Below are 57,192 nucleotides of genomic sequence, written 5' to 3' on the forward strand. Positions count from 1 at the left end.
TCATTGAGCGGTCATCGGTAAAGAGCGACAGCAACGGCTCGGCAAACCAATAGGCGGTTGCGGCCAGCAGCACTGAGATGGCGATGGCGCTGTACAAACTTTTCAAGCAGCGGGCGTAGGCTTCCTCGTATCGCCCGGCCCCGACGAAGTGGCCGACGAGAATTTGCGTTCCTTGGCTGACGGCGATGCCGAATAAAAACACAAACATCATAATGTTTTGCGTGTATACACGGACGGTCAATGCCTCAGCGCCAAGCCATGTAATGAAATACGTAATGACCATTTGCGCCGTATTGTACGAAAGATGTTCCCCGGCTGCCGGAACACCGATTTTCAGCAGTGAGCGCAAATAGTGAAACGGAAGGCGGCGAAACGCCCTTGGTGCGAGCGGAATGTTTGTTCGTTTGCGCAACAAAGCAAGAAGTGCGAGAAAGGCCATGCCACGGCTGGCGGCGGTCGATATAGCAGCCCCTTGGATGCCGAGGGCGGGCAGGCCAAACAAGCCAAAAATGAGGGCCGCGTTGCTGATGGCGTGCAAAACGTTCATGCCAACCGCCACATACATCGTGTCACGGGTGAAGCCATAGCTTTTCAAAATGGCGCCGACCGTCATCATCAGCGCTTGGATGAACAAAAATCCACCGACAATCGCCAAATAATGGGTTCCTTCATCGAGCAGCTCGGCGGGCAAATCCATCATTCGCAAAATCGGCTCGCTGAATGCGGCGAGAATGGCGCTTAACAACAATCCGAACAACAAATTGGCCACGAGGGATACAAGCGATACGTCAACGGCTTCTTGCTCTCGGCGGGCGCCTAAATATTGAGCAACAAGCACTGCTGTCGCTAAAGCGACGAAGTTGAACAGCACGATCGTTAAAGCGATGATTTGGTTCGCCACCCCGACGGCAGCAACCGCGTGATCTGAATACTGGCTGAGCATCAGTGTATCGGCGTTGCCCATCACCATATAGAGCAGCGTTTCAATAAAAATTGGCCACGTCAAGGAAAACAGTGACCGCGTTTTGGCCTCATGGCGCATGTTGAGACAACTCCTTTTTCTTATTCCGACTTGAACGATATATTCAGTTTAGCTAGTTTGTTGCATAATGGAAAGAGAAAGAAGCGATTTTGCTTGCACATTTCCGACAAAAGAGGGGAGAGGCCCATGGATACGGTCACATTTTCCATGCCGCCGCTGCCGGTGTTCATCAAAGGGGCGGAAAGTGTGTTTTCAGCCGGAAAGCGACATGTTCGTCGAACGTTTTCGGTCTTCGATTTGCTTTATCATCCTGAACCGAGAAGACCCCCACTTCCACGTGTGAGCGTAAGTGGGGGATGAATCGGTATTGGTCATCGCTCTTCCTCTTGCCTTAACAAAACAGAAGGTGTAAAATGGATAGGGATAGAACACACGTTCCTGGATGTAGGAGGGAAGATCATGCATAGAGCCTACCGCTTTCGGCTGTATCCTACCCAAAAACAAGCGAAGCTCATCAATGAGACGATTGGGTGCTGCCGATTTGTGTACAACCACTTTTTGGCCGAGTGGAATCAGGCGTATGAAACCACCGGAAGAGGACTCAGCTATAACGAGTGCTCCAAGCGGCTGACCGCCTTAAAGCAAACCCTTCCATGGTTGAAGACACCTGATTCGACCGCCTTGCAAAACGCGCTGCAGCAACTGGCCGAGGCGTTTGACCGGTTCTTTGATGGAACGTCGAACGCTCCCCGCTTCAAGAGCAAAAAACATCCGAACCAATCGTACACCGCTCAGTGCAACTACCCCAAGAACGGACGACCCACGATCGAAGTGGACGGCCATCGCTTGAAGCTTCCCAAGCTCGGATGGGTGAAGTTCGCCAAAAGCCGTGAGGTTCAAGGCCGCATCCTCTCGGCCACCATTCGTCGCAATCGAACAGGGAAGTATTTCGTCTCCATCCTCGTGGAAACGGACATTCCCCCATTGCCCCAAACCGACAAGAAAGTGGGCGTCGATTTGGGGTTGAAACAGATCGTGGTGCTTTCCACAGGCGAAACGATCGAACACCCCCGGTATTGGCGCCGGTATGAAGAAAAGCTCGCCTACTGGCAGCGGGTGATGTCCCGCCGCAAGCCGGGCGGTTCGAACTGGGAGAAAGCCCGTTTGAAAGTGGCCAAGCTTCATGAAAAAATCGCCAACTGCCGGAACGATTTCCTGTACAAACTGTCCACCCGCCTCATCCGCGAAAACCAAGTGGTGTGCGTGGAGGACTTGCGTGTTAGGAACATGCAAAAGAACCGCAAACTGGCCAAATCCATTTCTGATTCCGCGTGGGGGCGTTTTCTCAACATGCTTGAGTATAAAGCGACATGGTACGGGCGGACGGTGGTCCGTGTCGCGAGCACGTTTTCCTCGAGTCAATTGTGCTCGTGCTGCGGGCATCGTCAGGTCGAGGTGAAATCGCTCGGCATCCGCGAGTGGGTGTGCCCCACCTGCGGGGCCGAACATGACCGGGATCATAACGCCGCCCGGAATATCCTGAATGAAGGGCTTCGTTTGCTGTCTTTGTAAGTAAGGCAGCCCAACCGTGGGACGCACGGGGATGGCTTGGTGGACAGCCTGCCATGGGGCGGGTGTTCCCAAGAATCTCCCACCTCAAAGCTCAAGCGTAGGTGGGAGAGCGTTCAAGTGAAACAAGGATGCTTATATATAACAGAAAACGGGCGCGAGTTTGCGGTTGGCAGTGGCCACTATTTGTTGTTGATCCCGGGGAGGGAACATTACGGACACCGCCCATGCGAAGAACGGACGGAGCTGGTTTGGCTTCATTTTTTGCTGCCAGACTTTGCGGTCGTTTCCGATTGCGGTGTCAGCCGGCAGATCGTGATCGAAAAGGAGGCGACATACACCGAGCCGATCCAATACCGGCTCTCCATACGTCAATATGGCGAAGTAAAGCAGCGCGAGCGGGTGGAACAGCTGCTAAGTCAAATCGTGGAACAAAACATTCGGCGGGATATCGATCAGCCGCTCCGGCAGCTGCTGTTGTTCATCGAATTCCTTTGGCACTTGCAAAAACAAGAGCTTTCCGTCCCGAGCGCGTCTGAACAGATCAGCGCCGCGGTGGTTGCGTATATCGAGAAACATTTCAGCGAGCCCATTACACTGGACATGCTCGCGCAGGAGCTCCGATTCCACCCGGACTACATCACCCGCTGCATGCAAAAAACGATGGGCATGGGATTTAGCTGCTACTTGGCGCATTATCGGTTGTCAAAGGCAAAGCAATGGTTGGCGGAGACGAACGAGACGATTGAGGCGATCGCCAAGCGGGTTGGCATTGACGATGGCGCCTACTTTTCGCGCCTGTTTAAAAAGGTGGAAGGAATCACGCCGACCGAATATCGGCGCATGGCGCGGCGTAATTGACCTTCTTCTATGCCGGTGGTATAGATGGGGACGGTCAGCAAAAGATCAAACCGGTGCAGCTTGTCCTCTGCACCGGCAACCGATATGTTTGTCCGTAACCGCCCGCTCAGTCGCCTTACCAGCTTTCGACCGCGTAAAGCACAAACCCGTACGGCGGCAAGGAGACGCAAAGTGTTTCCGCCTCTGCAGCGAACCGCTCCCCTGTCAGAAGGTTGACCAGCCATTTTCCACGCGCATCGATCGGCATGGGAATTTCTGCTGCTTCGTTGCCCCGGTTGATGATGATCATGACCGTTTCATTGCCATCCGTTTTTTCATAAACAAGATGGTTCACTTCATCAGCGGCGGCGAGAAAAGCGACATCGCCGCGTCGAAGCGCCCGATATTGCCTGCGAAGAGCGATCAGTTGCTTGACATGTTCATACAGTTCTTTGTTTTGCTTCTCTGTATCCCACACCATACATTTCCGGCATTCCGGATCGTTTCCACCCGTCATGCCGATCTCATCGCCATAGTAAATACACGGCGAACCAGTGAACGTGAGCTGGAACAAAAACAACAACTTCGCTTTGCGGACGTCGCCGCCGCAAACCGTAAGCAGCCTTGGTGTATCATGGCTGCCAAGCAAGTTAAACGCCGCTTCGTTCACATGTTTCGGATACGAATGAAGCAACCGGACCATGATATCGGCAAACTGGCGGGCGCTGATTTCCTCTTTCGCGAAAAAGCGAAGCGCTCCGTCCGTGAACGGGTAGTTCATGACGGCGTCAAATTGGTCGCCGCGCAGCCACGGCATGGCGTCATGCCAAATCTCGCCGAGAATGTACACATCGGGCTTTAGCGCCTTCACCGCCTGACGGAATTCGCGCCAAAATTGGTGATCGATTTCGTTTGCCACATCGAGCCGCCAGCCGTCAATATCAAACTCGCGAATCCAGTACGTCGCGACATCAAGCAAGTAGCGCTTCACTTCCGGATGGGCGGTATTGAGTTTGGGCATTTGCGGCACGAACGCAAATGTGTCGTAATTCGGGCGCGGCTCCGTTTGGAGCGGAAACTCGCGAATATGGAACCAATCTTTATACCTAGACGCTGCACCGTTTTTTAACACATCTTGAAACGGGGCAAACTCATAGCCGCAATGATTGAAGACTGCATCGAGCATGACGCGGATCCCTTTTTCATGGCAGCGCTTGACAAGTGTTTTCAACGTCTCTTTGTCCCCAAAGTGCGGGTCGATTTCAAAATAATCAGCGGTGTCGTATTTATGATTCGACGGCGCGCGGAAAATCGGCGTCAAGTAAATGCCGGTGATGCCGAGATCAGCCAAATAGTCAAGGTGATCGATGATTCCTTGCAAGTCGCCGCCGAAAAAGCTCGTCGGCGTCGGGTCCTCGCTTCCCCACGGCCGCGCCCCTTTCGGACTGATGGCCGGGTTGCCGTTGGCGAACCGCTCGGGGAAAATTTGATACCATACGGTGTCTTTTACCCAGTCCGGCGCTTGGAATAGGTCGACCCGATGAAGAAAGGGGAAGCAAAAGTAGTAAGCGGTGTCGTCGCTCGGAGCTTCATGGTAAAATCCTTTTTCCGTATAGACCAGTTGTTCGCCCCCAGCTCGAAGCACAAACCCATAGCGCAGCCGTCGATATGGCGGTTTGACTTCGGCGAGCCAATAGTCAAACAACCCGTCGCTTCCCGTTTTCCGCATCGGCATCGTTTGAAACTGCCAGGCGCCATCGTGCCATTCGTACGGGTCGCCAAAAAGCAGCTCGACGTGGTCGACATCATGTTTCTTTGTTTGAAGCCGGAGATGGAGCGTCTCGCTGTCATAAGCATAAGCGAAATGGTCGGTTGAGCGGTGGTGGATGGCTTCTTTCCTCATTTTCTTTTTCCTCCTTTGTTATCTGAAGCAACCGTTTGCATTAATGCTCAGCTATAATAAAAAGTACGTTAAGAGAAAAGAAAAGTCAAATTTTATAGAAAAAAAGGCTTGTAAAATGAAAAATAAGCGTTATAATGGAGATGAGTGGTGCAATCGTTTTCATAGAAAGGATTAAAACTTATTTGCGCAAACGTTTGCCTTATGATTGTACCGCTAAGATTCCGTCATGATGACAGGAGGGGGATTATGAGAAAAGCGTTATCTTTATTTCTCATGGCTGTTTTGTTGATTGGCGTGCTGGGTGCCTGCGGTCCTAAGCGCGATGTCCAGCAGCCGAAAGGAAACGACCAAAAGACGGCAGAACAGGACAAAAAGCCAGAGAAACTCGTCGTATGGGTGAACGATGATGAAAAACAAAAACAAGCGTTAAAGGATATTTTTCAAAAGTACACAGAAAAAACGGGAATCAAAATCGAAATGGCAGCTGTCAGCATGCTCGACCAAACGAAAAAACTGGCGCTCGACGGTCCGGCTGGCAAAGGGCCGGACGTGTTCTATCAGCCGCATGACCGCATCGGCGACATTGTGTTGCAGGGGCTGGCCGATCCGGTCGACCTTGGCGATGCAAAAGGCGAGTACAGCCCGACAGCCATCAACGCGGTAACATATGATGGGAAAACGTATGGCGTGCCGATGGTCGTCGAAACGTACGGCGTGTTCTACAATAAAAATTTAGTGCCGGAAGCGCCGAAAACGATGGATGACTTGATGAAGATCGCCAAGGAAAAAACGAATGCGGCGAAAGATCAATACGGCTTTTTAATGGAAGCGACGAACTTCTATTTCGTTTATCCGTTCTTTGCTGGCTACGGCGGCTATGTGTTTAAAAATGAAAACGGCAAATACGACACAAGCGACATCGGGCTGGCTAATGATGGAGCCGTCAAAGGAGCCGAGCTCGTCCAATCGTGGTTTAAAAACGGCTACATTCCGAAAGAAATCACCGGCGATATTATGAACGGGCTGTTTACGAAAGGGAATGTGGCGGTTGCCATCACCGGACCATGGAACATCGCGTCGTATAAAGAAGCGTTGGGCGACAAATTAGCGACCGCGCCGCTGCCGGTCTTAGACAACGGCGAGCATCCGAAATCGTTCGTCGGCGTGAAAACATGGATGTTATCAGCCTATTCACAAAACAAAGAATGGGCGGTCGATTTCATGAAATTTGTGACGAACGAAGAAAATTCGCTCCATTACTATGAAGTGGCAGGTGAAATGCCGGCGAATGAAAAAGCGTTGACAAATGAGAAAATTACGAATGATCCGTTGATCGCCGGCTTTGCGGAGCAAATCCAATACGGCGAGCCGATGCCGAACGTGCCGGAAATGTCGCAAGTGTGGGAGCCGATGGGCAATGCCTTGCAATTTATCGCGAAAGGCGACAACCCGAAAGCGGTGCTCGGTGAGGCGGTCAAAACGATTCAAGATAAAATCGCCGCCAGCGGCGCTGGAAAATAACGTGTGATATCGTGGTGGATAGGATCAGCCCTATCCACCATTCTTATCCATACAATAGGGGGGAGTTCGGATGCCGGAAGCAAACGTCCGCCATCGGCCGGCGGTGGCGATGGCGCTGTCGCTGTTGTTTGCCGGCCTTGGGCAATTGTACAACCGCCGGTATGTCAAAGGAATTTTGTTTATCATCATTGAAGCGGCCTTTTTGATGACGTTTTATAACTTTTTAAACATCGGGCTGTGGGGACTCGTCACGCTTGGCGAAATCCCGATGCTTGATCATTCGATTTTTCTCTTGATTCAAGGATTGGTTTCCGTCATCATCATCGCTTTTGCGGTCGCGTTGCACATTGCGAACATCATTGATGCGCGCAACGACGCCCGCCGCCGGCAGCGCGGCGAGCCGTTCCCATCGCTGATCGAATCGTGCCGTCATGCGTGGGATCGGGGGTTTCCGTACATCTTTGTGACGCCCGGGCTTGTGATGCTGTTGTTTATCGTTGTGCTGCCGCTGTTGTTTATGGTGTCGCTCGCGTTTACCGACTACAACTTGTACCACTCGCCGCCGCGCCATTTGTTGAATTGGGTTGGGTTGGAAAACTTCAAAAACTTAGTGTCGATTCCGATTTGGAAAAGCACGTTTTTTAGCGTCCTCGCGTGGACAATCGTTTGGACAGTTGTCGCGACAACGATGCAAATCGCCCTTGGACTGTTTTTGGCGTTGCTTGTCAACGACCCGCGCATCAAGTTTAAGCGGTTCATCCGCACGGTGTTGATTTTGCCGTGGGCCGTGCCAGCGTTTGTCACGATTTTGGTGTTTGCGGCGATGTTCAACGACAAATTCGGAGCCATCAACCGCGAAGTGTTGAGTTTGTTTGGGTTGTCGGTCCCGTGGATGACCGATCCGTTTTGGACAAAAGTGGCGCTTATTTTGATTCAAACGTGGCTTGGCTTCCCGTTCGTATTTGCGTTGTTTACCGGCGTTTTGCAAAGCATTTCCCGCGACTGGTACGAAGCGGCCGACATCGACGGAGCGACGCGCTGGCAAAAGTTCAAATCGATCACGCTGCCGCACGTCCTGTATGCGACCGCACCGCTGTTGATTATGCAATACGCCGGCAACTTCAACAACTTTAACATCATCTATTTGTTCAACGACGGGGGGCCTGCGGTGCGCGGGCAAAACGCCGGTGGAACGGACATCCTCATTTCATGGGTGTACGATTTGACGTTCACGACGAACAACTACAACATGGCGGCGGCGATTTCGCTCATCATCGGCTTGATCGTCAGCGGGTTTGCCATTTACCAGTTCCGGCGCACCCGTTCCTTTAAAGAGGAGGGGAACATTTGATGAACCGCAAATGGAAATCGCGCGTGGAAGTAGCGCTTATTTATTTGTTTATCTCCTTCATGTTTGTCGTCATCGCCTATCCGCTCCTTTGGACGATCAGTATGTCGCTCAATCCAGGAACGAGCCTGTATTCGGCGTCGCTCATCCCGGAGAAGTGGTCGTTTGAGCACTATAAGTGGTTGTTTACCAGTCCGAACAGCGATTATTTGCTTTGGTATAAAAACAGCTTGTTTGTCGCGGCGGCCAATGCGGTGTTGTCCGTCTTGTTTACCGCGCTCATCGCCTATGCGTTTTCGCGCTACAAATTCGTCGGGCGGAAAACGGGGCTGTATTTGTTTTTAGTGTTGCAAATGTTTCCGTCGCTCATGGCGATGGTCGCGATCTATATTTTGCTCAATATGCTCCATTTGCTCGATTCGCTGTGGGGGCTCATTCTCATTTATGTAGGCGGACAAATTCCGTTTAACGCCTGGCTGGTCAAAGGCTACTTTGATACGATTCCGCGCGAGCTGGATGAGGCGGCGCGCATCGACGGCGCCGGGCATTTCGGCGTCTTTTTCCGCATTATGCTGCCTTTGGCCAAGCCGATTTTGGCCGTTGTCGCGTTGTTCAACTTTATGGCGCCGTTCACCGACTTTTTGCTGCCGTCGATCGTGTTGCGCGACCCGGACAAATTTACGCTGGCGGTCGGGCTGTTTAACTTCATCAGCGACCGGTTTGCGAACAACTTCACCCGCTTTGCCGCCGGCTCGATTTTGATTGCCGCGCCGATCGCCGTCGTCTTTTTGTTCCTGCAGCGGTATTTGATTTCTGGCTTAACGGCTGGTGGCACAAAAGGGTAAGAACCGCTATCATAGAATAGGGGGCTTACCCGTTTCCGAACGAGCAAATGAATCGGGAAGGGAGGAATGGAAATGGGGAACCGGCTCTTTATGCTGCTCGTCCTTCCGTTCCTTCTTTTTTATGCCATGCCGGCTGCGGCGGCGGAGAAAGAAGAACGGACGTGGCAAGATGAAGCCATTTATTTCATTATGGTCGACCGGTTTAACAATATGGATCCGACAAACGACCAGAACGTGAATGTGAACGATCCGAAAGGGTATTTCGGCGGCGACTTGAAAGGGGTGACGGCGAAACTCGATTACATCAAGGAGATGGGATTTACCGCCATTTGGCTGACGCCGATTTTTAAAAACATGCCGGGCGGTTATCATGGCTATTGGATTGAAGATTTTTATCAAGTCGATCCGCACTTTGGCACGCTGGGCGATTTGAAAACACTCGTCAAAGAAGCGCATAAGCGCGACATGAAAGTCATTTTGGATTTTGTCGCCAACCATGTCGGTTACAATCACCCATGGTTACATGACCCAACGAAAAAAGATTGGTTTCACCCGAAAAAAGAGATTTTCGACTGGAACGACCAAACACAGCTTGAAAACGGCTGGATGTATGGGTTGCCTGATTTGGCGCAGGAAAATCCAGAGGTCAAAACGTATTTAATTGACGTTGCCAAATGGTGGATTAAAGAGACCGACATTGACGGCTACCGGCTCGATACAGTGCGCCACGTGCCGAAATCGTTTTGGCAGGAGTTTGCGAAAGAAGTCAAATCGGTGAAAAAAGACTTTTTCCTTCTTGGCGAAGTGTGGAGCGACGATCCGCGCTATATTGCGGAATACGGCAAATACGGCATCGACGGATTTGTCGATTACCCGCTGTATGGCGCGGTGAAGCAGTCGCTTGCTAGGCGCGATGCGTCACTGCGCCCGCTGTATGATGTCTGGGAATACAACAAAACGTTTTACGACCGACCGTATTTGCTTGGGTCGTTTTTGGACAACCATGATACCGTGCGGTTTACGAAGCTAGCGATTGACAACCGCAACAACCCGATTTCACGCATTAAACTGGCCATGACGTATTTGTTCACCGCCCCTGGCATCCCGATCATGTATTACGGGACCGAAATCGCCATGAACGGCGGCCAAGATCCGGACAACCGCCGCTTGATGGATTTCCGCGCCGATCCGGAGATCATCGATTACTTGAAAAAAATCGGCCCGCTCCGCCAACAGCTGCCGTCTTTGCGGCGCGGCGATTTTACGCTCCTGTATGAAAAAGACGGCATGGCGGTGTGGAAACGGCAATATGAAGATGAAACAACGGTTATCGCCATCAACAACACGGGCGAAACGCAGCACGTTCACCTAACGAACGACCAGCTGCCAAAAAACAAGGAACTGCGCGGCTTTTTATTGGACGATCTCGTCCGCGGCGATGATGACGGCTACGACCTTGTGCTCGACCGCGAAACGGCGGAAGTATACAAGCTGCGGGAAAAAACGGGGATTAACATCCCATTTATCGCGGCGATTGTCGCCGTCTACGCGCTCTTTCTCCTATTTTTGTACTTAGTGAAAAAACGGGCGAAACGGATTCATGAATAAATGAAGGAAAGGAGGGAGCTTATGACCGTTACGATTAAAGATGTGGCGAAAAGGGCCAATGTCGCGCCGTCAACCGTCTCGCGCGTCATCGCCGACAGCCCGCGCATCAGCGAGAAGACGAAGCAGCGGGTGCGCGAAGTGATGAAAGAGCTCGGCTATCATCCGAACTTTATCGCCCGCAGCCTTGCGAGCCAGGCGACGCAAGTGATCGGCATCGTCATGCCGAGCTCGGCCGACCAAGCGCTGCAAAATCCGTTTTTCCCGGAAGTCATCCGCGGCATCAGCAAAGCCGCCCATGAAAAGCGGTACGCCTTGCAAATGTCGACCGGAGAGAAAGAGAACGACATTTACGAGCGAGTCGTGGAGATGCTGCAAGGGCGGCGAGTGGACGGCGTTATTTTGCTTTACTCGCGGCAAAACGATAAGCTCATGAAGTACTTGTTAAAGCATGGCTTTCCGTTCGTCGTCATCGGCAAACCGCACCAAAAAGCGGAACAAGTGACTCATGTCGACAACGACAACGTCCAGGCGGGCAAAGATGCGACGAACTACTTGATTGCCTGCGGCCATGAGCGCATCGCGTTTGTCGGCGGCAATCCGCAATATTTGGTGACCGTCGACCGCCAAAATGGCTACGCCGCCGCCTTGAGTGAAGCCGGGCTGCCGTACCGCCCGGAATATGTCGTCCATGAAGAATTTTTGCAGGAAGGCGGCCAAGAGGCGATGAAGGAGCTTCTTTCTTTGCCTGAGCCGCCGACTGGGCTCGTTGTCGCCGATGATCTCATGGCGCTCGGAATGCTCAAAACGCTCGATGAAATGGGCCTCGGCGTCCCGGAAGATGTATCGATCGTCAGCTTCAACAACACGCTGCTCGCTGAAATGTCGCGTCCGCCGCTCACGTCGGTTGACATCGGCATTTTCCAGCTCGGCTATGAAGCGGCAAAACACTTAATCGAAAAAATCACCAACCCGAATGAACCGATCAAGCGCATCATCATCCCCCATCGTCTCGTTGAACGGGGGTCGTGTGCGAGGCGGTAGATGTTTCCAAGGCAGCCATCATGGCTGCTTTTTTCGGTTGTTATTTTTTATAAAGTTGAAAAAGGAAATCAATAAATTGAAGAGAAAAAGAAAAACAATGGCAAACACGGAGGTGAACACAAGATGATCGTGACCCGCGAACAGGTGAAATCCATGTGGGAAAAGTTCGTATTTCATAACGAGCTCGATCCCGATTTGCCGCCCATGATTCGAGACTCTTGGCTTCGGTCGAAAAAAGCGATGGTTGATCCGTTTCGGCCGTACGGGTGGATTAAAGAAATCGACAATGAAAAGTACCGCTCCTTGATCGATTGGTCATTGCCGTTAATGGAAGGGTTGTATTCGATTGTCAAAGGATCTGGATTTTTGGTGATCCTGTGCAATGAAAACGGACAGTTGCTTTTGTCGATTGGCGATCGCGAGCCTTTAGCGAGGGCGGAAGAAATCGGATTTATCGCGGGGGCGGACTGGAGCGAGCAAGTGATGGGGACCAACGCCATTGGCACATCGATCGCCATTGATCGTCCGATTCAAGTGTTTGCTGAGGAACATTACACGAAAATATGCCAGTCATGGACGTGTTCCGCTGCCCCCATCCATGATCCCGACGGCCGAATCATTGGTGTATTGAATATGTCAGGACCCTATGAAAAAGTGCACTCTCATACGCTAGGAATGGTTGTATCAGCCGTAAAGGCGATTGAGTACCAACTAAAATTACATGAGAATGCTGAAAAAAACGTGATGATGCAACGGTTTTTGGAAGCGACAACGAACAATATGAAAGAAGGTATTTTAATCATCGATCGCGATGGGAAGATCGTAAAGGCGAACAACCAGTTAAAAAAGCTGTTCCGTATACCACAACTGCAACTGGAAGAGAAAAAGCTCGACGATCTTTTCAATGATCCCTCTATCTGTTCGAACCACCCGCTTCATTTGCAAAATCAAGAGCTGCATCTAAGCGTCAAGCCTTCAAACGCGGTGCACCATGTGTTAGTTGACAAGATTCCAATTTACGAGAAAAAAGAACGAATCGGATCGATGATCATTGTAAAAGAAATTGAAAAGGTACGCCAGTTTGTCAACCACCTATCGGGAAACCAAGCGAAAATCACGTTTGCGGATATGATCGGGCAACACCCGTGTTTCATTGAGAAAATGAACGAAGCGAGGCTCGCCGCAGCGACAGATTCCAACGTGTTAATATTAGGGGAAAGCGGAACAGGAAAAGAGATGGTGGCTCAGGCGATTCATAATGAGAGCAAGCGGAGAAACAAACCGTTTATTGCCATTAACTGTGGAGGCATACCGCGTGATCTCCTTGGCAGTGAGTTGTTCGGATATGTGGACGGGGCATTCACAGGAGCGAAAAAAGGGGGAAGCGCCGGAAAGTTTGAGCTTGCCAATGGGGGAACGCTTTTTTTGGATGAGATTGGCGAAATGTCCTTGGAAATGCAAGTGTTGCTTTTGCGCGTTATTCAAGAAAAGGAAGTGATGAGAATTGGCGGGCATAAAGTGATCCCTGTTGATGTCAGAATCATCGCGGCGACCAACAAAGACCTTCGCCGGGAAGTGCAAAAAGGCAGTTTTCGTGAAGACTTGTTTTTCCGGTTGAACGTCATGCCGATTGTTCTTCCGCCGCTTCGAGAAAGAAAAGAAGATATTCCGCTTCTCGTCCGTCATTTTATTGAAAGACTGGCTCACAAACGAGATAAACCGTTTCCTGAGATACGGTCCGATTTCTTAGAGGCGCTTATGCAATACGATTGGCCAGGAAATATTCGCGAGTTGCAAAATATGATCGAGCGGGTGCTGAATCAGTGCACAAAACCGGTATTGACAGCGGCTGATTTGCCGGAAGAAATTTTTCAGCCGTCCTGCTCGTCTCAAGTCAGGGAGAACGTAGACATCTCCCGAAATGAGATAAAAAAGCAATCCATCATCGAGGCGTTAAAGCAGTGCAACGGCAACATTTCCAAAGCTGCCCGTTATTTAGGCATATCGAGGAGCACATTTTACCGGCAAATGGATAAATGGAATATTTGGTATTGACTGTCCCATTTTGTATCAAAGTGTAGCGACAAAGTGAAACAAAATGAAACACTTTGTCGCTGTTTTTGTTTAGGTTGGATCAAAAAGACGGCTTTGGATAAACAATTTGGCGGACGAAGAAAAGGAAACAAGCGTTGGAACGATTTTTGCTTTATAGAAATGATGAAAGCGGTACCAATCAAGTGAAGGAGGAGAGGAAGTTGGCCATTTCCAAGGATCATCTTCTTTGGATGTACGAAACGATGTACAAAATTCGCTGCTATGAAGACAAAATGGCGGAGGCGTATGCCGAAGGGAAATCTCCTGTGTTTAATATCGGCGCGGGGCCGGTGCCAGGGGAAATGCATTTGGCCACTGGACAAGAACCGGCTGCAGCTGGGATGTGTGTTCACTTGAAAAAGGAAGATACGGTGACTGCCCCTCACCGTCCGCATCACCATGCGATTGCCAAAGGGGTGGATTTGAACCGGATGACAGCAGAGATTTTCGGAAAAGCCACTGGACTAGGAAAAGGAAAGGGCGGCCATATGCATTTGTTTGATCCTGACGTCAAATTTTCCTGCGGAGGGATCGTTGGGGCTGGGATTCCTCATGCCCTTGGCGCGGCGCTGGCGGCCAAGAAAAGGGGGACGGATTGGGTGGCGGTTGCGTTTATCGGCGAAGGAGCCGCCAATCAAGGGGCATTTCATGAATCGTTAAATATGGCGGCATTATGGAAACTGCCATTCATTGTTGTCATTGAAAACAATCAATATGGAATTTCTGTGCCGAAAACGGCGTCTACAGCGGTTCCCTCGAATGATGTACGGGCAGCCGCCTATGGCATTAAAGGATACTATGTCAAAGACAACGACCCGATTGATATGTACAACGTATCGAAAGAAGCGGTTGAACGTGCACGAACTGGACAAGGGCCGTCGATTATTGAGATTGAAACATACCGTTATTTAGGACATTTCCAAGGCGATCCGGAAGTATACCGGGATAAAAATGAAGTGACGTTGCTTCGCCAAAAAGACCCCATTATTCGCCTTCGCAACTATTTATTGAATGAATGTGGGGTAACAGAGGAGACGATTGCACAGCTGGAAAACAAAGCGACATCTGAGGTCGATCAGGCGTACGCGTTTGCGAGAGAAAGCGATTATCCCAAGCCGGAAGAGGCATTGGAAGATGTGTTTGTCTAATTTCATAGGAGAAAGGAGTTTTGCCATATGCAACAAACAAAACAGCGGCTGTTAACGGGAAATAAGGCGCTGGCTGAAGCGATTCGCCTTGAGATGGAGAGAGATCCGAACGTCTTTGTGATGGGAGAAGATGTCGGAGTATACGGTGGGATTTTTGGAGCGACAGAGGGATTGTTCCAAAAGTTTGGACCGGAACGGGTCATCGATACGCCGATTTCTGAGACCGCGTTCATCGGTGCTGCCATCGGCGCCGCTGCGGAAGGAATGCGGCCGATCGTGGAGCTGATGTTTGTCGACTTTTTTGGGGTTTGTATGGACCAAATTTACAACCATATGGCGAAAATTCCGTACATGTCCGGCGGCAGGGTGAAACTGCCAATGGTATTGATGACGGCGGTGGGAGGCGGTTACAGCGATGCCGCCCAGCACTCGCAAACGTTGTACGCCACCTTTGCCCATCTTCCTGGGATGAAAGTCGTCGCTCCGTCGACGCCATATGATTTAAAAGGGATGATGATTTCCGCTATTCGCGATGATAACCCTGTTGTCTTTATGTTCCATAAAACCTTGCAAGGGCTCGGCTGGATGGATCAGCTTGATGCTTCGATCGGGCATGTACCGGAAGAGGCGTATACTGTGCCGCTTGGGAAAGCAAATATTGTGCGCGAGGGAACGGATATCACCATTGTCGGTATTCAAATGACAGTGCATCAGGCGCTCGAAGCGGCCAAAAGACTTGAACAACAAGGCATTCAAGCGGAAGTGATCGATTTGCGTTCTCTTGTCCCATTGGACAAAGAGACGATCATTCAATCGGTTAAAAAGACACACCGCTTACTTGTTGTTGATGAAGACTATCTGTCGTACGGGATGACGGCGGAAATTGCCGCGATTGCCGCTGAACATTGTTTGTATGATTTGGAGGCGCCGGTGAAGCGGATTGCTGTTCCGGATGTGCCAATTCCTTATAGCCGTCCGCTTGAACAATTTGTATTGCCAAATGCCGATAAAATTTTCCGTGAGGCGATCCAACTCGTCAATGAATAAGGAAAAGTTCGTTCCAAGGGAGGCAGCTTATGGTTGTCGAAGTGACATTGCCCAAATTATCCGATTCCCATGATGAAAGTTTCATTACGTTTTGGCACGTTTCCGAAGGAGATGCGGTGGAAAAAGGAGCCACGCTAGTGGAAGTGCAAACAGAAAAGGCCGTTTCAGAAATTCACGCTCCCGAGTCAGGAACAGTAAAAGAGATCAAAAAGAAACGAGGGGATACGGCCAAGGTCGGCGAAGTACTGGCCGTCATTGCCGTCGAAACGTTTGCTCCGGACGGCGGAGATCCGCAGACAGAGATCAAGATCACCCCACGCGTAAAAAAACTGGCCAAGGAGCTTGGCGTCGATTGGAGTACGGTCACACCGACGGGGGCGAATGGCAAAATCACGGAAGACGATATTCGTCGTGCGGCGAGCGCGGGAAAACAAAGGACTCCTCAAAAAACATTCGTGGCTGCCCCGTCAGTGCGAAAGTTTGCCCGCGAGCAGAACGTGTCTTTAGAGGAAATCACTCCAAGCGGAAAGAACGGAAGAATATTGAAAAGCGATATTGAAGCAGCATTGTCGGTTCGGCAGCAAAAAGCAACAGATGAGGCTGCTGCCAGTGTTGAGATTGTCAAGAAGCAGGAAAGCCGGGAAAAAGTGCGCCGAGTGCCGCTGACAGGCATCCGCAAGGCTATCGCCAAAGCGATGGTGCGGTCAACGCGGACCATTCCGCAAGTCACCCATTTTGGCGAGGCCGATGCGACCCGTCTTGTTCAACATCGCCGACGGATCCAACCGCTAGCCGAGCAACAAGGGGTAAAACTGACCTATTTAGCCTATGTGGTAAAAGCGCTGGCAGCGGTGTTGAAAAAGTATCCAATGCTCAACGCTTCGCTTGATGAAGAACGAGAAGAAATCGTTATTCACGAATTCATTCACATTGGGTTTGCGGTTGACACTGACCGTGGATTGCTCGTCCCGGTGATTCGTGATGCGGATCAAAAATCGTTGTTCCAAATTGCGAAAGAAATTGAAGAATTGACGGCGAAGGCGAGAGCGGGAACGATTCAAGCGGTGGAGATGAGCGGAGGGACATGCACGGTTTCGAACATCGGCTCGGCCAATGGTTCGTGGTTCACGCCGATTATTCATTATCCACAGTCTTGTCTTTTAGGAATCGGGAAAGTTGAGAAAAAACCGGTGGTCGTCGATGATTCGATTGAGATTGCTTCTGTGATGCCGCTGTCCCTTACTTACGATCACCGTCTTATTGATGGGATGATGGCCCAACACGCCTTAAATGAATGTCAAACGTACTTGTCTGAACCGGATTGGCTGCTTGTTATGTGACAAAAAACCCCGCCCCCATTCCGGGGTGGGGTGAGAGAAGAGGGGCACCTTGTAAAGAAGTAGAGGAACATCGTAGCTTTATCGTACTCGTTTTTTTACAATCACGCCATATTTTTGTGAGAAAAGGTAACGCGATTTTGTTAAAAATGATTGGCAAAAGCGGTGGCTGCGGTCAATCGCTGATGAACTTGCCGCCATTTACATGAAGCATTTGTCCGGTCATGTACGACGATTCGTCGCTCGCCAAAAAGACGTAGCACGGGGCGACTTCGCACGGTTGGCCGGGCCGTTTCATCGGGGTGTTGGCGCCGAATGTGGCGACTTGCTCGCTTTTGAACGTCGACGGGATGAGCGGCGTCCAAATCGGGCCTGGGGCGACGCCATTGACGCGAATGCCTTGGCCGACGAGCGCTTTGGCGAGCGAGCGGGTGAGGGTGACGATTGCGCCTTTTGTCGCCGAGTAGTCGATGAGCTGTTCGTTTCCTTCGTAGGCGGTGACCGAAGCGGTGTTGATAATGGCGCTTCCGTTCTTTAAGTGCGGGAGCGCCGCTTTCGTTAGGAAAAAGTAGCCGAATACGTTCGTGCGAAACGTTTTTTCCAGCTGCGCGGCGGTGATGTTGAGAAAGTTCGGCTGCGGGTGCTGTTCAGCGGCGTTATTGACGACGATATCGAGCTTGCCGAACGCTTCGATTGTTTGTTTCACCGCTTCTTTGCAAAACGCTTCATCCCCGATGTCTCCCGCCATCGCCAGGCACCGTCTTCCTTCCTGTTCGACAAGCCGTTTCGTTTCCTCGGCGTCTTCATGTTCGTTGAGATAGATGATCGCCACATCGGCGCCTTCTTTGGCGAAATGAACCGCCACCGCTCGACCGATGCCGCTGTCGCCGCCGCTGATGATGGCGGTTTTGTTTTTGAGCTTGCCGCTTCCTTTATAGGTGTCTTTGATGGTGACCGGCTGCGGGTTCATTTCCATTTGCAGGCCAGGCTGACGCGTCTGGTGCTGCGGGGGCAGCGTCGTTTGTTGCTTTGTGACCATGTTTGTTCCTCCTTAGCATGTATTGTCATCGTTAGTATGGGACGGAGGAGGGGAATTATGTGTTAAGAGGGGATGGACCGTGCTGTTCAATAGATCTGGAAATTTAGGGAACAAGTTTTTCTCTTCTGTTTTTTCGTTTCTTGCCATAGAAGTCTTGGGAGATTAGAAAATCTTTACTTTTTTATTGAGTAAAGATGAAATAGTTAGTAAAGAGAGAAGGAGGAATCGTGATGAAGCCATCCTCACATGAAACGTACACGTATTACTCCACACTTTCTTCGAAACATCAAGTGACGATTCCAATGAAGATCAGAGAAGTGCTTGGGGCAGAACCGGGAGACCAAGTCGCGTTTGTTTATGGGGAAAATCAAGAGGTGACGTTAAAGGTGAAAAAGAAAGATGCGTTGCTATCTTTGTTCGGCACCATGCCGCCTAGGGGGGACAGTCGTCCGATGACATGGGAGGATATTCGCAAACAGGCGAAAGAGGAACGGATGTCCAAGAGGGAAAAGAACGAGGAGTAGATGATAGGGAGAAGAGGACGGGACGTGTATATTTTAGATACGAACATCATCATTCGTTTTTTAACCAATGACGATGAAGAACAATCTTTGGTTGCCTATCGGGTATTTGAAAAGGCGGTCAACGGTGAATTTGCGTTCCTATTGCATCCTCTTGTCGTGGCGGAATGCTGCTGGATGCTCGAGTCGAAACGGTACGGGTATACGAAAGGAGAAATCGCAAGTAAGCTGAAGCAAATCATGGAGGCTTCTTGTGTTAAGACGATAGACAAAGAAGTTGTTGGAAAGGCATTGGACGATTACGCCCGTTGCAGTGTCGATTTTGCTGACGCGTATCTTTCGGCGCTGGCGCAGCACACTTCATCCATCCAAGGGATCATCACCTGGAACGAAAAAGATTTTCGTCGGTTTGGCGTGGAATGCTATATGCCTGAATCCATCATTTGAATCAATGATGGCTGACACGTGAACAAACATCGCGATTTTCCCAGATCGCCAATTCCTCGTCTTTTTTGCTAAAAAACGGGAAACATCTCAATGGCGCGGCCAAGGGTTGTTGCGTAAAAAAGCAAACGAGCTGGCTCACATAGTCCAGCTCGTTTCTCGTTCCCCGCTTATAACACATTGAAATACCGCGCTTCCGGATGGGCGAAGACGATCGCCGAAACCGATGCTTCGGGTTCCATCATATAGCCGTCGGTGAGACGGATGCCGATGTCTTCTGGATGAAGCAGACGGAACAGTTTCTCCTGGTCTTCCAAGTTCGGACAGGCCGGGTAGCCGAACGAGTAGCGCTGGCCCTGGTATTTGGCGGCGAAGCGCTCTTCCATCGTGAAATCCGGGTCGTCCGGGAAGCCCCAGCGGTCGCGCATAATTTGATGGATTCGTTCGGCGAACCCTTCGGCAATCTCGAGCGCCAACGCTTGGATGGCATGGCTTTTCAAAAATTCGCCTTCTTCCTTCCAGCGCTGGGCGAGTTCGCGGACGCCATGCCCGGCGGTGACGGCGAACAAACCGACGTAATCCATTTCGCCGCTTTCTTTCGATTTCAAATAATCGGCGAGGCAAAGATACGGCGCCCGCGGTTGGCGCGGAAAGTCGAACATCTCGAGCACTGTTTTGCCGTCAGTCGGATCGTAAATGTAAACCCGGTTGCCGTCGCTTTGCGCCGGGAAGAAGCGGTAGACGCCGGCGGGCTGAATCCAGCGGCGCTCTTTCGCTTCGGCGAGCAGTTCGTCGACGACCGCTTTTAACGCCAACGCTTTTTCGTCTTTCTCTTCAAGCAGCCGTTTCACTTTTCCTTTCAAGCCGAGGTGGTGGCCGAGCACCATTTGCCAGTTGACGTACGGCAAAATGTGGTCAAGCGGCACATTTCGCAGCGCGTGGCGCTCGAGATCGGCCGGGATGTAGACGGGAACGTCGGTCGAGACGGTCGATTTGACCGCTGTGACCACCGTCGTTTGCCGCGTTGGCTCGCTTTCGGCCGTTTCTTTTTTCTTGTAGTCAATCTCGCCCTGCTGGATTTGGTTGGCAAGGGCGAGCCCGTCCATGGCGTCTTTCGCGTACAAGACAACGCCGTCGTACTCGGGCGCGATTTTGTTTTCCGTAAATTTGCGCGTCAAGGCGGCGCCGCCGACTAAAATCGGGGTCGAGATGCCCGCTTGGCGCAAGTCTTGGGCGGTGACGACCATCTGTTGAGCCGATTTCACAAGCAAGCCCGACAACCCGATGATGTCCGGCTGATGTTCGCGCACCGCTTCAATGAGTTGCTGCGGAGCGACTTTAATGCCGAGGTCGATCACCTCGTAGCCGTTGTTGCTTAAAATGATGTCGACCAAGTTTTTGCCGATGTCATGCACATCGCCTTTGACGGTGGCGAGAATGACTTTTCCTTTTGTGCTTCCTTCTTTCTTTTCCATATACGGCTCTAAAAAGGCGACCGCTGCTTTCATCACTTCCGCGCTTTGCAATACTTCAGCGACGATGAGCTGGTTGTTGTTGAACAGCCGCCCGACTTCATCCATGCCGGCCATGAGCGGACCGTTGATGATGGACAGCGGATCGGAGTAGGTCTCAAGCGCCTTTTCCAAATCGGGAATGAGCCCGTCTTTCGACCCTTCAATAACGTAGCGGGCGAGCCGCTCTTCCAAGCTCAAGTTCGTCTGCGCCGGTTTGGCGGCGGTGATTTTGCTTCGGTAAAATTCGATAAAGGCGTTTAATGTTTCGTCGTTTGTGTCAAAAAGAAGCGCCTCAGCCATTCGCACTTCCTCTTCCGGAATCGAGGCGAACCGCTCCAATTTCTCGGTGTTGACGATGGCGTAATCGAGCCCGGCTTGCGTGCAATGGTACAAAAAGACGGAGTTGAGCACCTCGCGTCCGGCCGGCGGCAAGCCGAACGAGACGTTGCTGATGCCAAGCATCGTCAAGCAATGAGGCAGCCGCTCTTTAATGAGGCGGATGCCCTCAATGGTTTCTTTCGCCGCGCCGATGTATTGCTCATCGCCGGTGCCGACCGGGAAGACGAGCGGGTCGAAAATGATGTCGCGCTCGGGGACGCCGTAGCGGTTCACCAGCAAGTCATACGAACGCAAGGCGATTTCAAGTTTCCGCTCAGCGGTGACGGCCATTCCCTGTTCATCGATCGTGCCGACGACGACGGCGGCGCCGTATTGATGAAGCAGCGGCACGACTTTTGCAAACCGCTCCTCGCCGTCTTCCAAGTTGATCGAGTTAATGATCGCTTTTCCTTGCGAATAGGTGAGGGCGCGTTCAATGACGCGCTCGTCGGTCGAATCGATGACAAGCGGCACTTTCACTTTTTTCACGACTTCGCGGACGAACTGCTCCATGTCATGGAGTTCGTCGCGGTCTGGGTCGGCGAGGCAAATGTCGATGACATGGGCGCCGTTTTTCACTTGGGCGCGGGCGATTTCCGCCGCTTCTTCGTATTTCCCTTCGGCGATGAGGCGCTTGAATTTGCGCGAGCCGATCACGTTTGTCCGCTCGCCGACAAAGAGCGGGCGCATCGTTTCATCATAGATGAGCGCCTCGATGCCGGAAACGGCGTGGACATCAAACGAAGACGGAATCGCCCGCGGCGGGAGATCACGCACCGCTTCAGCAATGGCGCGGATATGATCCGGCGTCGTGCCGCAACACCCGCCGACGATGTTGATCCATCCCTTTTCGGCAAAGCGGCGGATTTTCTCTGCCAGCATATTCGGCGTTTCATGATAGTGGCCTTCCTCATCCGGCAGACCGGCGTTCGGGTAGCAGCTGACCGCCGTGTCAGCGAGCGAGGCGAGCGTGCGCAAATGGTCGGTCATAAACTCCGGACCGGTTGCGCAGTTTAAGCCGACGGCGATCGGCTTCATATGGCGCACCGAGATGAAAAACGCATCGATCGCCTGCCCGGCGAGCGTCGTGCCCATCGGTTCGATCGTGCCGGAAATCATGAGCGGCACGCGGCGGCCGACCGCTTCAAACGCCCTCGAAATGCCGAGAAAACCGGCTTTGACATTCAGCGTATCTTGGCACGTCTCGAGTAGGAGAAGGTCGACGCCTCCTAAGAGCAATCCGCGCGCTTGTTCTTCGTAGGCGGCGACGAGTTCTTCAAACGTTGCGCCGCCTGTCACCGACAACGTTTTCGTCGTCGGCCCCATCGAACCGGCGACAAAGCGCGGCCAGTCCGGGGTGGAGAACGACTCAGCCGTTTGTTTGGCGAGTTTGGCCGCTTCGATGTTCAGCTCAAGCGCCAAATGACCGAGGCCATATTCGTCAAGCACGATGCGTGTCGCTCCGAACGTGTTCGTTTCAATGATATCAGCACCGGCTTCTAGGTACGCTTCATGAATGCGGCGGATGACATGCGGGGCGGTGAGGGTCAAATATTCGTTGCACCCTTCATACGCCTCGCCGCCAAAGTCGGCGGCCGATAGGTTGGCGCTTTGGATCATCGTGCCCATGGCGCCATCGATGACAAGAATTTTTCTTTGCAGTTGCTGTTCTAAGGTGACGTTAGCCATGAACAACCTTCCTTTCTTTGGCGGCCGCTTCTTTTTCGTGAATGTAGCGGACAAGCTCGACCGTCATGTCGTAGCGCAAGAACGGCGTGATCAAATAAATGCCGTTAAACAAATCAAACGCAGCGTCAATGAGCGATTTGGCGATAGCGATGCCTTCCTTGGCTGCTTGCACCGGGTCGCCGCTGCAGGCGGCCATGCGGGCGCGAATCTCGTCAGAGAGCGTAATGCCCGGCACTTCATGATGCAAAAAGTCGGCGTTGCGCGCGCTCACAAGCGGCATAATGCCGATGTAAATCGGCGTGTCAAGATGCTTGGTCGCTTCGTGCACTTCAACGATTTTCTCTTCCGAGTAAATCGGCTGGGTCAAGAAATAATGGGCGCCGCATTGGATTTTTTTCTCCATCCGCTCGACCGCTTTGTCCAAATGGCGGACGTTCGGGTTGAACGCAGCGCCGATCGAGAAGTTCGCTTTTTGCCCAAGCGGTTTGCCCGAGTACGACAGCCCTTCGTTAAACTGGCGGATCAAGCGGATCAAATCGAACGATGATAAGTCGTACACGGACGTTGCCCCTGGAAAATCGCCGATTTTCGACGGGTCGCCGGTAATGGCGAGCACATCGGTGATGCCGAGCGTATGCAAGCCCATCAAATGCGACTGCAAGCCGATCAAATTGCGATCGCGGCATGTAATATGCACGAGCGGGCGGATGCCGAGTTGCTCCTTGATGATCGTGGCGACAGCGGCGTTGCTGATGCGCGGCGTGGCGAGCGAGTTGTCGGCCAACGTCAGCGCATCGATGCCGGCGTCATGGAGCGCTTTCGCCCCGGCAAGAAACTTGTCAATCCCCAATTTTTTCGGCGGATCCAGCTCCACAATGACCGAGCGGTGCGTGCGGGCAAGCTCGGGAAGGGGAGATGGGGCGGGCCGCTCCGCTTGCACTGATACAGACACCGCGCGCCGTTTCACCGTTTTTTCCGTCACCGGCGTTCGGTCGGAGAGCGCTTTTGCCATCGCTTCGATATGTTTCGGCGTCGTGCCGCAGCACCCGCCGATCAAGCGCACCCCTTGGTCGCGGAACGCTTTGGCCGTTTCCTCGAAATATTCAGCGTTCGTCTCATAGACAAGCCGCCCATCGCGGTAATCCGGAAGGCTGGCGTTCGGATACGCCGACAAAAACGCTCGATTTGGCAGCGGCACTTCCTCGAGCGACCGAAGCATATGATATGGACCGAGACGACAGTTCAGTCCGACGACATCGGCCCCGAGCGCCTCTAGGCGGGCAAGGGCGTCCGCGAGCGGCGTGCCATCTTGCAAGACGCCGACTTCATGGAGCGAGACGTGAGCGATAATCGGCAAGTCGGTCTCTTTGCGGGCGATGGCAAGCACCGTCTCCAACTCTTCCAAATCGTAATACGTCTCGAGCAGCACGCCGTCGACCCCTTCAGCGAGCAGGACAAACAGCTGCTCGCGAAACGTCCGCTTCACTTCTTCGAGCGTGACGACGCTTTTGTTTAACGTGCGCAGCCCCCCGATCGTCCCGAGCACGTATGCCCGTCCGTTCGCCGCTTGCCTGGCGAGCCGCACCGCCGCGCGGTTGATGGCCGGCACCTCATCTTCAAGGCCGTAGCGGGCGAGTTTCACATAGTTGGCGCCGTATGTATTCGTCTGAATGACGTCGGCGCCCGCGGCGATATACGCTTCATGAATATGGACGATTTCATCTGGATTGGATAGATTCAATTCTTCAAAACAACGGTCAATGCCGTGCGAATATAAAAGCGTTCCCATCGCCCCGTCGGCGATGAGAATGCGCTCTTTCAACTCATCCAGCAATCCCACGTTCGATTCCCCCGTTTCTCCGTAGTAAAAGAAAAAAGCCTTCTATAAGAAGAAGACTTTTCATTCGCTTCTTCTTATCTTCCAGGCTTCCGCCTGTCTGGATTTAGCACCTTGGCCGCGGGCCAGGTTGCTGAGGGTTCACCGGGCCAGTCCCTCCCCCTCTCTTGATAAGAATGTCCGTATGCAATTGTGCGGCAGCGTTTTGATGATTACTATATAATTTAATGTATTTTTCGAAATTATTCAATACGGTGAAGCAAGGAAATTTCAAAAAAGAATTTCTCGGATCAACGGAGAAGCTCTTTTCCACATTGGGGGCAAAATTGGAAATCGCGCTGCACATGCCCGCCGCAATGAGGGCAATGCTTGTTTGGCTGTTTATGGCTTCCAAATCGGACGTTCAGCGGGTCGGGCTCTTCCTCGCTGTCGACAATGTCCAATAAGGACATGCGTTGTTTTCCCATCGCATTTTTGTAATGGTAAATCCCTTGAAATACGCCGATGGCGATGACGACAAGGCCGAAAAACGGAAAAAAGCGGGCGGCGGGAAACGGCGAGTTCGCGGTGATGGAGAATGCCATCACCATCCAAAAGATGCCGAACAACACAGCGGCGATGCTGCCGAAGAGTCCTTGCATCGACGGGCCGCGGCCGGGTTTGATGCTTTTCAACTGGATTCCTCCTTAATTCGTTTCATGTTGGTTGGGATTATTATATCATATGATGATGTAGGGAACATGGGATGCCCTAATAAAAAAGAATCATTGAATCTCCTCCCTTGCCTTGTACAAATCTCTTAAAAGCATCTCTGTTTCATTCCAATAGCACGAAATATGTCGAAATGTGCTAAAAAAAAGATAAAATCGTCGAACGGTTTCTCTTTTTTTTTTTGTGAGAGTCAAGGTATATAATTAAAATGGATGATATTAACAAGGAATTTAATAGAAACCGCATCGCAGACAGGAGTGAAGTGGGTGAAAAAATGGTCATGGCCGTATTTTATTCTGATTAGTCTGCCGTTTGTCGTGTTTATTGTGCTTGCTTTTGGCTTAAAAGCGGCCGGGACGCCAATATGGAAAAAAATGGTGTTGATTGCGTCAGTTTTGATCTACGGGATGGTGTATTCCCGTTTATTGCGGAAGATAAAATGAGGAATGTTCTTGAAAGGAGGTGATAGGTTATGAGTTTGCTAGCGCTTGTTGCCGGGACGCTCGGCGTGTCGCAGGCAGTCGCTACGACGGTTGTTTCGATTGTGCTGACCGGCTCCACGCTTATTTCTATTATTCTTGGGATCACCGCTATTTTGTCAGGTGGAGTCGACGCCATTTTGGAAATTGGGTGGTCAGCTTTTGTCGCGACGGTGAAAAAAAATAGTGGCTGAACGAGGAAAAGCAGCGGCGATTGCATGGTAAAAGGCAAAACGGCAGAGGAAAAACTCCCTGCCGTTCCTAATGAGTAAATCAATGTGGGGGAAGAGAAGTGAAACTCGTATGGCTGTTATATCAACAACGACAACGAAGTAGTTTGGCGCCGTTGCAGAAAAAATCGCCTTTTTCTCCGAAGATGACCATGTTCTTGGTGGAAGCGGCGAAATGGCTTGTTTCGGGGATATTGGTTGTGATCATTTGCACTCGATCATTTATCATGTTTCGTCCTTCTGCGATCATGGCGTTTCTCTTTTTTATGTCTGTCAGTCCTTTAATAGGAGTTTTGCTTGAATCCAAAGAGGCATTGCAACGTCAATATCATTATCATTATGTGCGTCTGTCTGGGGTGCGGGATGACGAGGTATGGCAGCGATTGCTCAAAATCCACTATGCTGTGTCCCTTTTGCGGCTATTGCCGATTTGGTTGCCTCCTTCAATTGGATTGATGGTGATGTTCGGGATCACAGGCGCATCATTAGTATGGTTTGGACAAACGATGTTGTTGCTTCTTTATGTGACATCGCATATAGTGCGTGGCTCAACTTTTAGAGCGATGGGCGCATTTTCTGCCTTTTTCTTTCGAATGGCATCATTCGCGATTGGTTATGTCGTGCTTGCGGCGATTGTGCCGTTGCTGCAATTGTCCCGCCAAGCGGTTCGAATGTATGGGCTGTCGCTTTCTTATCTTGCGTATATGGATGGTTATGTTGCTCATTGGCAACAGCTGTTTTATGAACGCATGACAAGTTGGGGGGAAGGGTGGTCATTTTCAAGTACAACTTTATCATTCATCGGTGCTGGATTCGCTCTGTTGGCTTTGATTTGCTTTCCTTTCACTCGTGCGTCTCATTCTGACAAGGCAGCGTACATGCTATATTCATGGCATCAACGTGTCATTGAGTCGTTAAAAATTCGCAGCACGAATAATGCAATTTTATATAAAGATCTTTGTCTGTTAACACGCCAAGCCCGTGAGTTGACGAAACCGCCTTGGTCGCTATTTTTGCCGGGGGAATGGTTTTTGGTTGCGGGAGCGAATTTGGCTCTGTTGCCGATCGTTCATAACGGGTCGATCATTTTGTTTTTGTTTATGTTTGAAATGTATATGGTCATGACAGGGACGTTGCGAGCCATTACCGACGTCTTTCGCGACATTTTTCAGTTTGAAAGCGAGACGGAGCGTCTCATCGTTTTTCGGCTCCTTTCTCCGCCTCCTCTTGTACCGTTAATCGAAGCGAAATCGACGTTGCTTGAGCGATTAGGTGTCTACCCATGCATGATGGCATTAGGATTGCTGCTTCTCGAATACATAGGATTATTGGGGGTGCGTGGAGGGCTTTGGGCGGCAATGGGGGCTGTGGTGATGATGCCCGCCTATTCGTTTGTTGTCAAACGGATTTTACGCACCGATTATGAAGTGTTTTGCCTTGTTTTAGCGAGCGGCGAGCAGGCGGCATTGACATCTCCGCGTGATTATGCAGGGTATATGGTGATTGCGGCCGGAAATCATTCGTTTCATCGCTTATTGATTTACATAACCGTTTTTTCATCGCTTCTTTCTGCCTTTTTTATGCTCTTGAAAGGTTGGAGTTGGGCATGTTACAGCGTTTTGTTTGTCGTGATGCTTTACCTTGTATTATGGAATAGTTCTCAATATGCTCGGCGCACGTGAGGAGGCATTCGCGGTGATCAAACGAGCGATTCACACTCATTTGCCGTATTTCCTATTGTCGCTAGGTGTGTACGTTGTCTGCTTTGCGTTGGGAGCGGGGATTTTTTCGCAAAGACTTGTCATTCATCCGACTTCCATGGCGTTTTGGACCACTTTAGGCCACAACTTGATGGTTGGAGCCATTTTGATGGTCGGCGGATGGCTGACGTTAGGAATGGCCAATACCCTTTATCTCGGTTACAATGCAGCGATGCTAGGCGTGATCGTGAGAGGAGTCGCCACAGGATATGGCATGCAGCCGTTGATGACCGGTGTCTTTCCTCATGCGATTCCTGAAATCATCGGCCATATCTTGTTTTGTACATTAGGGTACGAGACATGGCGGTTTCTTCAAATCGTCAAAAAAAGAGCAAGAGGAGAAGAAGAAACGCTCTATATACGGGATATCCTCTTTTTGCTAGTGCTGGCGGTCGCTCTGCTCATCATCTCAGCATGGTTGGAATCAACAGTGTCTCATGTATAAGAATAGACGGTCTAAAAAGCAGGAAAAGGGGAAGAAATAGATGGAACCGTTATTTTCATTGCAAAACTTGACGTATCGCTATGATGGGGGGGCAACGATTTTTCAGCAATTCTCATTTTCCATTTTCCCAGGGGAGACCGTGCTTCTCACAGGACCAAATGGAGTGGGGAAAACGACTCTTTTGCATATTATTTCGGGATTGCTCGATAAAGGAGAGTTGCATTATCAAGCCTTTTATAAAGGCAATCCGATTCAGCTTCCCGACATGCGCGCTCATTTGTCTTATGCTACATCCGAGACCGTCATGTTTTCGAAATTGACGGGCTATGAAAACATTGAATGTTTTCGCCTTTTATGGAAATTGGATCGACAGTACGTTCGTAAAGCAGAAGAATTGTGCCGCCTGCTGGGAATGGAGGAGATGCTCTCGTTTCCAGTTGACCAGTATTCATTGGGCACAAGGCAAAAATTGCATATTGCGATTGCTTTAGCCCGTCCCGCTGAATTGTATTTGCTGGATGAGCCGTTTAATTCTCTTGACATGTCAAGCCGCGATCGGTTGGCCGAATGGATTCAATGCGACCGTCAGGCTGCTTATCTCATTGCTTCCCACGTTCATCAGGAGCGATTTCTCGATTCACGCATCGTGTCGCTTGCACGCCCAAGCGGCGGAAACGAAACGGAAAAATGACTGTGAGATCTTATGATGAAAAAAGTTCGTTTCTAATTGGCGTGATCGGGCATTTTTCCGTTGCACTTTCATCCCTGCTGTGTTCTAATTAGCAATAGTGAACATAAAGAAGACGGGGGGCTGGAAGTGAACGGGGAAGAGATCATCCGCTTCGAGCGAGTGACGAAGGAATACGACGGCGCGGTCGTATTGGATGACGTCAGTTTTGCGATGGAGCGCGGGAAGTTTTATACGCTGCTTGGGCCGTCGGGGTGCGGGAAGACGACGATTTTGCGGCTGATTGCCGGGTTTATCGAACCGACGCAAGGAACGATTTATTTCCATGGAAAGCCGATTCAAAACGTCCCGCCGAACAAGCGGCAAGTCAATACCGTTTTTCAAGATTACGCCTTGTTCCCGCATTTGGACGTATTTGAAAATGTCGCCTTTGGTTTGCGCATTAAAAAAATGAAAGAAGCGGACATCCGCCAAAAAGTGAGCGAAGCGCTCCGGTTTGTCAACTTGGAAGGCTATGAGCGCCGGCGCATTCAAGAGATGTCCGGCGGTCAGCGCCAGCGCGTCGCGATTGCGCGGGCGATTGTGAATGAGCCAGAAGTGTTGCTGTTGGATGAGCCGCTATCGGCCTTGGATTTGAAGCTGCGCACGGAAATGCAGTATGAACTTCGCGAACTGCAGCGCCGATTGGGCATTACGTTTATTTTTGTCACGCATGATCAAGAAGAAGCGCTGGCGATGTCCGATTACATTTTTGTTCTGAATAAAGGGAAAATTCAGCAGTTTGGGACGCCAAAAGAGATTTACGATGAACCCATTAACCGGTTTGTCGCCGATTTCATTGGGGAATCGAACATTTTATCAGGGCGCATGATCGAAGATTTCCTCGTCGAATTCGCCGGCAAGCGGTTTGCGTGTGTCGACCGCGGTTTTGCGCCGAACGAACCGGTTGATGTCGTCATCCGCCCGGAAGATTTGGAACTCGTGGCGCCGGGAGACGGCCAGATGGTCATTCGTGTTGATTCGCTCTTATTCCGAGGCGTCCATTACGAAATTTGCGGCTATGATGAAAACGGCAACGAATGGCTTGTCCATTCGACGAAAAAGGCGGAAGTCGGGGAAACGGTCGGCCTCCGTTTTGAACCGGAAGCGATTCACGTCATGCGAGTCGAAAGGGAGGATGAGGGCGCATGACGGAACGGGCGTGGCGAAACTGGTATTTAATCCCTTATGGCATTTGGTTGGTGTTGTTTGTCATCGCTCCGATCGTCTTTTTATTATATGAATCGTTTTTGGATATAGACGGACATTGGACGGTGGCGAATTATGAAAACGTGTTGACGCCCATTTATTTGAAAATGATGGCGTATTCGTTTTGGTACGCGTTTTTGATTACCCTTGTGTCATTGTTGATCGGCTATCCAACCGCCTATTGGCTGACAAAGACGAGGCACAAGCAGTTATGGCTGTTGTTGCTTATTTTGCCGATGTGGGTGAATTTGCTGCTGAAGGTGTATGCGTTTTTAGGGCTGCTCGGCACGTATGGGCTGGCCAACGCTTTTTTGAAGGTATTGGGCGTCGGGCCGCGGCAGCTGTTGTTTACCGATTTCAGTTTTGTGTTTGTGTCGGTGTACATTTTTATTCCGTTTATGGTGCTGCCGATTTTCAACGCGCTGGAGGAGCTGCCGCCATCGCTTGTCGATGCCGCCCGCGATTTGGGTGCTTCGGCTTGGATAACGTTCCGCCGCGTCGTCTTCCCGCTCACGCTTGGCGGGGTGAAGGCCGGCTGCCAAGCGGTGTTCATCCCGTCGTTGTCGTTGTTTATGATTACGCGCCTTGTCGCTGGCAACCGCGTCATTACGCTCGGCACCGCCATTGAACAGCATTTTCTTGTCACCCAAAACTGGGGAATGGGGGCGACGATCGCTGTTGTGTTAATGATCGCGATGGCGGTCATCGTCGTCCTGACAGGAACCGGAAGGAAAGAGGGAAGCCGATGAAACGGACGCATTGGTGGGGACGTGTGTACCTGTTAGCCGTGTTTGCCGTGATGTATACGCCGATTGTGTATTTGATGTATTATTCGTTCAACAGCGGCGGAGCGATGCACGATTTTCAATCGTTCACGTTCAAATGGTACCGCGACGTGCTGTCCGACGACCGCTTGCTCATCATCGTTTTGAATACAATCGTCATCGCGCTGCTGTCGGCGGCGGTCGCGACCATACTCGGGGTCATCGGGGCGCTCGCCATTTACTATGTCAAGCGGCAGCGGACGAAAAACGCCCTTCTTGCTCTCAACAACGTGTTGATCGTCAGTCCGGATGTCATCATCGGCGCTTCGTTTTTGCTTCTGTTTACGATAGCGGGCATCAAGCTTGGGTTTACGTCCGTGCTGTTGTCTCACATTGCTTTTAGCGTGCCGATTGTCGTGTTGATGGTGCTGCCGAAACTCGAGGAAATGAGCCCGACGCTGATTGATGCGGCTAGAGATTTAGGAGCAGGGCCTTGGCAAGTGCTGTCAAGCGTCGTGCTGCCGTTTTTGGCGCCAAGCATATGGGCGGGCTTTTTCATGGCGCTTACGTATTCGCTCGATGACTTCGCCGTGACGTTTTTTGTCACGGGAAATGGGTTCTCAACGCTGTCGGTGGAAATTTATTCGCGGGCGCGCCAGGGCATTTCCTTATCGATCAATGCGCTGTCGACGCTGCTGTTTTTATTTACGATGCTGCTTGTCATCGGTTATTATGTGCTCAGCCAAAAAGGCGGCCGAATGTACGGGATAGGGGGGCGAAAGTAGGTGAAACGGCTTGTCCAAGGGTTTGCGGCCGTGTTCATCGCGGCGTTCGTCCTCATGTTCATCACCCACCGGTTGAACGAAGCGGAAGGGTACGGCGGAGGCAAAACGGTGACCGTTTACAACTGGGGCGATTACATCGACCCTGCGCTCATTCGAGAGTTTGAAAAAGAGACAGGGTGGAAAGTGATTTACCAAACGTTCGATTCCAACGAGGCGATGATGGCGAAAATCGCCCAAGGCGGGGCGACGTTTGATGTCGCCGTTCCGTCCGATTACGCCATCAGCAAAATGATCGAGGAAAACTTGCTGTTGCCGCTCGATCACGACAAGCTGCCGAATTTACAATATATCGAACCGCGGTTCCTCAACTTGCCGTTTGACCCGCACAACCGGTATTCAGTGCCGTATTTTTGGGGAACGGTCGGCATTGTCTACAACCGCGATATGCTTGGCGGCAAGACCATCACAAGCTGGAACGACTTATGGAACCCGGACTTGCGCAATCAAATTTTGCTTGTCGACGGAGCGCGCGAAGTGATGGGGATGGCGTTAAACAGCCTCGGCTATTCGCTTAACGATACGAACAAAGCCCATTTGCAAGAAGCAAAGCGGAAACTCGATCGACTCATGCCGAATGTGAAGGCGATTGTCGGCGATGAAATCAAGCTGCTTCTCGCGAATGAAGAGGCAGCCATTGGCGTCGTTTGGTCGGGTGATGCGGCGGAAATCATCGCCGAAAACGACAAGCTCGACTATGTCGTGCCGAAAGAAGGATCCAACCTATGGTTTGACAACATGGTCATTCCGAAAACAGCGAAAAACATCGAAGGAGCGCACGCGTTTATCAATTTTATGCTCGACCCGAAACACGCGGCGCAAAACGCCGAGTATGTCGGCTATTCGACGCCGAATAAAAAGGCGCTTGCCTATTTGCCAAAAGACATCGCGGGCGATCGGCGCTTTTACCCCGATTTGGATTCAGCAGGGCATCTCGAAGTGTACGAAAACTTAGGAAAACACATGCTCGCCTACTACAACGAGCTGTTTTTGGAGTTTAAGATGCAGCAAAAGTAACCATATAGATGCAACGAAATCGTTTCACATATCCTTGACGAAAAAGTGGCTTATCCATTTTTGACTGTCGAAGGCAAGCCACAGGCTTGCCTCTGTCACGCTTTAGCGTGACGGAAGACCGAACAACGACTCGCTTTATCGGCTGACGGTTCCGAGGAGCGGATGGCGTTTGCAAGATGATTCGAATAAGGAGTTGCCTATGTTGTTTTTCGATTTCTTGGTATGGTCAGTGTTTTCCAGTTGTTTGCGTTCAGCTGTTTCGCGATATAGACGATTTGTCCGATATGATACGAATAATGGTACATTTGCCGCTCAATGGCTTCGATGACGGAATGGGGTTCGCCGCGGATCGTGACCGTCCGCAACAAATCCGTTTCTTGCAGTTCGTTCAGCGTCTGAAAGAAAGCAGACCACCCCTTTTCCCAGCAAGCCATGACTTCTTTGCGCGTATGGAAGTCGTTGATAAACTCATCATCGCGGTTTCGGTCCGGTTTTTCCCCATCCGATGACAAAAAGTCTGTCCAGCGCGACACCATATTTCCGCTCATATGTTTGACAATGATGGCGATGCTGTTGGCTTCCTCATGAAAGCAATGGAACAGCTGTTCCTCGGAACATTGGTCCATAGCCTGTTCGGCGGTCTTTTTCATGTCAAGAAAGCGTGCGCGCACCACTCGCAAATATTCTTGGCCGATGTTCATTCACACACCTCCGTCAAAGAAATGCCATCTCTTTTATTCGCCGTCGATGCTGTGACTTCTTTCTATGTGACGGCCAAAAGCAAAAAAAGCAACGCCTTGGGCGGACATGACTATGGGTCATGTTTTCGAAGCAGGCGAGTGAATAATCAGATCATAGCGGCACGCTTCTTTGCCCGTGTTGATCAACTAATGTTCGCAGGCGGCGTCGGAATAAAGAGAGCTCTCTTCGCGCAAGATGTCCGTGTTATGAAAACTCCTTTGCTTTCCCTGAGTGCGGAGGATTCATTCGGCATGGTCGCGAAAACATCCTCTCGATTTTCGCCGAAAGGGTGCGAAAGGTGAGGGATAACGTCCGCTCTTTTATACGTAGCTTCCGATTTTTCCGTTTTTTCTCGCCCAATGCCATTGTTGCTTCAAGACCAATGAGCCCATGGCCAGCCAGAATAGCGAGATCCCGAGAGCAGGAAAGAATACGGGCCATCCTTCATTCACTCCTTGCACGGCCCAAGAAAGGGGAGAAAAGTAGTTGAGAATATGAAACGCTGTCGGCAATACATTCGAAGATAGAAAAAATCCTGAGAAGATCAATAAATAATAAAGCAGCACCTCGGTAACGGCTCCCACTTGCTTTAAGCGAAGGGACAGCCCTAAAATGAACACGCCGATTCCCGTCATCCCGATGAGGCTTACGCCGCCAAATACGACGATCTCCGTTATCATGGATACGATTCCCGAGAGAATTTCGGAAAATCCGATCATCAAAGCCGCACAAACGAAAAAGAGCGTCACCCACATGGACGATAACGCGACTTCAGCGATCACCACGCCGATCAAAATTTTCCATGGAGCAGTCTTGGTGGAAAGCACTTGCTCGGCGGTGCCAAGATACGCTTCTTCGATCACCGTGTTGCCGAGCTTCGAGATCAAATGAGCGCTTAAGTACCAAAGGCTGAAACCGAACAGTTTGACCGTCGCTTCTTTTCCGGTCTGTATCGGGCTTGCGTACAGCGTACCGAGAAAAAAGACAAATTTAATGATAAGCCCAACGGTAAAATCGAACCAATACCGACGATACTCTGCCTTTTTTTTAAAAAGGAAGCCAATACTACATTCAAAATTTGCGGGGACAACCGACTCACCTCCTTAGACGGATAGGTTGGAACGAATAGAGACCAAAAAATGAGTTTCAAGGTCGGCTGGAGTTGAAAAATGTTCTTTCGTGCCGCTCCAAACGATTTTTCCGCCTTGGATAAAGACAAACTTATTTCCAACGGCGTGGGCAAAAGGAATGTCGTGGGTGGTGATGAGAACGGCTTTCCACCATTGGTTTTCTTCCGTTAACATGGTTCGGATATGATGTTGCGACTCAACATCAAGGCCAAGAGTTGGCTCATCAAGGAACAAAAACGGCGCTCCTTTCATTAAGGCGATCGCAAATGCCAGTTTTTGTTTCATCCCACGTGAAAGGGTTTGGGTAAGACGCTCAGCGTATGGGGTTAGATTCAACACGGCCATCATTCGTTCGGCTCTTCGTTTTGCTTCAGCACGACTCCATTTGTTCAGCAAGCCGAAGTATAAGAGATTTTCCAAAACAGTTAAATAGGAATAGGAGTTGTCAGCTTCTTCAAATACGAACGCAATCGACTCGCGCGCTTCATCTGGATGGCGGACAACATCTACTCCATTTACATAGATGCTGCCGCTGTCTGGTGCAGTAAGCCCGATGATGCACCTTATTAAAGTAGTCTTTCCGGCTCCATTCGGCCCTAAAAGAATAAGTCGATCCCCTTCAACCAGTTCGAGGGAAACATGATGCAATACTTGGCGGTTTGGCGGATAGATTTTGTTTACGTCTTGCACGGCAATCATTTTTTTCTACCCTTTCCATTTAACATTTATCGCTTTTGCTGGTCATTGCACCCGGCTGTCGGGTGGACGAACAACGCCGCTTCCAGGTTGTTGTTCGGTCTTCCGTCAAAGATATGTGAAACGATTTCATTGCATCTATATATGCAGCCACTCTTTCACAAAATCAGGAAGCGATTCGCGCCAACAGTCGCGCCACCATAATCGAAGTTTTTTGGTGCTCCATCCGGTTTCGGTCGTGCGGAGCGAATGAATGCGCCAATACATCGGCGGATGGGGGGATAGTTGAAATTTGGAAAAGCGTGAAAACCACTCCTCTCTCTCGAAAGTGAAAGAGCCGTCCTCGGCAAATGCGTCTTCCTCCTCGTCGTCTTTTTCCTTGGCATCGATGTGGTAGCTATGTGCTTGCTCGATGGCTTGGTCTTGATTTTTTGAAAGAATGGCTAAGGCGTTGGCCATCTGTTCGTTGCCGCCATCAAGCAGCGACGCTCCTAGATGATCAGCGCGCACTTCCATCCACTGCACAAGCCATGAACGGAAAGCGGGATACAACAGAACGATGAGCATCCAACCGATCAAAAACGTTGCGGCGCGATGTGTTTCCAACCAATGGGCGGCTGCTTCGTACACGCCAGCGATGATGGAGGAAATCACCATGATGAAGGCAAACTGCAACAGCTGCGCAGTTAAAACATCCCGCTTTTTGACATGGACGGCTTCCTCCCCCTATAAACATCACTCTTCTATTTATGAAAAAACAGGCAGCGCGCTTCTGCCTGTTTCAGCGGTAGTTCACAAACTGCACGTCAATCGGCAAATCGGCTTCGCGAATGGCGGCGATCACCTTTTGCAAGTCGTCTTTGCTTTTGCCGCTGACGCGAATTTGGTCATCTTGCACTTGGCTTTTCACTTTCAAGCCGGTGTTTCTGATGATCGTGGTGATTTTTTTCGCGTTTTCTTTGTCGATCCCTTGGACAAGCTTGGCGCGCTGGCGCACCGTGCCGCCTGATGCCGGCTCGATTTTGCCGTATTGGATGTTTTTCGTCGCCACCCCGCGCTTAATGAGCTTGCCGATGAGCACATCTTTCAGCTGCTCAAGCTTAAACTCGTCGTCGGAGATGAGAACGAGTTCGTCTTTCTCGAGCGAAATGTCGCTTTTGCTTCCTTTGAAGTCATAGCGCGTCTTGATTTCTTTCATGGCGATGTTGATGGCGTTTGCCACTTCCGACAAATCGACTTTAGATACGATATCAAATGAACTTTCTTTCGACATACGTGACCTCCCGGGCGTGTGATGTACTTTCATTATAGAAAAAGGTGGGAGGAAAGACAACAATGATCAAAGGGGCAAGAAGGTTAGTTTCGTCCTTTAGACGGAAGAGGCCGGCATGTAGCGCTATGTTGAAAGCGGGGACTTGATGCAGGGGAAACAATGTGAAAAAGGCGGTGTTTTCGGCCGCCTTTTTGTCATTTTGCTCACAAATGATCCGTCTTCTTCGAATACGCGAACTTCCCGGCTTCGCGGTTTTTCTCGCGCATCATGTTTTTCTCATGGCGCTTCGCTTGGTTGTCGCGCGCTTTTTTGTCGTTGTCGCTCGTGTTTGGCATCGGCAGCCCCTCCTTTTGTTTCGATCGTCCATCATTAGTATGCGGCAAATGGAAATGAACTATATGGAAATAGGGGAAGGTAGTTTGTGGAAAGATAAATGGAGAATTTTTTTTAACAAATGGTTCGCTTCAGAGTATAATTAAGTACAAAAATAGAGATAAATGTTTGTAATAGGGTAAATATAGGTGTTTAACGATCATTTTTTATCTAAAATGTTCGTAAAGGGGAATGAAAAATGAAACGAAAACCGTTTGTCCCCTTCAAGCTTCCTCTTAGCGAAGATGTCGTGAATCAAATGCGTTTTCTTCGCGAATTGATCGAAGCGAATAAGGCGATGGTTGAGTATCAAACGATGCTGCGGCATTCAAAGCTGCATCCGCGATTTCTGCTCAGACCGATCATGCTGAAGGAGGCGGTGCAGTCGACGAAAATTGAAGGGGCACAAGTGACATTGGATGAAGTGATGGAGACTGAAGCACAAAGCAGAAAAGCGAACAGCGATGTGCGAGAAGCATTAAACTATTATGAAGCATTAGTGGCAGGGATGGATGCGCTGAAAGAGATCCCCATTTCGACTCGGTTGTTTAAGCAGTTGCATCGAATTTTGTTGTCAAACGATGTACGCGGATCCCATCGGTCGCCAGGGGAATTCCGAAGGGTGCAAAATTTCCTCGGTCCGGAAGGATGCACGATTGAAACCGCCACTTACATTCCTCCGGAGCCGCATCTTGTCAATGAGTATATGTCAAATTTAGAGAAATACATTCATGAACCGAACGATGATTATGATGAATTAGTGAGAGTAGCCATAATTCATGCGCAGTTCGAAACGATTCATCCGTTTCTTGACGGAAACGGTCGGATTGGAAGAATTTTGATTCCGCTCTATTTGTATAGTAAGGGTGTCATCGATTACCCGAACTTTTTTGTCAGCGATGTGCTTGAACGGGATAAGCACAAGTATTACCGCTATTTGAATGATACCCGCTACAAAGGCGACTGGACGCAATGGATTCAGTTTTTCTTGCAATGCGTCCATTTACAAGCGAAACAAAATGTTCGATTGATTCAAAAAGTAAACGATTTGTATGAAGAAGATTTGGAAAAGGCAAGTGCGCTTGTGAACAGCCATAATATTCGAACCGTTGTCAATGTCATGTTCCAGCACCCGATTTTTACCGCGAACATGATGGCGGAGTTGACCGGTTTGCCGGAAGCAACGGTTCGGCGCTATTTGAATCGGTTTGAGGAACAGCAACTCATTTTCTCGGATGGCCGGATGCGGTCCAAAACGTACTACTACTACAACCTTCTTGATCAACTTCGGTGATGAGGACAGGCGCCTGTGTTGTGCAGGCGCCCGTGTTTCGTCCGGCGGGAAAGGCGTCAGATCTCAATATATTTGTTCAGAAAAAAGAGGGCAATCGTCCCCGGTCCGGCGTGTGCGCCGATGGCGCTGCCGATGTCGGAGAGGAAAAAGCGCGTGCAGCCGTGCGTTTCTTCGATCATTTGTTTCAGCTCCAAGGCGGTTTCTTCGTCATCGGCATGGCTGATGCCGATCGTTTGCTTTTGCAGATCGTCGCCGCGCTCGCCCATCAACTCGACCATGCGTTTCAACACTTTTTTCCGCCCGCGCCATTTTTCAAGCGGGACAAGCGCTCCGTCCTCGACGTGGAGAAGCGGCTTGATGTTGAGCAAGCCCCCAAAGGCCGCGGCGGTTTTGCTGATGCGGCCGCCGCGCGCGAGGTAGTCCAAGTTGTCAACGGTGAAAATGTGCTCCATATGGCGGCAGTACGATTCGATCGTTTCACAAAGCAAGTTGTACGGTGTGTTTTGTTTCGCCAGCTCGACAGCCTTCATGACGGCGAGCCCTTGGCCAAGAGAGGCGCATTTCGAGTCGATGATTGTCAGGCGAAATTCCGGATATTCATCAAGCAGCTCGCTGCGCACGGCCATCGCTGTTTGGTATGTACCGGATAATTTCGATGAAAAGGCGATGTAAAGGCATGGCCGGTTTTCTTTGGCGTATGGCAAAAACAGCTCCTTCATCGCCAGCGGGCTTGGCTGTGCCGTTTTCACCGTATGCCCTTGGCGCATGGCGTCATATACTTGCTTCGGCTCGATTGTGATGCCGTCTTCGTAATCTTGGCCGTTCCAATGAACGACAAGCGGCAAAAAGGCGATTTGATGCTCGCGAATGTACGACTGCGGCAAATCGGCGCCGCTGTCGGTGATGATTTGAATGGACATGGTTCGTCCCCCTTTTTTGTATAGCCGCATCGGATGAATGGGCGATTTTGGCCGGCGAACAGCGATTCATTATCTTCCTTTAGTGTAGCGGTTTTTCGTTCGGAATACAATGGAAAATCGGCAACGGGCGAAAGAAACAGCTGCGGGAAGCCCGCAGCCGTTTAGTGGGTGAGCTCGTCCAGCTCGGTTTGAAATTGACGCAACTGCGCTTTTTCCGCCGTGTTGGAATGCGCATAGGCAGATGACAAGGCGTTTTTGGCGATGGCAATGGCGCGGTCGACGCTCATGTCGATCTCGCCGCTGGCGGCTTGTTTCGCCTGCGCGACCGCTTTGCGCGCCTCTTGGAACAGGCGGTTGCCCATCGCTACGCTCCTCCAAGCGACGTTTCCATCGCTTTTTCCGCTTTGCGCGCTTCCGCCTCGGCGTACGTTAAATGGTAAGGGATTCGCTTGTCATGCCGTTCAACCGCATCGACGCTTTGTTGGACGAAACGCTTCGATTTGTTTCGTTTGCCCATGACGGATTCCCCCTTTAAAATATGAAGACGCGCGTTGCGTCACGTATAGTGTAACCGCACGGGGGGAACAGTAGTAAGGAAATTCGTTACAACACAAGTCGCTCTACAAAACGGCAAGGCGGTTGGAGCAAGGTGAAAAGAGGAGCATCAGCCAGCGTTTAGATTGTAGGAAGCAGATAAGGCTGGCGATAGAGCGAGGAAAACGCTCCGGCAAAGCGTTCGCCAACGAAGCAGCATCGAAACGGTTCTTTTTTGGAGAAACGCGCTTTTTCATCCATCTTAATGGACGGCGTCAAAAAAGGCGGCTCGGAAGCCGCCGCGATGGAAACTACAAACGAAGCAAATCCTGCAAATATACACCGACGCCGTCTTCTTCATTGGTTTTTGCCACATCGTCGGCAATAGTTTTCAACGGTTCGATGGCGTTGCCCATCGCAACACCGAGACCGGCCCAGTCGATCATCTCGAGGTCGTTGTCTTCATCGCCAAAAGCAATGACGCGCTCCCTTGGGATGCCGAAGTAGTCGGCGACTTGTTTTAAGCCCGCGGCCTTATGGACGCCATGGCGGATGATTTCAATGACATGCCACGGTTCGCTCCAACGCCGTTGGTGGATGACGTTGGCGTACACATTCGCTAAGTGTGATTGAATCCGCTCGATATGATCATCGTCTGTGTACACGAGCACGCTCGTCGGATCTTTGCCGAGCGAGCGGCGCAAATCGCCGATTTCCACGGTCGGGTTGCCAAGGCGGACGATGTCAAGCAACACTTCGTCATGTTGGTGAAAATAAACATTGTCTAACACTTCGGCCATCATATTCTTGATTCCATAGGATTCGCTGATTTCAACAATGTCTTTGACGACCGCAAGCGGCAGCGGGTAATGGTGCATGCCCCACGACGGCTGGCGCGGATGGTGGACAAACGCGCCGTTGAAATTGACGATCGGCGTTGCAAGGCCAAGTTCTTCGTAGTACATGGAGCTTGCCCGGTACGGGCGGCCGGTGGCGATGACAACAAAATGGCCGGTGTCGATGGCGCGGCGGATGACGTCTTTGGTAAATGGAGAAATCGTTTTATCCTCTTTGAGCAACGTTCCATCCAAATCCAACGCGATTAAATACGGCTTCATGTCCGACTCCTTTGCCCTCGTTATTCTTTACACTACATAGTGTAACTCTTTTCCAAAATCGCTGTCCATATGGTAAACTATACAGCGATGGAAAAAGAAAAGGGGTTTGTGCAACCATGGTGATCATTGAACAGGAACAGTTGGCCGGCGTGCCGGTTCTTCACGTTGTCAAGCCGGAAAAGCGGGACGAACGGCTGCCGCTGATTTTCTTTATCCACGGCTTTACGAGCGCCAAAGAACATAATTTGCATTTCGGCTACTTGCTTGCGGAGGCGGGCTACCGCGCTGTGCTTCCCGACGCGCTGTTTCACGGTGAACGGGACGAAGGCTTGAGCGAACGAAAATTGCAGCTGTCGTTTTGGGACATTGTCGTGCGCACGATCACCGAAATCGAGGAGATGAAAAACGACCTTGTAAGCCGCGGGCTGGCTGACCGAGAACGGATTGGGCTCGCTGGGACATCGATGGGCGGAATCGTCACGTTCGGCGCGCTCGCCGTCTATCCGTGGGTGAGGGCGGCGGTGGCGCTCATGGGCTGCCCGAACTACAGCGCCTTTTTTGATGAGATGATTGAAGAAGGAAAGCGGCGCCAAATCGACATTCCGCTGCCGCCGACGCTGCTTGCGCTCGAAAAAGAAAAGCTCGCCCGCTACGATTTATCCAAGCAGCCGGAAAAACTCGCCGGGCGGCCGCTGTTCATCTGGCACGGGAAAGCCGACCAAGTCGTCCCGTATGCTTATACATATGAGTTTTACAAGCAAATTAAACCACTTTATGAAGGAAACGAAGACCGGCTGCAATTCATCGCCGATCCGCACGCCGGCCATAAAGTGACGCGTGACGCGTTTTTGGAGACGGTGCGCTGGTTTCGCGAGCATGTGTAAGCAAAATCGGCAATGAGGAAACGAACATGTTTGCGGTCAGCTAAAGTGTGCTTCACAAGAGGGAATCCGCCTTTTAAAAACAAAAAAGGCGGATTTTTCGTTTGAGCACATTTTTTATTCAAATGAATATTTGAATATAAGGGGGATATATGCTATTCTATATTCAAATGAATCTTTGAATATTGACAAGGAGCGAGAAGGAATGCACCGTCATGATGTGTGCGACGTTTACTGTTATGACGAAGAGAAGGTCGAGCGGGTTCAGCGGCGGCTTCGTGATGAAAACATTGCCGCGATCGTGCCGTTTTTCAAGGCGCTTGCCGACGAAAATCGGGCGAAGATCGTGTATGCGCTGTGCAGTGAGGGAGAGCTGTGCGTTTGCGATCTGGCCAACGTGATCGGGGCGACGGTGGCGACGACATCGCATCATTTGCGCATCTTGTATAAGCAAGGAATTGTGCAATATCGAAAAGATGGGAAACTTGCCTTTTATTCTCTTGATGATGATCATATTCGCGAGCTGCTGCTTGTCGCGCTCGCCCATCGGAAAGAGGGGGACGGCCGTGGGGAATGAACAAACATTGGATCGGCTTGAGGCAAAAACATACCGCGTGCAAGGACTGACGTGCACAAACTGCGCAGCTAAGTTTGAGCGAAACGTGAAATCCTTGCCCGGCGTGAAAGAGGCGAAAGTGAATTTCGGCGCCGCCAAGCTCACCGTTTGGGGCGAGGCGACGATTGATGAACTTGAACAAGCGGGAGCGTTTGAACAGTTGACCATTCGTGAAGAACGCGAACGCCCGGCCAGGCGGGAGCCGTTTTGGAAGCGAAAAGAAAATCGAAATGTCTTCGCCTCTGTGGCACTGCTTCTGTTTGGCGTTGCGGCGGATGCGGCAGACAAGGGGATGCTGGCGGTCGCTATGTATTTGGCGGCGATCGTGATCGGCGGCTACTCACTGTTTTGGACGGGGCTCCGGAATTTGGTCCGCTGGCAGTTTGACATGACGACGCTAATGACGATCGCCATTTTCGGCGCGGCGGCGATCGGGGAATGGCAGGAAGGAGCGGTTGTTGTCATTTTGTTCGCCATCAGTGAAGCGCTCGAGCGCTATTCGATGGACCGGGCGCGCCGATCGATTGAGTCGCTGATGGAAATGGCGCCGGCGGAGGCGACGATCCGGCGCGGCACGGAGGAAATGACCGTTCCGGTCGAAGACGTTCGCGTCGGGGATGTCATGATCGTCAAACCAGGGGGAAAAATCGCTTTGGACGGCATTGTCATAAGCGGCGCCTCGACAGTGAATGAAGCGGCGATCACCGGCGAAAGTCTGCCGGTGGAAAAAGCAGTGGGAGACGCAGTGTTTGCCGGGACGCTGAATGGAGAAGGATTCCTTGAAGTTGAAGTGACAAAACGGGCGGACGAGACGACATTGGCGAAAATGATTGATCTTGTGGAAGAGGCGCAAGCGGAGCGGGCTCCGATGCAAGCGTTCGTCGACCGGTTTGCCCGCTATTATACGCCGTTTATTATCGTGACCGCGCTTCTGATCGCCATCGTTCCGCCGCTCGTGATGGGCGGGGAGTGGCTTGATTGGATTTACCGCGGTCTTGCCGTTCTTGTCATCGGCTGCCCGTGCGCGCTCGTCGTCTCCACCCCGGTGGCGATTGTGACGGCCATCGGAAACGCGGCTCGGCGCGGCGTGCTCATCAAAGGCGGCGTGCATCTCGAACAAATCGGCCGGCTGCGTGCCGTTGCCTTTGATAAAACCGGGACGTTGACGAAAGGGAAACCAGCCGTGACCGATGTCGTCGTGTATGAAGGAACACGTGAGCAGCTGTTGGCCATCGCCGCCGCCATCGAAAAACGGTCGCAGCACCCTTTGGCTTCTGCCATCGTCCGCAAAGCGGAAGAAGAGGGAGTACCGTTTCTTGATGTGGCCGTCGAGTTTCAATCGCTCACCGGCCAAGGAGTGAAGGCGGTGATTGCGGGGAACACGTACTATATCGGCAGCCCCGCCTTGTTCACCAGTTTGATCGGGAAGTTGCCCGATGAAGCGGAAAAGCAAATCTCTGCCTTCCGAGACGAAGGAAAAACCGTGATGGCCGTCGGCACGGCCGATCGGCTGTTGGGGCTTATCGCCGCGGCCGATCAACTGCGGCCGTCCGCACCGGAAACGGTCGCCGCGCTGCGGCGCCTTGGAGTGGCGGAAGTGGTGATGGTGACGGGCGACCACGAGCAAACCGCACAGGCCATCGGCCGTCAAGCGGGCGTATCCGATATTCGCGCCGAGCTCCTTCCTGAACAGAAGCTGGCGGCGATCCGCGAGCTGAAAGAACGTTGCGGCATGACCGCCATGGTCGGCGACGGGGTGAATGACGCCCCTGCCTTGGCCGCGGCCGATATTGGTGTGGCGATGGGCGGGGCGGGGACGGATACCGCCTTGGAAACGGCCGATGTTGTGCTCATGGCCGACGATTTGCGCCAGCTGCCGTACACCGTCCACCTTGGGCGCAGAACGCTTGCCGTCATCCGGCAAAACATCGCCGTCGCCTTAGGGCTTAAAGTGCTGGCACTCGTGGCCGCCGTCCCGGGCTGGCTCACCCTTTGGCTCGCGGTGTTCGCCGATATGGGCGCGACGCTGATGGTGACACTCAACAGCATGCGCCTGCTGCGGGTGAAGGAATGAGCGGAGGCTCCGGGCAGCGAGGAAAGGGCTGCTTCGGCGCCTCATTGGTCTTCCCTCATGAAAGGCGTGGAAAATATGGATGCTTTCTGACGATGAGAAACGGTATAATGAAGAGGAAAACATCACAGCTGATTAGGTTGAATGTTTGGGGATAGCGGCTGTTGGATGGAAACATCGTTTTGGTCTGTTCGTGAAAATCATGGGGAAGAGGGGGCGTCATGAAGGGATCTCGAAAAGAAGAGAGGCATGAAACGCAACGGACAGAAGAGATTCAACGGATGGACGACCGGGTGTTTTCGCCGACCGAAGAGTTGGATCGGATCGCTGCGGGAGGGGCGATGAAGCGGGAAGCCCTCGATTGGCGAGGATTTCCCCGGTGGATTCGATATGTCGGATACATCGCCTTCGCCTTTTTTGTCATCGTTCCTTTGATGGCATGGTTGTGGAACGTGTTGCTTGAATAGCCGATCGAACGCCAACCGGAGGCGGGTCTCATGGAGGAGAAAAGCAAACGACACGGAAATGCCCGTTGTTCCGTGTCGTTTTGTTTGCGCTGTGTTGTCAGTCCTCCATCCCTAAAGCGTGCCAATAAGTTTAGCTAACGGCAGTTTAATAGTTAAACAGGGGGGATATGATGCAATATACGATTACACCAATCGCATTTGTTAAAAATAACCGCAAAGATGTTGAAGATGATCATTGGGGGAATGTTATTTCAATAATTGAATTATCAGAGAGGATCGATGATTCAGCTTTACAAGGTATCAGTGAGTTTTCGCATTTAGATATTATTTTCTATTTTGACCGAGTTACAGATGACAAAATTCAATATGGGGCAAGGCATCCAAGAAATAATAAAGAATATCCAAAGGTCGGGATTTTCGCTCAAAGAGGTAAAAATCGACCGAATAAATTAGGTTTAACAACTGTTGAATTGTTAGAACATAAAGGGCGAACATTGAAGGTAAGAGGATTAGATGCAATAGATGGCACTCCTATTATTGATATTAAACCGGTTATGAAGGAGTTCTTACCCAAAGGCGAAGTAAGGCAACCTGCTTGGTCGGTATCATTGATGGAACGATACTGGGATTAATGTTATGAAGATCATGATTCAAAAAGCAACAGCGCAAAGGGGAGTTTTTATCTTCGGAATGCAGAATCCAAAATCCGCCCATGGTTTTGTAGACCGATATGGACGAAAAAAAGAGTGGAAATAAAAACCGCCCGCCCAACACGGGCGAACGGCTAAAAGGGGATGGAAAAGTGGACCGTTTCAGGAAAAATGCCCAAGCTGCCGGAGCGCTTCTTCGCTCATCCGTTCCGGCGTCCAAGGCGGGTTCCATGTCACTTGGACGCGCACGTCGCGGACGCCGTCGATTTGCTCGAGCGCCCGTTTGACGCCGCCGGCGATCGAGTCGTGAAGCGGGCAGCCGGGGGTCGTGAGCGTCATCAGGACATTGATATGCCCATCTTCGATTTTTAAGTCATAAATCAACCCTAAATCGACGACGTTAATGCCGAGCTCCGGATCAAGGACTGTTTTCAGCTGTTGAATGGCAAGTTCGCGGACATCCATCGTTCTTTTCCTCCTCATTCGCTTATTTTCGGAAGACCGTTAAAATCGTTCCGGCAAAGGCAACGCTTAATCCAGCCAACAGCACTTGAGTGATGGCGAACAGCGGCACGCTCGCGACAACAAGCGCAACGGCCGCCAGCGCGAGGGCGATGAGCCATAGGCGGCATTGGACGGTGACGGCTCGCTCATTCATCATTTGCCTTAACGTCGGCACGTTTTGTTGGCCGACTTTTTCGCTGTAGCGATGCGTCCACCATAAAAACGGCACGATTTTGAACAAATAGCCGATAATGCTAAATCCGATCCAGCCGATCGCAGAAAGATAGAGGATGATGCCGAGCCACCGTCCGCTGCCGACAACGATGGCGGCAAAGGCGGCAACGTGCAGCCCAAGGCCGATGACGATGGCCGAAAGCGAAAAGCGGAACGGGCGGTCAAGCGTTTTTTTCATCCGCTTTTGCAAAATGGCGCGGATATGCCAGGCGAAAACAACGAATCCGCTCATGAGCAAGGCTGCACCGGCTGCAAGCCATGCGTGGCTTCGCAAGAATAAGCTGGCGAACGCCACCGCAATCCCGCTGATGTACAGCGCATAGACGTAACGCGCCGGCCGCAGCGAAAAGCCGTGGGCGAGCGAGAACATCGGCGCCATTTTGTACGAAAAGCCTATGATGAGCAGTGTGAACCAGCCGCACAGCCCGAACAGCACATGCAAGCCGAACACCACTTCATGATTGTTAGCGCCTTTGGCGGCGAAAAAGTGAAACGCCAGCAGCCCTCCGGCGGCCGCCGTCAGCAGCAAAAACAACAGTGACGTGGCGACAAAGAGCGTCATGATATTTTTCGTTTCTTGTTTTCTTAACGTCATCGCCATTTGCCAGACGAATAAGATGATGCCAAGCAAAAGCAACAAGCTGGGAAGAAACGCCCGGTTTGGCGCCGCCGCCAGGCTTACGGCAAATGCGACAATGCCGGCCGCTGTCACCGCAAATTGCCAAAAGCCGAGCCGCTCGCTCCAAATCGGCGTCAAAAAGGCGACCGGAACGAGCTGATACATCGCCCCCATGGCCGTCATCAACGCAAAGCCAAGCAACGCCAGGTGGGCCGCCGCCCACACGAACGGCAACCGGAACGCGCCGCTGCTAAGTGAGGGAATCGCTCCAAGCAACATAAGCTGCGACGCGGCGAACGCCAACAGGGCGAACATGATAAACGAGAACGGAAGACGGACGTCTGTTTCCGTCCCCGTGCGAGTAGGAAACACGTTGCTCATCCTTTCGTAATGCGGATTTCAAAACTGCCGTCTTCGCGTGCGACCGTCTCGTGCCGGTAGCCGAGCTCATCAAGCTGCTCGTACAAAAACATCGGGCGGCGGTCGTTGATGATCGTCAACGTTTCGCCGGGGTTGAGTTTGGCGAGGGCGGCTAGCGTCCGCATCATCGGCTGCGGCGGCTCGAGTCCGCGGTTATCGAGGATCATCGGTCTCCCCCCTGTTTGACAAACGTTACTCTCCAATGTTTTTTCTCGATTTGTTCGGCCTCGTACGTAAATCCTTTCGCTTTCATAATCGGAAACAGCGGCTTGAATGGAGCGTGCAAAATGAACGTATCGCCCGGTTTGAGCGGCTTAATGGCGTTCATAATTTTTTCAAACGGCTCACGTTTCTGCCGCAAATCTTCGCGCACATCGAGTTCAATCGTGACAGGCATGTGCATTTCCTCCTTTTTGACTACTATGATAATCATTTTCAAAGCCCGGTGTTGTGATATGGCTCACACATGGATGTTAGAAAAAGATTTCTTTTTCCAACCCTTCCTGGTCGATCAAATAAAAGCCGTGTTCATCGACATCAATCAGTCCTTTTCGTTTCAGCTGGCTCAACGTGCGGCTCACCGTTTCCCGCGCCGTGCCGATCATATTGGCCAGCTCGCGGTTCGTCATATGGGCGGTGAGGCGATGCCATTTCCCTTGCTTGACGGCGTTCGTGCGCGTCAACCGCAACAAAAGCAGCACGATTTGTTCGTACGTATTATGGAGCACTTGCGCCTCAAGCCGATTTTGCAAGTCGACGATTTTTTCGCCCATGACGCGGAACAGCTTCATGCATAGCTCAGGGCTCGCCATCAGCACTTGTTCGAAATTGTGGATCGGAATGGCGATTAACGTCGCTTCCTCGACCACTTCAGCGTGAGCCGGATACGTGCCTTTTAAGAAAAAGCCGGCGTGCGGAAACATTTCTCCCGTCTGCAAAATCGAAACAATTTGCTCTTTTCCGCTTAAGTCGGTTTTGTAAATTTTCACTGTGCCGGAATGAATGAAATAGACGCGCTCGAGCGGGTCGCCTTGCATAAAGACGAACGTCCGCGGTTTGTAGACGCGCACGTGGGAAATGGCGACAAGCGAGTCGAGCTCGTAATCGGACAGTTCGCGAAACAACGGGACGGTTTTTAAACGGTCTTTCATCCAATGGTTCGCCATGGCGTTCTCTCCTTTGGAAATGTGACAAAAGTGTGGCAACTGCCAATGGGGCATCGATGCCTTTCTTTTTTTGAAAAACCGCGCCGTTCGGCGCCTTCTGCTTTCATTGTATAAATTCTCACACTTTAAAGCTGTGACATAAATCATAGAGGATGTTTGCCCCCGCTCACAAATCGGCCAAAGTGAAGGGCGCTACAATGGGGACGAACAAACGAGAAGGAGGTTGCACTACATGGAGGTTCAACGATCCGTTCGCCCCAATGTCCGGCCGGGGCGGCAAACGACCAACAGTTTTCTCAAATCGATTCTCATTTTCACCATTTTGATCAGCTTTACCGTCCTGCTTGTCGGCGGGTATTGGATTTTTAAAGAAATGGCGCCAAGGCCGAAGGAAGTGCGCAGTGAAGACGGCCAAGTGTTGATGACGAAAGAAACGATCATCGGCGGGCAGGCCGTCTTCCAAAAATACGGGCTGATGGATTACGGAACCGTGCTTGGACACGGGTCGTATATGGGGCCGGACTATACGGCGGAAGCGTTGAAAATTTATACGGAAGGCATGCAAGATTACAAAGCAAAAGAGCGGTATCACAAACCGTTTGCCGATTTAACCGCCGATGAGAAAACGATCATCCGCGAACAAGTGATGAAAGAAATGCGGAAAAACCGCTACAATCCGGTTACGGATGTTCTCGTCCTGACGGATGCGCAAGTATACGGGTTGGAAAAAGTGCGCGACTATTACCGCGACGTGTTCACCAATGGCGACGGTTGGGGATTGAAAAAAGGATTGATCAAAGAAAGTGACATGCCAAAATCGAACCGTGCTTGGGTGGCGGATGGCGATCAAATCCAACAAATTGCCGACTTTTTCTTCTGGACCGCCTGGCTGTCCAGCACGCCAAGACTTGGAGACAAGATCACATACACCAACAACTGGCCGTACTATGAAGACGCCGGCAATACGATGTCATTTTCCGCGGTATGGTGGAGCGGCGCGAGCGTCACGATTTTGATTTTGTTCATCGGGATCATTTTGTACGTGTTCCACCGCTATCAGTTAAGCATGCAAGAAGCGTATGCAGAAGGGAAGTTTCCGGTCATCGACTTGTGGCGGCAGCCGCTTACTCCGTCGCAAGTGAAAGCGGGCAAATATTTCGTTGTCGTCGCCGCGCTCTTTTTCGTGCAAGCGATGTTCGGGGCGTTGCTCGCCCACTACTATACGGAACCGGACAGCTTCTTTGGCATCAAATGGATCCATGACCTATTGCCGTTTAACATCGCCAAAGGGTATCACTTGCAGCTGGCGATTTTCTGGATTGCCACCGCTTGGCTTGGCATGGGGATTTTCATCGCGCCGCTTGTCGGCGGGCAAGAGCCGAAAAAGCAAGGGCTGCTTGTCGATCTGCTCTTCTGGGCGCTTGTCGTGCTTGTCGGCGGCAGCATGATCGGCCAATGGCTCGGCGTCAACGGCTATTTAGGAAACGAATGGTTTCTGTTTGGCCACCAAGGTTGGGAATACATTGAGCTAGGCCGCGTTTGGCAAATCATTTTAGTCGTGGGCATGCTGCTTTGGCTGTTTATCGTCTTCCGCGGCGTCAAACGCGGGCTGAAGCGGGAAAGCGACAGAGGCGGGCTCATCCACTTGCTGTTTTACTCAGCCATCGCCGTTCCGTTCTTTTACATCTTCGCGTTCTTTATCCAACCGGACACAAACTTTACGATGGCTGACTTTTGGCGCTGGTGGATCATCCACTTATGGGTGGAAGGCATTTTTGAAGTGTTTGCCGTTGTTGTGATCGGATTCTTGCTCGTGCAAATGCGGCTTGTGACGAAAAAATCGACGGTCCGGGCTCTCTATTTCCAATTTACGATTTTATTGGGCAGCGGTGTGATCGGCATCGGCCACCACTATTACTACAACGGTTCACCGGAAATCTGGATCGCCCTTGGCGCCGTGTTCTCGGCGCTCGAAGTGATTCCGCTCACGCTCCTTATTTTGGAAGCGTATGAGCAGTACAAAATGATGCGCGACGGCGGAGTCAACTTCCCGTATAAAGCAACATTCTGGTTTTTGATCTCCACAGCGATCTGGAACTTGGTCGGCGCCGGGGTGTTCGGCTTTCTCATCAATTTGCCGGCGGTCAGCTACTTTGAACACGGGCAATTCTTAACGCCGACCCACGGCCATGCGGCGATGATGGGCGTGTATGGCATGTTTGCGATCGCCGTGCTTCTTTACTCGCTGCGCAACATCGTCAAACCGGAAGCATGGAACGACAAATGGCTGAAATTCTCTTGCTGGATGCTGAACATCGGCCTGGCTGGCATGGTTCTCATCACGCTTCTCCCGGTCGGGATATTGCAAATCAAAGAAGCGTTTGAACACGGCTATTGGGCGTCGCGTTCGCCTTCGTTCTTGCAACAAGATGTCGTACAAAACTTGCTGCTTGTCCGCTTCGTTCCGGATACGATCTTTTTAATCGGCGTCGCCGCCTTGCTTGTCTTTGCCATCAAAGCGATGTTCCATTTGCGCAAACCGACGCATGGAGAGGGAGAAGAGCTGCCGGTGGCGAATTTGGCGGAGGAAGAATAACAAAAACGGGCTGACCCAAAACGCGAATGCGTTTTAGGATTAGCCCGTTTTTACACGAAAATAGAAGAGAATCGTTCGTTTTCTGGCAGAATAGAGTCACCATAAACCACTATCACCGAAAAAGGAGCGATTCTTTTAGACATATCATCATATTTTTGAAGAGTGTACCGTGGCCCCCCACGTTGCCAATCGATATCATTCCAGTGGATCATATGGCTCATGTAGTTTACGAAATCGTCAAGCGCATTCCGATGGAGACGTTTCTTCCTTACTATAAAAGGCGGCCACACCTAAGAAAGGTAGGGAGGGATGCTCTCTCCTTGCTTATAGTGCCTTAATAAGACGAATGCTGGAAATTGCCGCTTCTTGTTCAATCGAACGCCTAGAAAGAAGATCTAAAATCCGTTCGTGCTTTTCCATGTTTTGTTCTATTTTCTTAACGATTTCATTTGTTTCAAGCACTGCTTGTTGGACGAAAGCAAACTCTTGCTTCGTGACCATATTGGCTTTGACATGATCTAATTCTTTCATTAGGTTGTTCTTTACGTCCTCAAGCTCCTGTTTGGTAGCCATGTTGGCTTTGATGTCTTCAAGTTCTTGCTTGGTAGCCATGTTGGCTTTGATGTCTTCAAGTTCTTGCTTAGTAGCCATGTTGGCTTTGATGTCTTCAAGTTCTTGCTTGGTAGCCATGTTGGCTTTGATGTCTTCAAGTTCTTGCTTGGTAGCCATGTTGGCTTTGATGTCATCGATCTCTTTTGTGAAACTACGCTTCACTTCTTCAAGTTCTTGTTTGGTGGCCATGTTAGCTTTAATATCTTCTAGTTCTTTTGAGAAGCTTTGTTTTACTTCTTCGAGCTCCTGTTTGGTGGCCATGTTGGCTCTAATGTCTTCGAACTCTTTTGTGAAACTATGCTTCACTTCTTCAAGTTCTTGTTTCGTTGCCATGTTGGCTTTAATATCCTCAAGCTCTGTTGTGAAGTTTTGCTTCACTTCTTCGAGTTCCTGTTTCGTTGCCATGTTTGTTTTGACGTCGCTTACTTCATGTTCGATAATTTGGAGCTTGTCCAAAATTTGTTTCAATATCGCTTCCAAGGGAAATCCTCCCTTCTAATAAGATATATAGCAGTCCTGGAAAAGCGAGTGATGATGAATCGCTCCTTTCTTTATGAGGACTGGGGAAACGAGCGTGTAGAGTAAGTGGTTGAGGAAAGGGATGGGATTGTAGCGCAGAACAAATGAGGATAATCGTTCCCCATTCATATTATAAATGATTCGTAGAAATTTGAAAATAACGTTTTGTGTCCATTGTCGCTTTGTATCCGTCCAGGAAAAGGAGTGCGTTTTAGCCCGTACGGTCATGTTAATCCCGGCAGCGACATTGTTTTTAAGAAAATCGAACTTCCTTTCTTTATAATAGGAGAAACAAGGGATTTAATCGGAATCGTTCATCCCGAGTTCGACAGTCACTAGGCAAACAAAATGCCTCTCGCCCCTTGATGCAAAAGGGACGAGAGACATTTGGGCACACTTTGGGCGTGTATCTAGGCGCGAGGATGGATGCCTAGGATCTTCGGAGGAGGCTCCAGCCCTAGAGCCGCAAAGAATTGAGCCTGTTTGGCCGTCAGTTCGGTTCGTTGATAAAGGTCGCCGTTTTTGGAAGAAAAATGTCCAAGCATAAGACGCTCACATTCATCCCTTACTTTCGGCCACGATTCATGGGTTCGGATCTCCACGATCCGAACCAGCAAGAGAGCCAGCCAACTGAGCAGCACATGCGCCCGAATGCGGTCTTCCAAGCGATGATACATAGGTCGCAATTCCAATGTAGACTTCAATGTTCGGAAGGCCTGCTCAATATCCACCAGCTGCTTATACCCGATGGCGACATCTTCGGCAGACAAGGTGTCATCGGATGTCCGGATGAGATATTTGCCGTCGTACTTTTCCGCGTCACGAACCGCTTGCTTGTCGATGCGAAGGGTTCCGTCCTTCAACTGGCGCAAGTATTTTCCGTAGGACGGATGGGAACGCAGCCGGCAGGTCGCCTTATGATGGGCTTCGTTTGGGAGTTGGCGAAGCCCTTCTAACTCCTCTTTCAGCGATTCGAGCAGCTTTTCTCGCTCCTTGCGTTGGCGTTCGGCTTCGCTGGGATTGTACACGAGAACATAGCGCTGACGCGCTTCTCCGTCGCCGACGATGATTTCTTTGATGTGCAAATTCTCGTCCACTTCATGATAACGTCCGCGACGGCTTAAGGCCTCTTTGACGGCGGCTTTGCCGGATCGCATTTTTTCGCCGACAATGTAGTGTCCGCCGGCCTGTTGCAAGATTCGCAAATTCTCTTCAGAGGAAAAGCCGCGGTCCATGACGCTGATCACACGTCCAAGCTTCCAGCCAATCAAGTCTTGTTTCACCTGTTTGATGACCGTCATGTCCATGGTATTGCCAGGCCATACCCAAGCGCGAATCGGGACTCCTTCCCGGGTGACAGCCAGCCCAATGACGATTTGAACCAAGTCTGGGCGTTTGTCTTTCGAGAATCCTTGTTTTCGAAGCGATTCTCCTTCCGGTGTTTCAGAGGGATCCACTTCGAAGTACGACGAAGTCGTATCGAAGTAAATCAAGTCGACTTCCAAATTCAATAAATCGGCCACAGCATGGAACACTTGACGTTCCAATTCCGGCTGCACGGCCAGCAGCTCATCCATCGCCCGGTACAACTGGTGGCTGGCGGCTTGAGGAAGGTGAGGGATATACACGTCTTTCTCCACCCACTCCTCCATCGCCAACTTGCTTGACGGATGAAGGGCGCGATTGGCCACCATGGCAAAAATCAGCCGTTCCAGCGAAATCTGGTGATGTCGGGAGGTAAACAAGGAGTGGAGAATCTCTCCCAACCCCAGTTGTCTCCAGAGCTGATCCAAGAGCCAAACGCCGCCGAGGTGTTTGCATGACTGGAATTGAAAGTCATCGGAAGCTTCTCCTGTCAACGTTTCGACTTCCCAAGCCTGCTCAGGAGAAAGGAATCGCGAAATGCTTTTGGCCAGACGTTCCAAGACGGCGCGATCCACCTCGTCTTCGCGCCCGAACGAATAAATCACCTTCGCTTTCGCATATTTGGCCTTTGGATCCCATTCATTGTGAGCAAGCTGGAGATAAGCAACGGTTGTTCCATCCTTGTTTTTGCGTGTGACTCGTCGTATGTACATGCCTATATTATAACGTATAAACTTTATTTTTAAAAGAAAAAAATGAATAAATCGTGTGCCTATGAAATTCGGCGTTTTTTCCTAGGATCCGCATTACGAAACCCTTGATATAACAGCATTTTGGTCATTTCCATTTGCCTAAAATGACCTCAAAACTGTCGAACTCGGGTTCATGATCAATGTACGATTTAAAAAAGAAAGAGCTGGCTCCAAAAGTCCACTTGTTAGTGGATTTTTGGGTCAGCCCCCTTTCGTTTGTGAACGTTTTCAATCACTTGTGGCATTTGTCCGGCGTGGTGTGTTCGTTTTCCTTTTGCTTGTCATGGCACGGAAAGCAGTACAACGTCTCTGTTTCTCGGCTGACGACGCCATTTAAAAACCCATGCAGACAATGGATCGGCTTGCCGCATTGCGCGCAAAAGCCAACAAGCTCTTCCAACCGCCATTTCTCCTTTCATGGGGATTGAACATGTTCACCTTCGGGCTGTGACGCTCGTCACTCCCCCCCAAGGTTCAAGCGGTTATGATAAAGTATATAATTCACTGTAGATGAGCAAATTCACTAACATAAATTGACAACCAAACAAAAAAGGAGACATGAACCGGACTCCTTGGGTAAAATAGATGTGCTCAAAACCCATTCACACAAGGAGGTTCATGTCTCATGAATAGATTAGCACATCACCAAGGAATCCACAAGTTTTTCTTCACTTTGGGGTTGACGCTGCAGCTTTCCAAACCGGTCATCAAGCATCTCATTCATATCGTCGATGCCTTGACCACCAAGGGATTCTCGGGAACATTGACCGATATTCATCACTGGAGCTTTCATCCGAATCATCGAACGACGCTCAGTCACTTTTTCACGAAAAGCCCTTGGGATGAGGAAAGGCTGCTTGGGAAGCTTCAAGAGTGGATCCTCCGCCGAATCGAGCGCCTGGTCGAGCGAAAGAATCAGCCTCTTTTTGTCTCGATTGATGATACGATTTGCCAAAAAACGAAGCCTTCGTCACGGGCAACGCACGCCATTCAAGGGTGCGACTGGCACTACTCGCATAAAGATCATCAATCGGTTTGGGGGCATTCGCTCGTTTGGCTGATGGTGCACACCTTGACACAAGCGTTTCCGTTTGCGTTCCGCCTGTATGACAAGAAAGCGGGAAAAAGCAAGATCGACCTGGCCATCGAGATGCTTTCTTCGCTCAAAGTGAAGCGGGCTCAGCCGGTGTATGTGCTCATGGATTCGTGGTATCCGTCCAAAAAGCTCATTGAAGCCTGCTTGAAACAGGGATTCCATGTCATCGCCATGCTCAAGACGAACCGGATTCTCTACCCGAAAGGCATCGCCATCCAAGCCAAGCAGTTCGCCCGCTATGTCGAGTCCGAAGACACCCGCCTCGTCACGGTGGGGAAGGAGCGTTACCGCGTGTATCGCTATGAGGGGGCGATCCATGGCCTCGATGACGCGGTGGTGCTGCTGGCTTGGAAGGCGGATCAGCCGATGGCGCCGGAACATCTCCATGTCGTCTTGAGCACCGATCGGGAGCTGAGCGACGAAGACATCTTGCGTTACTATGCTCAGCGTTGGACGATCGAGTGCTTTTTCCGGCAGGCGAAAGATCAACTGAAGCTTGATGGATACCGCGTTCGCCACATTCGGGCGGTGAAACGGTATTGGGCGGTGGTGCTGTTGGCCTGCGTGTATAGCATCGCCGAATCCCGACAAAACCTCTCCGCCGGGCTGGAGCTTCTTCGGTCGCGGAAAGACCACAGCGTCGTCGAGTTCATTTATGACGCTGCGAAGCAAGATATTCCCATTGATGTGATCAAAAAACAGCTCCGTATCGCGTAAGGGGTACCCTGTTTGTCTCTCTAATCATGGAAATTATTGTAATGAAAAATGCTCATCTACAGTAATTCATTATACTACAAAGGAGGCCAATGTTATGAACCAATTTGCCGCCAAAATCCACGCCCCGGACTATCCGCCGCGCGACCGCCATCCGGCAATTTTTCGGCTGTTTGACAGTTTGAAGCCGGGGGAAGTGATGGAGCTGACGAATGACCATGACCCGCGTCCGCTGCAATACCAATTCATGATGGAGCGTCCGGATCAGTTTACATGGGAGTACTTAGAGGAAGGGCCGGACGTATGGCGGGTGGCCATCGGCAAAAAATAAATCATCCGCTCCATTGGGATTTCCGTCTGCAGGCGGAAATCTTTTTTTTCGCCGGTTGGTATGGTACGGTAAAAACAAACGATGGATGTCCGGAAAGGGGAAGCATGATGAAACAAACGATTGCCGGAGCGGTGCTCGCCGGCGGCCAGTCGCGCCGGTTTGGGCGGCCGAAGGCGTTTGCGTTGCACGAAGGAGCTCCGTTTTTCACTTGGTCCGTCGCGGCGTTGCGATCCGTCGCCGATGAATTGTACATCGTCAGCCACCCGTCGCTTATCGATGAATTCCGCCGGCAAACGGACATCCCGGTGCTGCTCGATGTGGAGCGCTGCCGCGGCTGTGGGCCGCTTGCCGGCCTTTACACCGTCATGGAACAGAGCCGAGCCGACTGGGTATTCGTCCTGCCGTGCGACATGCCGTACATGCGGCGGGAAGTGACGGAACGGCTTGCTTCCCATATCGATCCGACGTTTGACGCCATCGTTCCGCTCCATGGCGGCCGTCCAGAGCCATTGGTCGCTCTATACCATCGTCGGCTTCGTTCCGTGATCGCCGAGCTGCTTGACGCCGGCGAACGGCGGATGATTTCGCTCCTTGACCGCACCCGCGTCCGCT

At 51.1% G+C, this 57,192-nt stretch carries 55 protein-coding genes, 2 pseudogenes and 1 riboswitch (2 of these 58 running past the window's edge); of the genes and pseudogenes, 33 read left to right on the top strand and 24 right to left on the bottom strand.

Annotation, left to right across the window (positions count from 1 at the left end; genetic code table 11):
* Positions 1-1,042, bottom strand: partial view of an MATE family efflux transporter gene (locus GYMC52_RS03465; protein WP_013523092.1) — the 5' portion only. 311 nt of this gene lie to the left of the window's left edge; 1,042 of the gene's 1,353 nt are visible here — the first part of the coding sequence; the start codon lies at positions 1,040-1,042; the stop codon falls past the left edge of the window.
* Here GYMC52_RS03465 and GYMC52_RS19920 point away from each other — a divergent pair.
* The 3 genes and pseudogenes from GYMC52_RS19920 to GYMC52_RS03475 all read left to right on the top strand — a co-directional run.
* Positions 1,034-1,288, top strand: a pseudogene (locus GYMC52_RS19920) (AraC family transcriptional regulator); the annotation flags it as partial. The gene GYMC52_RS03465 and the pseudogene GYMC52_RS19920 overlap by 9 nt on opposite strands.
* A gap of 153 nt (positions 1,289-1,441) precedes the next feature.
* Complete coding sequence (tnpB, locus tag GYMC52_RS03470) at positions 1,442-2,554, top strand: IS200/IS605 family element RNA-guided endonuclease TnpB (RefSeq protein WP_013523093.1); 1,113 nt, start codon at positions 1,442-1,444, stop codon at positions 2,552-2,554.
* Between the two features lie 39 nt (positions 2,555-2,593).
* A complete protein-coding gene (locus GYMC52_RS03475) occupies positions 2,594-3,412 on the top strand; it encodes a helix-turn-helix transcriptional regulator (RefSeq protein ID WP_015731657.1) in 819 nt (272 codons plus the stop codon).
* Positions 3,413-3,527: 115 nt separating this feature from the next.
* Here the strand turns inward: GYMC52_RS03475 and GYMC52_RS03480 are convergent, their stop codons facing one another.
* Positions 3,528-5,294 (bottom strand): alpha-glycosidase, encoded by a 1,767-nt coding sequence (locus GYMC52_RS03480; RefSeq protein ID WP_013523094.1) that lies wholly within the window; start codon positions 5,292-5,294, stop codon positions 3,528-3,530.
* Between the two features lie 246 nt (positions 5,295-5,540).
* On the opposite strand from GYMC52_RS03480, the gene GYMC52_RS03485 reads away from it, so the two are divergent.
* From GYMC52_RS03485 to GYMC52_RS03525, 9 genes are all read left to right on the top strand, one after another.
* Positions 5,541-6,815, top strand: coding sequence for a sugar ABC transporter substrate-binding protein (locus GYMC52_RS03485; RefSeq protein WP_013523095.1), 1,275 nt, complete (start codon positions 5,541-5,543; stop codon positions 6,813-6,815).
* Between the two features lie 70 nt (positions 6,816-6,885).
* Complete coding sequence (locus GYMC52_RS03490; RefSeq protein ID WP_013523096.1) at positions 6,886-8,166, top strand: carbohydrate ABC transporter permease; 1,281 nt, start codon at positions 6,886-6,888, stop codon at positions 8,164-8,166.
* Entirely contained in the window at positions 8,166-9,008 is an 843-nt protein-coding gene (locus GYMC52_RS03495; RefSeq protein ID WP_013523097.1) for a sugar ABC transporter permease, read from the top strand. Before GYMC52_RS03490 ends, GYMC52_RS03495 begins: the two co-directional genes overlap by 1 nt.
* A gap of 72 nt (positions 9,009-9,080) precedes the next feature.
* The gene (locus GYMC52_RS03500; protein WP_013523098.1) at positions 9,081-10,616 is read left to right on the top strand and encodes an alpha-amylase family glycosyl hydrolase; all 1,536 of its coding nucleotides are present in this window, start codon (positions 9,081-9,083) and stop codon (positions 10,614-10,616) included.
* Entirely contained in the window at positions 10,617-11,657 is a 1,041-nt protein-coding gene (locus GYMC52_RS03505) for a LacI family DNA-binding transcriptional regulator (RefSeq protein ID WP_144319730.1), read from the top strand.
* 123 nt (positions 11,658-11,780) lie between these two features.
* The gene (locus tag GYMC52_RS03510; protein WP_013523100.1) at positions 11,781-13,712 is read left to right on the top strand and encodes a sigma-54-dependent Fis family transcriptional regulator; all 1,932 of its coding nucleotides are present in this window, start codon (positions 11,781-11,783) and stop codon (positions 13,710-13,712) included.
* 200 nt (positions 13,713-13,912) lie between these two features.
* Positions 13,913-14,899: a thiamine pyrophosphate-dependent dehydrogenase E1 component subunit alpha gene (locus GYMC52_RS03515; protein WP_013523101.1), complete on the top strand. Its 987-nt coding sequence runs from the start codon at positions 13,913-13,915 to the stop codon at positions 14,897-14,899.
* 27 nt (positions 14,900-14,926) lie between these two features.
* Entirely contained in the window at positions 14,927-15,946 is a 1,020-nt protein-coding gene (locus GYMC52_RS03520; protein WP_011230214.1) for an alpha-ketoacid dehydrogenase subunit beta, read from the top strand.
* Positions 15,947-15,975: 29 nt separating this feature from the next.
* Positions 15,976-17,286, top strand: coding sequence for a dihydrolipoamide acetyltransferase family protein (locus GYMC52_RS03525; protein ID WP_013523102.1), 1,311 nt, complete (start codon positions 15,976-15,978; stop codon positions 17,284-17,286).
* A gap of 172 nt (positions 17,287-17,458) precedes the next feature.
* Here GYMC52_RS03525 and GYMC52_RS03530 read toward each other — a convergent pair whose 3' ends face one another.
* On the bottom strand, positions 17,459-18,322 hold the full coding sequence (locus GYMC52_RS03530; protein ID WP_013523103.1) for an SDR family oxidoreductase: 864 nt from the start codon (positions 18,320-18,322) through the stop codon (positions 17,459-17,461).
* Between the two features lie 230 nt (positions 18,323-18,552).
* On the opposite strand from GYMC52_RS03530, the gene GYMC52_RS03535 reads away from it, so the two are divergent.
* Together GYMC52_RS03535 and GYMC52_RS03540 are read left to right on the top strand one after the other, a co-directional pair.
* Positions 18,553-18,846, top strand: coding sequence for an AbrB/MazE/SpoVT family DNA-binding domain-containing protein (locus tag GYMC52_RS03535; RefSeq protein WP_013523104.1), 294 nt, complete (start codon positions 18,553-18,555; stop codon positions 18,844-18,846).
* A 24-nt stretch (positions 18,847-18,870) separates the two neighbouring features.
* A complete protein-coding gene (locus GYMC52_RS03540; RefSeq protein WP_049777089.1) occupies positions 18,871-19,290 on the top strand; it encodes a PIN domain-containing protein in 420 nt (139 codons plus the stop codon).
* Positions 19,291-19,457: 167 nt separating this feature from the next.
* On the opposite strand, the gene metH is transcribed toward GYMC52_RS03540, so the two are convergent.
* The 3 genes from metH to GYMC52_RS03555 all read right to left on the bottom strand — a co-directional run bounded on the left by metH (position 19,458) and on the right by GYMC52_RS03555 (position 25,379).
* Entirely contained in the window at positions 19,458-22,868 is a 3,411-nt protein-coding gene (gene metH, locus GYMC52_RS03545; RefSeq protein WP_013523106.1) for a methionine synthase, read from the bottom strand.
* Complete coding sequence (locus GYMC52_RS03550; RefSeq protein ID WP_013523107.1) at positions 22,861-24,708, bottom strand: bifunctional homocysteine S-methyltransferase/methylenetetrahydrofolate reductase; 1,848 nt, start codon at positions 24,706-24,708, stop codon at positions 22,861-22,863. The genes metH and GYMC52_RS03550 overlap by 8 nt, the downstream gene beginning before the upstream one ends.
* A gap of 71 nt (positions 24,709-24,779) precedes the next feature.
* A riboswitch (SAM riboswitch) is annotated at positions 24,780-24,882 on the bottom strand.
* 113 nt (positions 24,883-24,995) lie between these two features.
* A complete protein-coding gene (locus tag GYMC52_RS03555) occupies positions 24,996-25,379 on the bottom strand; it encodes a zinc ribbon domain-containing protein (protein ID WP_013523108.1) in 384 nt (127 codons plus the stop codon).
* Positions 25,380-25,682: 303 nt separating this feature from the next.
* Here GYMC52_RS03555 and GYMC52_RS19690 point away from each other — a divergent pair, with 303 nt between their 5' ends.
* From GYMC52_RS19690 to GYMC52_RS03595, 9 genes are all read left to right on the top strand, one after another.
* The gene (locus GYMC52_RS19690) at positions 25,683-25,859 is read left to right on the top strand and encodes a hypothetical protein (RefSeq protein ID WP_013146158.1); all 177 of its coding nucleotides are present in this window, start codon (positions 25,683-25,685) and stop codon (positions 25,857-25,859) included.
* 29 nt (positions 25,860-25,888) lie between these two features.
* Positions 25,889-26,089, top strand: coding sequence for an uberolysin/carnocyclin family circular bacteriocin (locus GYMC52_RS03560; protein ID WP_013523109.1), 201 nt, complete (start codon positions 25,889-25,891; stop codon positions 26,087-26,089).
* 329 nt (positions 26,090-26,418) lie between these two features.
* On the top strand, positions 26,419-27,807 hold the full coding sequence (locus tag GYMC52_RS03565) for a hypothetical protein (RefSeq protein ID WP_230982737.1): 1,389 nt from the start codon (positions 26,419-26,421) through the stop codon (positions 27,805-27,807).
* Between the two features lie 13 nt (positions 27,808-27,820).
* A complete protein-coding gene (locus GYMC52_RS03570) occupies positions 27,821-28,330 on the top strand; it encodes a stage II sporulation protein M (RefSeq protein ID WP_013523111.1) in 510 nt (169 codons plus the stop codon).
* Between the two features lie 40 nt (positions 28,331-28,370).
* Positions 28,371-29,021, top strand: a complete 651-nt coding sequence (locus GYMC52_RS03575) for an ABC transporter ATP-binding protein (protein ID WP_013146154.1) — start codon at positions 28,371-28,373, stop codon at positions 29,019-29,021.
* Positions 29,022-29,147: 126 nt separating this feature from the next.
* On the top strand, positions 29,148-30,209 hold the full coding sequence (locus tag GYMC52_RS03580) for an ABC transporter ATP-binding protein (protein ID WP_013523112.1): 1,062 nt from the start codon (positions 29,148-29,150) through the stop codon (positions 30,207-30,209).
* Entirely contained in the window at positions 30,206-31,015 is an 810-nt protein-coding gene (locus GYMC52_RS03585; protein ID WP_013523113.1) for an ABC transporter permease, read from the top strand. Before GYMC52_RS03580 ends, GYMC52_RS03585 begins: the two co-directional genes overlap by 4 nt.
* Positions 31,012-31,815 (top strand): ABC transporter permease, encoded by an 804-nt coding sequence (locus GYMC52_RS03590; RefSeq protein ID WP_013523114.1) that lies wholly within the window; start codon positions 31,012-31,014, stop codon positions 31,813-31,815. Before GYMC52_RS03585 ends, GYMC52_RS03590 begins: the two co-directional genes overlap by 4 nt.
* A complete protein-coding gene (locus GYMC52_RS03595) occupies positions 31,816-32,889 on the top strand; it encodes an ABC transporter substrate-binding protein (RefSeq protein ID WP_013146150.1) in 1,074 nt (357 codons plus the stop codon).
* 197 nt (positions 32,890-33,086) lie between these two features.
* Here the strand turns inward: GYMC52_RS03595 and GYMC52_RS03600 are convergent, their stop codons facing one another.
* The 6 genes and pseudogenes from GYMC52_RS03600 to GYMC52_RS18390 form a co-directional block, all read right to left on the bottom strand.
* Positions 33,087-33,590, bottom strand: a complete 504-nt coding sequence (locus tag GYMC52_RS03600) for a DUF1572 domain-containing protein (protein WP_013523115.1) — start codon at positions 33,588-33,590, stop codon at positions 33,087-33,089.
* 360 nt (positions 33,591-33,950) lie between these two features.
* Complete coding sequence (locus tag GYMC52_RS03605; RefSeq protein WP_343203259.1) at positions 33,951-34,694, bottom strand: ABC transporter permease; 744 nt, start codon at positions 34,692-34,694, stop codon at positions 33,951-33,953.
* Between the two features lie 39 nt (positions 34,695-34,733).
* A complete protein-coding gene (locus GYMC52_RS03610; RefSeq protein ID WP_013523116.1) occupies positions 34,734-35,459 on the bottom strand; it encodes an ABC transporter ATP-binding protein in 726 nt (241 codons plus the stop codon).
* A gap of 135 nt (positions 35,460-35,594) precedes the next feature.
* Positions 35,595-36,164 (bottom strand): annotated as a pseudogene (locus GYMC52_RS03615) (M48 family metalloprotease); the annotation flags it as partial.
* Positions 36,165-36,237: 73 nt separating this feature from the next.
* Positions 36,238-36,729 carry a YajQ family cyclic di-GMP-binding protein gene (locus GYMC52_RS03620; protein WP_013523117.1) on the bottom strand — a complete coding sequence of 164 codons (492 nt, stop codon included), beginning with the start codon at positions 36,727-36,729 and terminating at the stop codon, positions 36,238-36,240.
* Positions 36,730-36,932: 203 nt separating this feature from the next.
* Positions 36,933-37,064 (bottom strand): DUF3941 domain-containing protein, encoded by a 132-nt coding sequence (locus GYMC52_RS18390; RefSeq protein WP_008879040.1) that lies wholly within the window; start codon positions 37,062-37,064, stop codon positions 36,933-36,935.
* A gap of 236 nt (positions 37,065-37,300) precedes the next feature.
* On the opposite strand from GYMC52_RS18390, the gene GYMC52_RS03625 reads away from it, so the two are divergent.
* Positions 37,301-38,395: a Fic family protein gene (locus GYMC52_RS03625; RefSeq protein ID WP_013523118.1), complete on the top strand. Its 1,095-nt coding sequence runs from the start codon at positions 37,301-37,303 to the stop codon at positions 38,393-38,395.
* A gap of 56 nt (positions 38,396-38,451) precedes the next feature.
* Here the strand turns inward: GYMC52_RS03625 and GYMC52_RS03630 are convergent, their stop codons facing one another.
* The 4 genes from GYMC52_RS03630 to GYMC52_RS03640 all read right to left on the bottom strand — a co-directional run bounded on the left by GYMC52_RS03630 (position 38,452) and on the right by GYMC52_RS03640 (position 40,967).
* Positions 38,452-39,315: a DegV family protein gene (locus GYMC52_RS03630; protein ID WP_013523119.1), complete on the bottom strand. Its 864-nt coding sequence runs from the start codon at positions 39,313-39,315 to the stop codon at positions 38,452-38,454.
* Positions 39,316-39,476: 161 nt separating this feature from the next.
* The gene (locus GYMC52_RS03635) at positions 39,477-39,677 is read right to left on the bottom strand and encodes a DUF3813 domain-containing protein (RefSeq protein WP_013523120.1); all 201 of its coding nucleotides are present in this window, start codon (positions 39,675-39,677) and stop codon (positions 39,477-39,479) included.
* A 2-nt stretch (positions 39,678-39,679) separates the two neighbouring features.
* Complete coding sequence (locus tag GYMC52_RS19695) at positions 39,680-39,832, bottom strand: hypothetical protein (RefSeq protein WP_011230248.1); 153 nt, start codon at positions 39,830-39,832, stop codon at positions 39,680-39,682.
* Positions 39,833-40,160: 328 nt separating this feature from the next.
* Entirely contained in the window at positions 40,161-40,967 is an 807-nt protein-coding gene (locus GYMC52_RS03640) for a Cof-type HAD-IIB family hydrolase (protein WP_013523121.1), read from the bottom strand.
* Between the two features lie 116 nt (positions 40,968-41,083).
* On the opposite strand from GYMC52_RS03640, the gene GYMC52_RS03645 reads away from it, so the two are divergent.
* From GYMC52_RS03645 to tsaA, 5 genes are all read left to right on the top strand, one after another.
* Positions 41,084-41,851, top strand: coding sequence for an alpha/beta fold hydrolase (locus GYMC52_RS03645; RefSeq protein ID WP_013523122.1), 768 nt, complete (start codon positions 41,084-41,086; stop codon positions 41,849-41,851).
* 202 nt (positions 41,852-42,053) lie between these two features.
* Entirely contained in the window at positions 42,054-42,425 is a 372-nt protein-coding gene (locus tag GYMC52_RS03650) for an ArsR/SmtB family transcription factor (RefSeq protein ID WP_013523123.1), read from the top strand.
* Positions 42,415-44,538: a heavy metal translocating P-type ATPase gene (locus tag GYMC52_RS03655; RefSeq protein ID WP_013523124.1), complete on the top strand. Its 2,124-nt coding sequence runs from the start codon at positions 42,415-42,417 to the stop codon at positions 44,536-44,538. Before GYMC52_RS03650 ends, GYMC52_RS03655 begins: the two co-directional genes overlap by 11 nt.
* Before the next feature lie 218 nt (positions 44,539-44,756).
* On the top strand, positions 44,757-45,002 hold the full coding sequence (locus GYMC52_RS03660) for a hypothetical protein (protein ID WP_013523125.1): 246 nt from the start codon (positions 44,757-44,759) through the stop codon (positions 45,000-45,002).
* A 170-nt stretch (positions 45,003-45,172) separates the two neighbouring features.
* A complete protein-coding gene (gene tsaA / locus GYMC52_RS03665; RefSeq protein WP_013523126.1) occupies positions 45,173-45,634 on the top strand; it encodes a tRNA (N6-threonylcarbamoyladenosine(37)-N6)-methyltransferase TrmO in 462 nt (153 codons plus the stop codon).
* A 180-nt stretch (positions 45,635-45,814) separates the two neighbouring features.
* Here the strand turns inward: tsaA and GYMC52_RS03670 are convergent, their stop codons facing one another.
* From GYMC52_RS03670 to GYMC52_RS03690, 5 genes are all read right to left on the bottom strand, one after another.
* The gene (locus GYMC52_RS03670) at positions 45,815-46,117 is read right to left on the bottom strand and encodes a metal-sulfur cluster assembly factor (protein WP_013146127.1); all 303 of its coding nucleotides are present in this window, start codon (positions 46,115-46,117) and stop codon (positions 45,815-45,817) included.
* A gap of 22 nt (positions 46,118-46,139) precedes the next feature.
* On the bottom strand, positions 46,140-47,390 hold the full coding sequence (locus GYMC52_RS03675; protein ID WP_013523127.1) for a hypothetical protein: 1,251 nt from the start codon (positions 47,388-47,390) through the stop codon (positions 46,140-46,142).
* Positions 47,387-47,596: a DUF2249 domain-containing protein gene (locus GYMC52_RS03680; RefSeq protein ID WP_013146125.1), complete on the bottom strand. Its 210-nt coding sequence runs from the start codon at positions 47,594-47,596 to the stop codon at positions 47,387-47,389. The genes GYMC52_RS03675 and GYMC52_RS03680 overlap by 4 nt, the downstream gene beginning before the upstream one ends.
* A complete protein-coding gene (locus tag GYMC52_RS03685; protein ID WP_013523128.1) occupies positions 47,593-47,826 on the bottom strand; it encodes a DUF2249 domain-containing protein in 234 nt (77 codons plus the stop codon). The genes GYMC52_RS03680 and GYMC52_RS03685 overlap by 4 nt, the downstream gene beginning before the upstream one ends.
* 76 nt (positions 47,827-47,902) lie before the next feature.
* Positions 47,903-48,595, bottom strand: a complete 693-nt coding sequence (locus GYMC52_RS03690) for a Crp/Fnr family transcriptional regulator (protein ID WP_013523129.1) — start codon at positions 48,593-48,595, stop codon at positions 47,903-47,905.
* 232 nt (positions 48,596-48,827) lie between these two features.
* Between GYMC52_RS03690 and GYMC52_RS03695 the strand changes: the two genes are divergently transcribed.
* Positions 48,828-51,191, top strand: coding sequence for a nitric-oxide reductase large subunit (locus tag GYMC52_RS03695; RefSeq protein ID WP_013523130.1), 2,364 nt, complete (start codon positions 48,828-48,830; stop codon positions 51,189-51,191).
* Between the two features lie 324 nt (positions 51,192-51,515).
* On the opposite strand, the gene GYMC52_RS03705 is transcribed toward GYMC52_RS03695, so the two are convergent.
* The 3 genes from GYMC52_RS03705 to GYMC52_RS19700 form a co-directional block, all read right to left on the bottom strand.
* On the bottom strand, positions 51,516-52,283 hold the full coding sequence (locus GYMC52_RS03705) for a hypothetical protein (RefSeq protein WP_013523131.1): 768 nt from the start codon (positions 52,281-52,283) through the stop codon (positions 51,516-51,518).
* Between the two features lie 449 nt (positions 52,284-52,732).
* Positions 52,733-54,400, bottom strand: coding sequence for an IS1634 family transposase (locus GYMC52_RS03710; protein ID WP_013523133.1), 1,668 nt, complete (start codon positions 54,398-54,400; stop codon positions 52,733-52,735).
* A 271-nt stretch (positions 54,401-54,671) separates the two neighbouring features.
* On the bottom strand, positions 54,672-54,839 hold the full coding sequence (locus GYMC52_RS19700) for a hypothetical protein (protein ID WP_013146120.1): 168 nt from the start codon (positions 54,837-54,839) through the stop codon (positions 54,672-54,674).
* Between the two features lie 225 nt (positions 54,840-55,064).
* Here GYMC52_RS19700 and GYMC52_RS03715 point away from each other — a divergent pair, with 225 nt between their 5' ends.
* From GYMC52_RS03715 to GYMC52_RS03725, 3 genes are all read left to right on the top strand, one after another.
* Positions 55,065-56,252 carry an IS701 family transposase gene (locus tag GYMC52_RS03715; protein WP_012820547.1) on the top strand — a complete coding sequence of 396 codons (1,188 nt, stop codon included), beginning with the start codon at positions 55,065-55,067 and terminating at the stop codon, positions 56,250-56,252.
* A 94-nt stretch (positions 56,253-56,346) separates the two neighbouring features.
* A complete protein-coding gene (locus GYMC52_RS03720; protein ID WP_013523134.1) occupies positions 56,347-56,580 on the top strand; it encodes a DUF2249 domain-containing protein in 234 nt (77 codons plus the stop codon).
* A 104-nt stretch (positions 56,581-56,684) separates the two neighbouring features.
* Positions 56,685-57,192, top strand: partial view of a molybdenum cofactor guanylyltransferase gene (locus GYMC52_RS03725; protein ID WP_013523135.1) — the 5' portion only. Its footprint extends 74 nt past the window's final position; the window shows 508 of its 582 coding nt (coding positions 1-508); it begins with the start codon at positions 56,685-56,687; its stop codon lies off the right edge, out of view.

It is taken from the genome of Geobacillus sp. Y412MC52 (assembly GCF_000174795.2).
Classification (GTDB): Bacteria; Bacillota; Bacilli; order Bacillales; family Anoxybacillaceae; genus Geobacillus; species Geobacillus thermoleovorans.

Excerpts from the sequence above, each read along its gene's own strand:
- tnpB (WP_013523093.1), top strand. The coding sequence starts at position 1,442 with ATGCATAGAGCCTACCGCTTTCGGCTGTATCCTACCCAAAAACAAGCG.
- GYMC52_RS03480 (WP_013523094.1), bottom strand. The coding sequence starts at position 5,294 with ATGAGGAAAGAAGCCATCCACCACCGCTCAACCGACCATTTCGCTTAT.
- GYMC52_RS03485 (WP_013523095.1), top strand. The coding sequence starts at position 5,541 with ATGAGAAAAGCGTTATCTTTATTTCTCATGGCTGTTTTGTTGATTGGC.
- GYMC52_RS03490 (WP_013523096.1), top strand. The coding sequence starts at position 6,886 with ATGCCGGAAGCAAACGTCCGCCATCGGCCGGCGGTGGCGATGGCGCTG.
- GYMC52_RS03495 (WP_013523097.1), top strand. The coding sequence starts at position 8,166 with ATGAACCGCAAATGGAAATCGCGCGTGGAAGTAGCGCTTATTTATTTG.
- GYMC52_RS03500 (WP_013523098.1), top strand. The coding sequence starts at position 9,081 with ATGGGGAACCGGCTCTTTATGCTGCTCGTCCTTCCGTTCCTTCTTTTT.
- GYMC52_RS03505 (WP_144319730.1), top strand. The coding sequence starts at position 10,617 with ATGAAGGAAAGGAGGGAGCTTATGACCGTTACGATTAAAGATGTGGCG.
- GYMC52_RS03510 (WP_013523100.1), top strand. The coding sequence starts at position 11,781 with ATGATCGTGACCCGCGAACAGGTGAAATCCATGTGGGAAAAGTTCGTA.
- GYMC52_RS03520 (WP_011230214.1), top strand. The coding sequence starts at position 14,927 with ATGCAACAAACAAAACAGCGGCTGTTAACGGGAAATAAGGCGCTGGCT.
- GYMC52_RS03525 (WP_013523102.1), top strand. The coding sequence starts at position 15,976 with ATGGTTGTCGAAGTGACATTGCCCAAATTATCCGATTCCCATGATGAA.
- GYMC52_RS03530 (WP_013523103.1), bottom strand. The coding sequence starts at position 18,322 with ATGGTCACAAAGCAACAAACGACGCTGCCCCCGCAGCACCAGACGCGT.
- GYMC52_RS03535 (WP_013523104.1), top strand. The coding sequence starts at position 18,553 with ATGAAGCCATCCTCACATGAAACGTACACGTATTACTCCACACTTTCT.
- metH (WP_013523106.1), bottom strand. The coding sequence starts at position 22,868 with ATGGCTAACGTCACCTTAGAACAGCAACTGCAAAGAAAAATTCTTGTC.
- GYMC52_RS03560 (WP_013523109.1), top strand. The coding sequence starts at position 25,889 with ATGAGTTTGCTAGCGCTTGTTGCCGGGACGCTCGGCGTGTCGCAGGCA.
- GYMC52_RS03575 (WP_013146154.1), top strand. The coding sequence starts at position 28,371 with ATGGAACCGTTATTTTCATTGCAAAACTTGACGTATCGCTATGATGGG.
- GYMC52_RS03585 (WP_013523113.1), top strand. The coding sequence starts at position 30,206 with ATGACGGAACGGGCGTGGCGAAACTGGTATTTAATCCCTTATGGCATT.
- GYMC52_RS03590 (WP_013523114.1), top strand. The coding sequence starts at position 31,012 with ATGAAACGGACGCATTGGTGGGGACGTGTGTACCTGTTAGCCGTGTTT.
- GYMC52_RS03600 (WP_013523115.1), bottom strand. The coding sequence starts at position 33,590 with ATGAACATCGGCCAAGAATATTTGCGAGTGGTGCGCGCACGCTTTCTT.
- GYMC52_RS03610 (WP_013523116.1), bottom strand. The coding sequence starts at position 35,459 with ATGATTGCCGTGCAAGACGTAAACAAAATCTATCCGCCAAACCGCCAA.
- GYMC52_RS03620 (WP_013523117.1), bottom strand. The coding sequence starts at position 36,729 with ATGTCGAAAGAAAGTTCATTTGATATCGTATCTAAAGTCGATTTGTCG.
- GYMC52_RS18390 (WP_008879040.1), bottom strand. The coding sequence starts at position 37,064 with ATGCCAAACACGAGCGACAACGACAAAAAAGCGCGCGACAACCAAGCG.
- GYMC52_RS03625 (WP_013523118.1), top strand. The coding sequence starts at position 37,301 with ATGAAACGAAAACCGTTTGTCCCCTTCAAGCTTCCTCTTAGCGAAGAT.
- GYMC52_RS03630 (WP_013523119.1), bottom strand. The coding sequence starts at position 39,315 with ATGTCCATTCAAATCATCACCGACAGCGGCGCCGATTTGCCGCAGTCG.
- GYMC52_RS03635 (WP_013523120.1), bottom strand. The coding sequence starts at position 39,677 with ATGGGCAACCGCCTGTTCCAAGAGGCGCGCAAAGCGGTCGCGCAGGCG.
- GYMC52_RS19695 (WP_011230248.1), bottom strand. The coding sequence starts at position 39,832 with ATGGGCAAACGAAACAAATCGAAGCGTTTCGTCCAACAAAGCGTCGAT.
- GYMC52_RS03640 (WP_013523121.1), bottom strand. The coding sequence starts at position 40,967 with ATGAAGCCGTATTTAATCGCGTTGGATTTGGATGGAACGTTGCTCAAA.
- GYMC52_RS03645 (WP_013523122.1), top strand. The coding sequence starts at position 41,084 with ATGGTGATCATTGAACAGGAACAGTTGGCCGGCGTGCCGGTTCTTCAC.
- GYMC52_RS03650 (WP_013523123.1), top strand. The coding sequence starts at position 42,054 with ATGCACCGTCATGATGTGTGCGACGTTTACTGTTATGACGAAGAGAAG.
- GYMC52_RS03660 (WP_013523125.1), top strand. The coding sequence starts at position 44,757 with ATGAAGGGATCTCGAAAAGAAGAGAGGCATGAAACGCAACGGACAGAA.
- tsaA (WP_013523126.1), top strand. The coding sequence starts at position 45,173 with ATGCAATATACGATTACACCAATCGCATTTGTTAAAAATAACCGCAAA.
- GYMC52_RS03670 (WP_013146127.1), bottom strand. The coding sequence starts at position 46,117 with ATGGATGTCCGCGAACTTGCCATTCAACAGCTGAAAACAGTCCTTGAT.
- GYMC52_RS03675 (WP_013523127.1), bottom strand. The coding sequence starts at position 47,390 with ATGAGCAACGTGTTTCCTACTCGCACGGGGACGGAAACAGACGTCCGT.
- GYMC52_RS03680 (WP_013146125.1), bottom strand. The coding sequence starts at position 47,596 with ATGATCCTCGATAACCGCGGACTCGAGCCGCCGCAGCCGATGATGCGG.
- GYMC52_RS03685 (WP_013523128.1), bottom strand. The coding sequence starts at position 47,826 with ATGCCTGTCACGATTGAACTCGATGTGCGCGAAGATTTGCGGCAGAAA.
- GYMC52_RS03690 (WP_013523129.1), bottom strand. The coding sequence starts at position 48,595 with ATGGCGAACCATTGGATGAAAGACCGTTTAAAAACCGTCCCGTTGTTT.
- GYMC52_RS03695 (WP_013523130.1), top strand. The coding sequence starts at position 48,828 with ATGGAGGTTCAACGATCCGTTCGCCCCAATGTCCGGCCGGGGCGGCAA.
- GYMC52_RS03710 (WP_013523133.1), bottom strand. The coding sequence starts at position 54,400 with ATGTACATACGACGAGTCACACGCAAAAACAAGGATGGAACAACCGTT.
- GYMC52_RS03715 (WP_012820547.1), top strand. The coding sequence starts at position 55,065 with ATGAATAGATTAGCACATCACCAAGGAATCCACAAGTTTTTCTTCACT.
- GYMC52_RS03720 (WP_013523134.1), top strand. The coding sequence starts at position 56,347 with ATGAACCAATTTGCCGCCAAAATCCACGCCCCGGACTATCCGCCGCGC.